44 protein-coding genes and 8 pseudogenes are annotated in these 49,725 nt (G+C 67.5%); 28 read left to right on the top strand and 24 right to left on the bottom strand.

Annotation, left to right across the window (positions count from 1 at the left end; all coding sequences use genetic code 11):
* The first annotated feature begins 207 nt into the window (after nt 1–207).
* The gene (locus tag AC07C1_RS37215) at nt 208–864 is read left to right on the top strand and encodes a class I SAM-dependent methyltransferase (RefSeq protein ID WP_478946483.1); all 657 of its coding nucleotides are present in this window, start codon (nt 208–210) and stop codon (nt 862–864) included.
* Here AC07C1_RS37215 and AC07C1_RS37210 read toward each other — a convergent pair.
* From AC07C1_RS37210 to AC07C1_RS37195, 4 genes and pseudogenes are all read right to left on the bottom strand, one after another.
* Nucleotides 864–1,669: pseudogene (locus tag AC07C1_RS37210) on the bottom strand (IS5 family transposase); the annotation flags it as partial. The gene AC07C1_RS37215 and the pseudogene AC07C1_RS37210 sit on opposite strands and share 1 nt — an antisense overlap.
* Before the next feature lie 32 nt (nt 1,670–1,701).
* Nucleotides 1,702–2,115, bottom strand: coding sequence for a hypothetical protein (locus tag AC07C1_RS37205; protein WP_478946481.1), 414 nt, complete (start codon nt 2,113–2,115; stop codon nt 1,702–1,704).
* 3 nt (nt 2,116–2,118) lie between these two features.
* The gene (locus tag AC07C1_RS37200) at nt 2,119–3,129 is read right to left on the bottom strand and encodes a DUF6192 family protein (RefSeq protein WP_478946480.1); all 1,011 of its coding nucleotides are present in this window, start codon (nt 3,127–3,129) and stop codon (nt 2,119–2,121) included.
* Nucleotides 3,130–3,690: 561 nt separating this feature from the next.
* Nucleotides 3,691–4,152: a hypothetical protein gene (locus tag AC07C1_RS37195; protein ID WP_478946478.1), complete on the bottom strand. Its 462-nt coding sequence runs from the start codon at nt 4,150–4,152 to the stop codon at nt 3,691–3,693.
* Nucleotides 4,153–4,899: 747 nt separating this feature from the next.
* Between AC07C1_RS37195 and AC07C1_RS37190 the strand changes: the two genes are divergently transcribed.
* From AC07C1_RS37190 to AC07C1_RS37170, 5 genes are all read left to right on the top strand, one after another.
* Nucleotides 4,900–5,091: a hypothetical protein gene (locus AC07C1_RS37190; protein WP_478946476.1), complete on the top strand. Its 192-nt coding sequence runs from the start codon at nt 4,900–4,902 to the stop codon at nt 5,089–5,091.
* Nucleotides 5,060–5,587 carry a DUF6879 family protein gene (locus AC07C1_RS37185; RefSeq protein ID WP_478946474.1) on the top strand — a complete coding sequence of 176 codons (528 nt, stop codon included), beginning with the start codon at nt 5,060–5,062 and terminating at the stop codon, nt 5,585–5,587. The genes AC07C1_RS37190 and AC07C1_RS37185 overlap by 32 nt, the downstream gene beginning before the upstream one ends.
* A 28-nt stretch (nt 5,588–5,615) precedes the next feature.
* Nucleotides 5,616–6,467, top strand: a complete 852-nt coding sequence (locus AC07C1_RS37180) for a helix-turn-helix domain-containing protein (RefSeq protein ID WP_478946472.1) — start codon at nt 5,616–5,618, stop codon at nt 6,465–6,467.
* A gap of 96 nt (nt 6,468–6,563) precedes the next feature.
* Nucleotides 6,564–6,746 (top strand): hypothetical protein, encoded by a 183-nt coding sequence (locus AC07C1_RS37175; protein ID WP_478946470.1) that lies wholly within the window; start codon nt 6,564–6,566, stop codon nt 6,744–6,746.
* 44 nt (nt 6,747–6,790) lie between these two features.
* Entirely contained in the window at nt 6,791–7,183 is a 393-nt protein-coding gene (locus tag AC07C1_RS37170) for a DUF6415 family natural product biosynthesis protein (RefSeq protein WP_478946468.1), read from the top strand.
* Between the two features lie 288 nt (nt 7,184–7,471).
* Here the strand turns inward: AC07C1_RS37170 and AC07C1_RS37165 are convergent, their stop codons facing one another.
* The gene (locus AC07C1_RS37165; protein WP_478946466.1) at nt 7,472–8,020 is read right to left on the bottom strand and encodes a hypothetical protein; all 549 of its coding nucleotides are present in this window, start codon (nt 8,018–8,020) and stop codon (nt 7,472–7,474) included.
* 884 nt (nt 8,021–8,904) lie between these two features.
* On the opposite strand from AC07C1_RS37165, the gene AC07C1_RS37160 reads away from it, so the two are divergent.
* Entirely contained in the window at nt 8,905–9,738 is an 834-nt protein-coding gene (locus tag AC07C1_RS37160) for a hypothetical protein (protein WP_478946464.1), read from the top strand.
* On the opposite strand, the gene AC07C1_RS37155 is transcribed toward AC07C1_RS37160, so the two are convergent.
* The 4 genes and pseudogenes from AC07C1_RS37155 to AC07C1_RS37140 form a co-directional block, all read right to left on the bottom strand.
* Complete coding sequence (locus AC07C1_RS37155) at nt 9,735–10,439, bottom strand: TRADD-N-associated membrane domain-containing protein (RefSeq protein ID WP_478946462.1); 705 nt, start codon at nt 10,437–10,439, stop codon at nt 9,735–9,737. The two genes, AC07C1_RS37160 and AC07C1_RS37155, sit on opposite strands and share 4 nt — an antisense overlap.
* Nucleotides 10,440–10,907: 468 nt before the next feature.
* Nucleotides 10,908–11,642: a carbonic anhydrase gene (locus AC07C1_RS37150; RefSeq protein WP_478946460.1), complete on the bottom strand. Its 735-nt coding sequence runs from the start codon at nt 11,640–11,642 to the stop codon at nt 10,908–10,910.
* A gap of 343 nt (nt 11,643–11,985) precedes the next feature.
* Nucleotides 11,986–12,420 carry a hypothetical protein gene (locus AC07C1_RS37145; protein ID WP_478946458.1) on the bottom strand — a complete coding sequence of 145 codons (435 nt, stop codon included), beginning with the start codon at nt 12,418–12,420 and terminating at the stop codon, nt 11,986–11,988.
* A 58-nt stretch (nt 12,421–12,478) separates the two neighbouring features.
* A pseudogene (locus tag AC07C1_RS37140) lies at nt 12,479–14,070 on the bottom strand (ISL3 family transposase).
* 286 nt (nt 14,071–14,356) lie between these two features.
* On the opposite strand from AC07C1_RS37140, the gene AC07C1_RS37135 reads away from it, so the two are divergent.
* Nucleotides 14,357–14,593 carry a hypothetical protein gene (locus AC07C1_RS37135; protein ID WP_478946456.1) on the top strand — a complete coding sequence of 79 codons (237 nt, stop codon included), beginning with the start codon at nt 14,357–14,359 and terminating at the stop codon, nt 14,591–14,593.
* On the opposite strand, the gene AC07C1_RS37130 is transcribed toward AC07C1_RS37135, so the two are convergent.
* Together AC07C1_RS37130 and AC07C1_RS37125 are read right to left on the bottom strand one after the other, a co-directional pair.
* Nucleotides 14,547–15,137: an IS630 family transposase gene (locus tag AC07C1_RS37130; RefSeq protein WP_478946454.1), complete on the bottom strand. Its 591-nt coding sequence runs from the start codon at nt 15,135–15,137 to the stop codon at nt 14,547–14,549. The genes AC07C1_RS37135 and AC07C1_RS37130 overlap by 47 nt on opposite strands.
* Complete coding sequence (locus AC07C1_RS37125) at nt 15,134–15,649, bottom strand: winged helix-turn-helix domain-containing protein (RefSeq protein ID WP_478946452.1); 516 nt, start codon at nt 15,647–15,649, stop codon at nt 15,134–15,136. Before AC07C1_RS37125 ends, AC07C1_RS37130 begins: the two co-directional genes overlap by 4 nt.
* Before the next feature lie 139 nt (nt 15,650–15,788).
* Between AC07C1_RS37125 and AC07C1_RS37120 the strand changes: the two genes are divergently transcribed.
* On the top strand, nt 15,789–16,508 hold the full coding sequence (locus AC07C1_RS37120; RefSeq protein ID WP_478946450.1) for a DUF2625 domain-containing protein: 720 nt from the start codon (nt 15,789–15,791) through the stop codon (nt 16,506–16,508).
* Between the two features lie 6 nt (nt 16,509–16,514).
* On the opposite strand, the pseudogene AC07C1_RS37115 reads toward AC07C1_RS37120, so the two are convergent.
* Nucleotides 16,515–17,316: pseudogene (locus tag AC07C1_RS37115) on the bottom strand (IS5 family transposase).
* 372 nt (nt 17,317–17,688) lie between these two features.
* Here AC07C1_RS37115 and AC07C1_RS37110 point away from each other — a divergent pair.
* The gene (locus tag AC07C1_RS37110; RefSeq protein ID WP_478946448.1) at nt 17,689–17,952 is read left to right on the top strand and encodes a hypothetical protein; all 264 of its coding nucleotides are present in this window, start codon (nt 17,689–17,691) and stop codon (nt 17,950–17,952) included.
* A 23-nt stretch (nt 17,953–17,975) separates the two neighbouring features.
* Here AC07C1_RS37110 and AC07C1_RS37105 read toward each other — a convergent pair whose 3' ends face one another.
* Together AC07C1_RS37105 and AC07C1_RS37100 are read right to left on the bottom strand one after the other, a co-directional pair.
* Entirely contained in the window at nt 17,976–18,131 is a 156-nt protein-coding gene (locus AC07C1_RS37105) for a hypothetical protein (protein ID WP_478946446.1), read from the bottom strand.
* Between the two features lie 132 nt (nt 18,132–18,263).
* The gene (locus AC07C1_RS37100; protein WP_478946444.1) at nt 18,264–19,703 is read right to left on the bottom strand and encodes a hypothetical protein; all 1,440 of its coding nucleotides are present in this window, start codon (nt 19,701–19,703) and stop codon (nt 18,264–18,266) included.
* 329 nt (nt 19,704–20,032) lie between these two features.
* Between AC07C1_RS37100 and AC07C1_RS37095 the strand changes: the two genes are divergently transcribed.
* The gene (locus AC07C1_RS37095; protein WP_478946442.1) at nt 20,033–20,935 is read left to right on the top strand and encodes an RNA polymerase sigma factor; all 903 of its coding nucleotides are present in this window, start codon (nt 20,033–20,035) and stop codon (nt 20,933–20,935) included.
* 342 nt (nt 20,936–21,277) lie between these two features.
* Here AC07C1_RS37095 and AC07C1_RS37090 read toward each other — a convergent pair whose 3' ends face one another.
* The 3 genes and pseudogenes from AC07C1_RS37090 to AC07C1_RS37080 form a co-directional block, all read right to left on the bottom strand.
* Nucleotides 21,278–22,168 carry a ribonuclease FAU-1 family protein gene (locus AC07C1_RS37090; RefSeq protein WP_478946440.1) on the bottom strand — a complete coding sequence of 297 codons (891 nt, stop codon included), beginning with the start codon at nt 22,166–22,168 and terminating at the stop codon, nt 21,278–21,280.
* Between the two features lie 292 nt (nt 22,169–22,460).
* A complete protein-coding gene (locus tag AC07C1_RS37085) occupies nt 22,461–23,456 on the bottom strand; it encodes a hypothetical protein (protein ID WP_478946438.1) in 996 nt (331 codons plus the stop codon).
* A gap of 272 nt (nt 23,457–23,728) precedes the next feature.
* A pseudogene (locus AC07C1_RS37080) lies at nt 23,729–24,526 on the bottom strand (IS5 family transposase).
* A 246-nt stretch (nt 24,527–24,772) separates the two neighbouring features.
* Between AC07C1_RS37080 and AC07C1_RS37075 the strand changes: the two are divergent.
* Nucleotides 24,773–25,971: pseudogene (locus AC07C1_RS37075) on the top strand (IS110 family RNA-guided transposase).
* A 209-nt stretch (nt 25,972–26,180) separates the two neighbouring features.
* Here AC07C1_RS37075 and AC07C1_RS37070 read toward each other — a convergent pair.
* Entirely contained in the window at nt 26,181–26,372 is a 192-nt protein-coding gene (locus AC07C1_RS37070; RefSeq protein WP_478946436.1) for a hypothetical protein, read from the bottom strand.
* A 1,037-nt stretch (nt 26,373–27,409) separates the two neighbouring features.
* Here AC07C1_RS37070 and AC07C1_RS37065 point away from each other — a divergent pair.
* Together AC07C1_RS37065 and AC07C1_RS37060 are read left to right on the top strand one after the other, a co-directional pair.
* Nucleotides 27,410–29,062 carry a trypsin-like serine protease gene (locus tag AC07C1_RS37065; protein WP_478946434.1) on the top strand — a complete coding sequence of 551 codons (1,653 nt, stop codon included), beginning with the start codon at nt 27,410–27,412 and terminating at the stop codon, nt 29,060–29,062.
* A 576-nt stretch (nt 29,063–29,638) separates the two neighbouring features.
* Nucleotides 29,639–30,868 carry a M1 family metallopeptidase gene (locus AC07C1_RS37060; RefSeq protein ID WP_478946432.1) on the top strand — a complete coding sequence of 410 codons (1,230 nt, stop codon included), beginning with the start codon at nt 29,639–29,641 and terminating at the stop codon, nt 30,866–30,868.
* A gap of 633 nt (nt 30,869–31,501) precedes the next feature.
* Here AC07C1_RS37060 and AC07C1_RS37055 read toward each other — a convergent pair.
* Nucleotides 31,502–32,506 (bottom strand): hypothetical protein, encoded by a 1,005-nt coding sequence (locus AC07C1_RS37055; RefSeq protein ID WP_478946430.1) that lies wholly within the window; start codon nt 32,504–32,506, stop codon nt 31,502–31,504.
* Between the two features lie 339 nt (nt 32,507–32,845).
* On the opposite strand from AC07C1_RS37055, the pseudogene AC07C1_RS37050 reads away from it, so the two are divergent.
* The 5 genes and pseudogenes from AC07C1_RS37050 to AC07C1_RS37030 all read left to right on the top strand — a co-directional run.
* Nucleotides 32,846–33,283 (top strand): annotated as a pseudogene (locus AC07C1_RS37050) (RHS repeat-associated core domain-containing protein); the annotation flags it as partial.
* A gap of 261 nt (nt 33,284–33,544) precedes the next feature.
* Complete coding sequence (locus AC07C1_RS37045; RefSeq protein ID WP_478946488.1) at nt 33,545–34,822, top strand: DUF2399 domain-containing protein; 1,278 nt, start codon at nt 33,545–33,547, stop codon at nt 34,820–34,822.
* 90 nt (nt 34,823–34,912) lie between these two features.
* Nucleotides 34,913–35,128: pseudogene (locus AC07C1_RS37040) on the top strand (DEAD/DEAH box helicase family protein); the annotation flags it as partial.
* 174 nt (nt 35,129–35,302) lie between these two features.
* Nucleotides 35,303–35,446: pseudogene (locus AC07C1_RS37035) on the top strand (IS256 family transposase); the annotation flags it as partial.
* Between the two features lie 79 nt (nt 35,447–35,525).
* Nucleotides 35,526–35,915, top strand: coding sequence for a hypothetical protein (locus AC07C1_RS37030; protein ID WP_478946428.1), 390 nt, complete (start codon nt 35,526–35,528; stop codon nt 35,913–35,915).
* Between the two features lie 25 nt (nt 35,916–35,940).
* Here AC07C1_RS37030 and AC07C1_RS37025 read toward each other — a convergent pair whose 3' ends face one another.
* Nucleotides 35,941–36,552: a TetR/AcrR family transcriptional regulator gene (locus AC07C1_RS37025; RefSeq protein ID WP_478946426.1), complete on the bottom strand. Its 612-nt coding sequence runs from the start codon at nt 36,550–36,552 to the stop codon at nt 35,941–35,943.
* A gap of 45 nt (nt 36,553–36,597) precedes the next feature.
* On the opposite strand from AC07C1_RS37025, the gene AC07C1_RS37020 reads away from it, so the two are divergent.
* Nucleotides 36,598–37,908: an MFS transporter gene (locus AC07C1_RS37020; protein WP_478946424.1), complete on the top strand. Its 1,311-nt coding sequence runs from the start codon at nt 36,598–36,600 to the stop codon at nt 37,906–37,908.
* Between the two features lie 302 nt (nt 37,909–38,210).
* Here AC07C1_RS37020 and AC07C1_RS37015 read toward each other — a convergent pair whose 3' ends face one another.
* Nucleotides 38,211–39,410, bottom strand: coding sequence for an outer membrane protein assembly factor BamB family protein (locus AC07C1_RS37015; protein ID WP_478946422.1), 1,200 nt, complete (start codon nt 39,408–39,410; stop codon nt 38,211–38,213).
* Between the two features lie 707 nt (nt 39,411–40,117).
* Between AC07C1_RS37015 and AC07C1_RS37010 the strand changes: the two genes are divergently transcribed.
* Both AC07C1_RS37010 and AC07C1_RS37005 read left to right on the top strand, forming a co-directional pair.
* A complete protein-coding gene (locus AC07C1_RS37010) occupies nt 40,118–40,948 on the top strand; it encodes an NAD(P)/FAD-dependent oxidoreductase (RefSeq protein WP_478946420.1) in 831 nt (276 codons plus the stop codon).
* 235 nt (nt 40,949–41,183) lie between these two features.
* Nucleotides 41,184–41,657 (top strand): N-acetyltransferase family protein, encoded by a 474-nt coding sequence (locus AC07C1_RS37005; RefSeq protein ID WP_478946418.1) that lies wholly within the window; start codon nt 41,184–41,186, stop codon nt 41,655–41,657.
* A 201-nt stretch (nt 41,658–41,858) separates the two neighbouring features.
* Here the strand turns inward: AC07C1_RS37005 and AC07C1_RS37000 are convergent, their stop codons facing one another.
* Entirely contained in the window at nt 41,859–42,401 is a 543-nt protein-coding gene (locus tag AC07C1_RS37000) for a GNAT family N-acetyltransferase (RefSeq protein WP_478946416.1), read from the bottom strand.
* A gap of 378 nt (nt 42,402–42,779) precedes the next feature.
* On the opposite strand from AC07C1_RS37000, the gene AC07C1_RS36995 reads away from it, so the two are divergent.
* The 5 genes from AC07C1_RS36995 (at nt 42,780) to AC07C1_RS36975 (ending at nt 45,803) form a co-directional block, all read left to right on the top strand.
* Complete coding sequence (locus tag AC07C1_RS36995; protein WP_478946414.1) at nt 42,780–42,959, top strand: hypothetical protein; 180 nt, start codon at nt 42,780–42,782, stop codon at nt 42,957–42,959.
* A gap of 249 nt (nt 42,960–43,208) precedes the next feature.
* Nucleotides 43,209–43,760 (top strand): relaxase domain-containing protein, encoded by a 552-nt coding sequence (locus AC07C1_RS36990; protein WP_478946412.1) that lies wholly within the window; start codon nt 43,209–43,211, stop codon nt 43,758–43,760.
* Nucleotides 43,675–44,187: a MobF family relaxase gene (mobF, locus tag AC07C1_RS36985; protein ID WP_478946485.1), complete on the top strand. Its 513-nt coding sequence runs from the start codon at nt 43,675–43,677 to the stop codon at nt 44,185–44,187. Before AC07C1_RS36990 ends, mobF begins: the two co-directional genes overlap by 86 nt.
* A gap of 30 nt (nt 44,188–44,217) precedes the next feature.
* Nucleotides 44,218–45,201, top strand: coding sequence for a hypothetical protein (locus tag AC07C1_RS36980; protein ID WP_478946410.1), 984 nt, complete (start codon nt 44,218–44,220; stop codon nt 45,199–45,201).
* Complete coding sequence (locus tag AC07C1_RS36975) at nt 45,177–45,803, top strand: hypothetical protein (RefSeq protein ID WP_478946408.1); 627 nt, start codon at nt 45,177–45,179, stop codon at nt 45,801–45,803. The genes AC07C1_RS36980 and AC07C1_RS36975 overlap by 25 nt, the downstream gene beginning before the upstream one ends.
* A gap of 65 nt (nt 45,804–45,868) precedes the next feature.
* On the opposite strand, the gene AC07C1_RS36970 is transcribed toward AC07C1_RS36975, so the two are convergent.
* Nucleotides 45,869–47,833: a hypothetical protein gene (locus AC07C1_RS36970; RefSeq protein ID WP_478946406.1), complete on the bottom strand. Its 1,965-nt coding sequence runs from the start codon at nt 47,831–47,833 to the stop codon at nt 45,869–45,871.
* Between the two features lie 162 nt (nt 47,834–47,995).
* Nucleotides 47,996–48,940, bottom strand: a complete 945-nt coding sequence (locus AC07C1_RS36965) for a hypothetical protein (protein ID WP_478946404.1) — start codon at nt 48,938–48,940, stop codon at nt 47,996–47,998.
* Nucleotides 48,941–49,452: 512 nt separating this feature from the next.
* Here AC07C1_RS36965 and AC07C1_RS36960 point away from each other — a divergent pair.
* The gene (locus tag AC07C1_RS36960) at nt 49,453–49,677 is read left to right on the top strand and encodes a hypothetical protein (protein ID WP_478946402.1); all 225 of its coding nucleotides are present in this window, start codon (nt 49,453–49,455) and stop codon (nt 49,675–49,677) included.
* The last annotated feature ends 48 nt before the right edge of the window (nt 49,678–49,725 follow it).

Genomic DNA, 49,725 nt, shown 5'->3' with positions numbered 1-49,725 from the left:
AGAAGCCCCGACCGCATCTGCCGCCTTTTCCGCACCGCCATCCGGCACTACAGAAATCCTCCGATACCAAGGCATTTAAGGTGAAAACGACCTCTAAGTAGGTGTTTTTCTACTCGCTTCCTCGGGCTGCGTCCGGCAGCCCGAGAGCGAGTGATCTTTGTTCCGGAACAGGGTGTGCATGCCGCAGGGACTTGATGGACTGGGGCGATGAAGATCTTGTCGCCTCGTGTCCTGCGGGCTCTTGAACGGTTCAACGCCGCTTATCCCTGGGATCACAACGCCCACTACCACCGCTGGATCCTGCGGCAGTTGCCGAGGCGCTTCGACCGCGCCCTGGACGTCGGTTCCGGCAGCGGTGATCTTGCAAGGCTCTTGGCCGGACGAGCCGATGCTGTGCAGGCCGTCGATTCCGATCCGGTGATCACGGCCCAGGCCCAGAAACTGACTCCTTCCGGGCTCCCCGTCACCTTCACCGTCGCGGATGCAATAGCCGAGCTTCCTGCCGGTCCTTATGACGTCATCACGTGCGTCGCCACGATCCACCACCTGCCGTTCACGCTGGCGCTCACCCGTTTCCGCCGTCATCTGGCTCCGGGAGGGACACTGGTGATCGTCGGCCTGTCTCGCGCCCAGACCCCCGTGGACCACCTGCTCGGTGCTGTCGCCATTCCGGGCAACGCTGCCATGGGCTGGCTGAAGAACAAGGGCCGCCCCTCGCAGCGGCCCGTCTCCATGACGGCCCCTACTCGCTCAGCGGACATGACCTTTGACGACATCGTCCGTGAAGCCAGAGACGTCCTCCCTGGCGCACGGCTGCGACGACGGTTGTTCTGGCGCTATACGCTTGTATGGAATCAGCCCTGAGTGGCCCGTGGCTTCCTCGACCAAGTGTCGGTGCGGGGGCTCTTGCGGGTGAGACGCCGAGTCATCATGGTGATGAGCGCCCAGTTCAGGTGTGCTTCGGAGTGCTGGGGCAAGCGTTCGTAGTCGCGGGCGTTGCGGCGGGCGTTCATGCACCAGCCGATCGTGCGCTCGACTTTCCAACGGCGGGGCAGGACGACGAAGCCCTTGGTGCCCTTGGGCCGGGAGACGATGCGCAGGGTGAGCCAGAGGCGGTCGCGGGCCCAGTTGACGAGGTCGCCGGCGTAGCCGCGGTCGGCCCAGACCTGGGTGATCTGCGGCTGGGTGAGACGCAGCCGCCAGAACACATCGCGGGCGGCGTCGCGGTCCTGGATGTCGGCGGGCGTCACCGTGATCATCACGGGCAGGCCGAGCGTGTCCACGGTGATATGTCGTTTGCGGCCGTTGATTTTCTTGGCGGCGTCGTAGCCCCGGCTGTCCTTGCCGACGGTGGAGGCGCCCTTGACCGACTGGGAGTCCACGATCAGGGTCACCGGGTGCGGGCAGCGGCCTTTGCCGGTACGGATCCTCCGGCGGAGTTGGTCACGGATGTAGGTGACGACTCCGGCCCGGTTCCACCGCCAGAAGATTTCGCGCCGTTGTCGACGATGTAGCGGATGCCGTCGACGATCTCCCGCCGGGGCCACTTCTCCGGATGTCCGCCGGTCTTCGTCTGGCAGGCCGGAATGGGCAGCAGGGGTTCCAGAAGGGCCCATTCGGCGACGGAGGTGTCGGACGGGTAGCGGCGGCGACGCGAAGCAGCGGGCATGGCGGGCTCGGCAGGGTGATCGGCAGCGGGGGCTATTTGGAGAGCTGGGCGAGGGTGGCGCGCACCCCGGTGAGCTGGGCGGTGGCGAGCTGGGCCCATTCGTCGTCGGGGTAGCGGGCCAGGTGCGGATCGAGGGTGCCCGTGATCACCCGGGTGAGCCGGCCGAGGATCTGTCGGAACTGGCGCTTGTCGTACTCGATCCAGTCCGCGGGGTCGTCGGAGAACATGAACCCGTCCTGGCGGGTCCAGGTGATCGGCGTCAGGTTCTCGGCGGCGACGACGTCGCGGACGTGCCGGATGCCGCGCCCGACCTGCGAGCGGGTCAGACGGGTGGCGGCCATGAGCTGGTAGGTGTGCAGGCCGGCGGGGCGTGCTTCCATCAGAGCGACGCGGACCAGGTCGCCGTAGTACTCGGCCAGCGGCCGGGCCTCCCGGCGTCGCGGCATGGCCTACTCGCCCTTGAGCAGCTGGACCAGCTGCTCGTCCAGGGTGAACTCGCCGTTGTCGAGGGCCCCTTCGAGCCAGTCCGCCGCCGCACGGACCCGTCCCATCTGCCGGCGGACGGTCTCGCGCTCGTCCTCGGTGAACTCCTGCCCGCGCAACTGCGGGACCAGGCGGCCGAGCGTGGCCACGAAGCCGTGGCAGGAGCCGACCAGGTCCAGGTACTCGATGGTGTGCTCGATCGCGCGGACGGCCGGGGTGCGTTCCCGGATCCGGTCCCTGGTCTCGTTCGAGTTGTCGAACTGAGCGCGGTTGACGAGCATCCGGGTGGTGTCGTCCCGCATGGCCGTCCGGGCGACGGCCGGACGGCGCAGCAGGTCGGTGGTCACCTGCTGGGCGACGGTGTCGTCCCTGGTCAGCTCCGTGACAACCCGCACTCGCTCGGCTGGGGTGACGTGCTCGGTGACCGCCGGCCGCTTCAGCAGGTCGGTGGCGACCTGGGCTGCGACCTCGTCGTCCCGGGTCAGGTCGGCCACGGCCTGGACCTTCTCATCGACCGTGACCGGCCGGTCGACCCTCTGGCCGACAACCCGCTTCGCGCCGTCCGGCGTCCACTGCCGAGCCCCAGTGCGTGGGTTGAACGGCGCGTCCTCGATCGCCGCCCACCGCTCGTCCGCGTCCGCGACCGACGCCAGGATGCGGTGAACCGTGAACGACACACCCTCCTTGCGGCGCCCCTCGGGCCAGCGGTTGGCGGTGTAACGCCAGTCCTCCACCGTCCGCCGCTCGACACCGATGTCGTCCGCGAACATCTGCAGCGACTCCGTCACCGTGAACAGGTCGTCCGTGCCGTTCGGCATGGACCCGCCCACCGACCTCATCGGCTCGATCTCCAACGCCATGTCACCCAGGGAGAACTGCGCGCGGGCGACCTGCGCGATCAGCTCCTTGGCCTGGCCGACGAGCTGTTCGTAACGCTGCCGGGTGACGTTCCCGATCCGGTCGGCCACGTCGGTCATGATGACCACCGCCCTCGCCCGGGCCCGGCCCGGTCACCACGACGTGACCGGTCAAAGGGGCGCCGGCCCCGGTCACCGTCCACCGTGACGCGAGCGCGACACGCCGGGGCAGAGCGTGAACCGGGGGCGCTCGAAGCGCCAGCCAGACGCCTCAACTCTCCTGCAAAATAAGAGGAGTTCAGGATGCTCGCGAGGCGTTCGGCTACGGCGTTTCCGTAACACCGTTCCGCGACGCCCGCCGCTGACGGCAGGCCCGCACCCGGCAATGGTCCGAGCAGTACACCGCCGCCCTCGACCGCTCCACCCCCACCGTCCACGACCTGCCACAAACCGGGCACTCCGCCTGCTCGCCCTGCTGCATCGCGATGACCCTCCGCCGGGTCTGCTGAAGCCTCCGCCAACGACGTGACCTGCACCGACCCGAGCAGAACACCGCCTCCGCCGCCATCGTCTGCAGCAGCGGATCACCGCACTCTCGGCAGTACCGGCGAGCTGCCCCGTTAGCCCCCACAACCCAGATCATCCAGCCGTACACACCTCACGGCCAGGGATCAAAAACACCTACTCAACCCTGCGCACCCCAAGCCGGTTGGCGGCCTGCTCGGGCCCGAGCGGGGCGTCGGCGGCGACAAGGTCCGCCAGGTCCTCGCGCTGGCAGACCTCCGCGACCTGGCCGGGGTGGTGCAGCGTCCCGTCCGGGTTCGCGCTCAGGTTGACCAGCAGACCGCGGTCGACGAACCGCCGGACCACGAAGGCCGTCACGTTCGCCTTCTCGCCGATCACGTTCGGGGCGCCGAGTGCGTCGGCGATCCGGTCGGCCGCCGCGCCGCCGGAGATGGGCGGGGAGGGCATCGCGGCCCGGATGGCGTCGGCGTCCAGCGCCTCCACAGCGGCCCGGGACCACTGCCACGAGGACGCGTCTGGTTCGGGGACAAGGCCGGTGTGCCGCGCCCACCGGAAGGTGGCTGCGGGCACCTTCAGGCGCTTGGCGGCCTGGCTCGCGTCGTACTCGGTTCGTCGCATGAGATCACCTCTCGCTCGTCGCCGGAAGCGGCGAACAGAACATGACGGAACGCACGAAAAGCTGTCAATACCCCTTGGAAATGGGCAAGTTGGACGCACGCCGCTAGAACTGCGCCCGCGTACGCGAGGGAAAATCACCCGCCCGGGCGCCACTGCGAGCGCCGACCGAGCCGCCATCGCCATCGAGGAGGCGACGGACGCCGGGCCGCCTGTGACCGCCCGCCCGGCGGGACAGCTCTCGGCCCCGCATCCAGGTGCCCGGCGCGGAGACGATGCACCACCTGCACGAGACGATCCGCACGCTGACCCACGGTTTCTCCTGGACACCCGCTACGCCGGCCCTGGCGTCGCGCTGGAAGTCACGCTCGGCAAACGGCAGGAGCTCCCGCTGCACGCGGCCCATGCAGTCGGCCTCACCCGGCTCTTCCATAACGCCGTCGGCACCATCGGCGCCCGCAGCACACCAGGGGGAGGGCGCTGCCTTCACTGTGACGGCATTGGGCTTGCCCGCCCGCTGTGGGAAGCGGCGACGACCAGCAAAGCCTGAGCACCACGCAAGACAACGCGCCGTCACCGCCCTCGGGCGGCAGCGCCGCTGCGGGAACTGCGCTCTTGACCGAGGGGGCTGTGCGCGGGACGGTCAGGTGCGCAACTACACGCAACCAACTCGCTTCGGAGGGGATCATGGCTTTACTTTTCTTCGGCACGGACCCGAACTCGGGTGGAGGGAACTGCCCCGCGGTGTGGGTGGACACCGACACCGCCGTGGGGCCGGAACTGGTTTTGCAGGGCAAGTTCGCCGACGCGGTGACCAAGGCCGCCTGCAGCCAGGACAGTCCGCCCGCCGACGACGAAGGGGTCATCCGGATCCCGGTCCGGATGGTGGCGCAGATCAGGAAGGCGTGTGATGCCGCAGAAGCCGCAGCCCCTCAGCTTTGAGGAGCTACTCGACTCCGCCCGGCAGCACGCCCTGCACCTGGAGCTGCGGGACGTCTACGCCGTGGGGGAGGAGCGGGAGGTCTACGACGCGTTCCTACGCGACGGGAGCGTGCCTGCGGACGACTCGGAGTACTGGAGCGGGTGGCTGCCGCTGGTGGAACGGACCGTCGCCCGCGGCGTGAAGGTCCGCCGGGCCCGGGTCGTATCCGAGCCCGTCACCGACTACATCCGCTTCGAGCACGCCATCACCGACGCCAACCTCCGCGCCGGCGAACAGGTCCGCTGGCTGCCCCGCCGCCGTGCCTCCACCCTGGCGCTGCCCGGCAACGACTTCTGGCTCATCGACGACCAGGTCGTTCGCTGGAACCTGTTCTCCGGTGACGGCCAGGCCCTCGAGCCCGACCACACCGAAGACCCGCAGGCCATCAAGCTGTGTGCCGAGGCGTTCCGCTCGGTGTGGGACCTGGCCACTGACCACGCCGACTACCGCATCTGACCGACGCACAGCCAAGGGCCGCCACCTCATGACGACCGCCTCCCCATCGTCCAGCGCACAGGGGGCCCGCGAGGCGCTCGCCGTGCGCTTGCAGCACCTGCGCAAGGACGCCGGCCTCACCGGAAAGGAACTCTCCGCCCGGTGCGGCTGGCACCCCGCGAAGACCACCCGCATCCAAAAGGGCGCGGCCCTGCCCTCGGACGCGGACGTCCGCGCCTGGTGCGCGGCGTGCGGCGCGGACGACCAGGCCGACGACCTGATCGCCACCGCCCGCGCTGTCGACTCGATGTATCTGGAGTGGCGACGGCTGCACCGCAATGGCATGCGCCAGGTCCAAGAGGACTGGTACGCCCTCCACGAGAAGACCCGCCACTGCCGCGTCTACGTCTCCAACGTGCCGCCCGGCTTCCTTCAGACGCCGGCGTTCGCCACCGCCCTCATGAACCAGATCACCGCCTTCCAGGGCACCCCCGACGACGTCGCCGAAGCCGTCGCCGCCCGCGTCGCCCGCTCCCGGTTCCTCTACGAGGGCGGCCACCGCTACGTCGTCCTCATGGAGGAGTCCGTCCTGCGCTACCGCACTGCCGATCCCGAGGCGATGCGCGGGCAACTGCGCCACCTCCTGGCCGTGATGCCGCTCGCGTCCCTCTCGCTGGGGATCATCCCGTTCACCGCGCAGCGCACCGTGTGGCCACTGGAGGCGTTCTACGTCCACGACGACACCATGGCCGTGGTGGAGACGCTCACGGCGGAGATCAAGGTGACGCAGCCGCGCGAGCTCGCCGACTACGCGAAGGCGTTCGCCGGCCTCGCGTCGATGGCCGTGTACGCCGACGCGGCCCGCGCGCTCATCCGGGCCGCGATCGACGCCCTGGAGTGAACCTCCGCAATTCTCCGCAACTTCGTTGAGAGCGCGGACTGTAGATGCGTAGCGTCGACGGCACCGACGGACCACCAGCCGGAGAGGCGGGGCCTCATGCGCGCATACACCGACAGCACCGCCCCGGCCCCGGAGGGCCGCGGCCTCCAGTCGCCCGCCTACGGCGTTCCCTCCCTGGCCCTGCTGGCCCGCGCCGACCGCGGCTTCGCCCGGTTCCTCGGCCAGCACGGCGAGGACCAGGACGACGGAGCCGACGGCGGCGAGGACACCCAACGGTGACCGCCGGCCACCCGCGCGAAGACGCCCCAGCAGCGAGGCCCGCCATGCACACCAGCACCCACACGGTCCTGCACGACCCCGACGGCCTGATCGAGGCGGAGCTCCCGCTCGACCGCGAGCCGTACGAGAGCCTCGTCAAGGCCGTCCTCGCGTGGACCGGCGAAGACACGCTCACCACCCGCGACTACGAGCAGATCGCTCTCCAGCTCACCGGCCACGCCCGCGCGGTCGCCGCCGACGTCCGCCGCCGCGCCGACCAGCTACCCAAGGACAGCGGGCCCAAGGCGCTCGCCGACGTCGTCCTGCGCGAGGCAGAAGGCCGACTGTCCACGACGATCGAGGGCACCGTGCGCTGCGTCCAGAACCGCGCCCGCCTCGTCCGCGCCCTCTACGAACGCCTGGACCGCCTGGACGCCGCGCTCACGCAGGTCGTGTGAACACCCGCCCCGGCCACGGGCCCGGGGCCGCAACGAATGCGACCCTGACCGTGATGGTCGGGGCGACCACCGGCCCGACCATGAGGCCGACCATGCCGGGCGGGCGGCTCTGGACAGGGCGTGTCCGAAGTGACAGGGAATTCGAACAAGCGATCTAATGCCGGTATGGACGTGACCGACTTCCCCGACGACCTGGTGCAGACTGTCCTGTCTCACTGAACCTTGACCAATCTCAGCGAACCTTGACGGGCACCGCCCAGCCGAAGCTACCGCGATCCGCCTCAGAGATCAGGTGTGCAGGTGCTGCCGCACGATGCGTACGAACTCGCTGATCAGTTCGTACATCTCGCTGGCCTTGCCTTCGGATGCGTCGTACGCCTCCTGTGTGATGCCCTCCACTGGCCAGCTCCCGAGAAACGGGATGGCGGATGAGGCTTGTGTGACTCGCGCGGCGGCTTCGCGGATCTCGGCGTCGGCCTCCAGCTCAACAGCAAGGAATGCCGTCAGCATTGGGAGGGACGACTCGTAGAAGACCCTGGCGATTTCGTCCGTGTCACGGTGGTAGCCACGCTGGTCGTACATGAGCAAGGCGTTATACCTGTGCACAGCATGTACGCGGCGGCGAGCGGCATCAGCGAAAGCGATACAGCAGTCTCGCAGGAGGGTGCGCTTCCACTGTTCGCGCTGTGCTTCACCTTGACGCTCTGCCTGTTGGACCATCGCTTCTGCCTGCTGCTTCATGCCGTTTCGGCCGAGCCAGGCGGCGGCGACTGCCGCACTCCCGCCAGCGAGCGCTCCGACGGCTGCGCCGAGGAGTCCCGCTATGCCCTGGTCCAAAGGCCCTCCGTGTCAGCGTGTCGGTACGGACCCCATCCTGGACTGCCACTAGCGGAACCGGTCAAGGTTCGGTGAGATCGATCAAGGTTCAGTGAGACGGGACACAGACGCAAGCCGCCTGGAACGCCACCTACGAAGCGCTCACCGCACCCCGCCCCCGCGACACCGCCGCCCTGCGCCGCCGCCTGCTGCTCCTGTCCGTACGGCTGTGGTGGCACCCCTACTGGGAGACCGTCCCCTCGGTGCCGGCGGCACGCTCCGAGCTGCGCCACCTCACCCGCGCCCACGGAGCCGTCCGGGCCGCGTGACCGGTCGCCCCGGTCGACCAGGAGCATGAGGTTGCGCCAAGGGTTGCGCCTATCTGTTGCGCTGGATGTTGCGCTAGGCGTTGCGCGGCCCGCCAAACCGTCCCCGTGTCCGCGCAGGTCACCACGCCGTTTTGCCGTGGTCGGCCTGCTGACATCCCCGTTGCGGCTGCTCTGCCCATGTCCCTTGGCTGGAGTGAAGAGGAAGGGACGGGCGGGATGGGCGGCGCGGCCGCGGCCGGGGATCAGGGCGCGCTCAGCCGGTTGCGCGTCGGCCGGGGCCGCCGCGCCGCTGTCATCGTCACATCGGATCTCTTCCACCGTGCAACGACGAACCACTCGCCGTGCCGCTGGAAGACGTGGTGTCGAGTGTCGCCCGGCGCGTCGCGTAGTCTGCCGCGCGCGGTTCGCTACTGTCCCCCTGACAGGCCAGGGACGGCCTGGAGGCGAGCGATCCGCCCGGGCGGCGTCGCAGGAGTCTCAAGGGTGCGATGCCCGGTCCCGCAAGACGCGTTTCTCGATGTCCGTGCAGGCATTCCTCCACGGCTGCCGCCCGGGAGCAGCCGGAGCAGGAACCTCATGCCACACACGACCGACAAGCGGATCAGCAAGGAACTCGCGCGCCTTCTGTATCTGGGACGACTCCAGACAAAGGGCGGCCGCCCCACCCTGGACCCCACCGACCGCGGACAACTGGCCTTCCAGGCCCTCCTCTTCGAGTGCCTGATGAGCAACCATCAGCACCCGCACCCCCTGGAACAGCCGCGAAAGAGCGCGATGGCCAGCATCAGCGGCTATCTGAACGCCATCTGCCACCAGCCTGACCGTCTGGAGATCCACACCAACACGGCCTGCTGTGTCGCTGGCCGCATCCTGCCCTTCCTCCACGAAGACCACGGCGTGTGCGGCATCCCCGGCCTCCGGCTGATCGACCTCACCGGCCGGCGGGTGCGCCTGACCCACCTCCCCACAGGGGCGCGCCTTGACCTTGTGGACGCGCAGCGCTGGCACAACATGGATACCGCCCGCATGGTCTTCCGGCAGGAGACCGGCTGGCATCAAAAGGATGGGCGTTCACCGCTGTGGCGGCACAACGGCCTCACCGACGAAGAAGCCGCGCACCATGCGTGCTGGGCCTACACCGCCAGCACCCCGCTGCGCAGCGCCCTCCTCATGCGCTCCATGCCACTGTGGTACCGCTTTGACCTCAGTCCTGCCTGGGCCACTGGCCACGCCACGCGACCGGACCGGCTCGTCTTGGACGCCCGCTCCGACACTGAACACGATCAGGTCGTCGAGCTGCTGACGCGTTCCGCGGCCCGCATCCCAGGAGCCACCTACCGCGAGAAAACGCCCTGCTCCGGGACACTTCAGCTCGGCGCCGGCAGCGCGCAGCTGATCAGCAGCGACTAGGACGCCGTGGTGCGCTTCTTCTTCGCCTTCGGCTTGGCCGATGGCGGTGGTTCTTCTCCGGTGGCGCCGTTGTTCATCCGGGCACTGGCTTCCAGGACCTGGTCGATGATGCGGCGGCGCATCTCGCTCTCGGGATCCTCGCCCAGGTCTTGGGCCAGGCGCTCCGCGGTCAGGTAGTAGCCGGTCAGGACCGGCTGCTCGAAGTAGCGGTTGAGCTGGCTCAGGGTCTGCCCGTACATCTGCAGGTAGGTGCGGTTGAGGAAGGCGGAGAGCGCCGCAGCGACGCCCGCGATGGCGGCGACGAACACCTTGGTCTGGCCGTTGGCGAAGTACAGGCCGGCGGCGAAGCAGCCCACGATCACCAGCAGACCCAACGCCATGGCCCGTTGCGAGGACCGGAAGGACCGGTCGGCTTGATCGGTTGCGATCCGGTGGTATTCGTCGATCTGGGACTGGTTGAGTTCCAGGAGCGTGGCCAGAGGCGTGACGGTCTTGAGGTCCGCGAGCTTCTGCGCGTCGATCTCCTTCTGCCGTTCGGCTGCCTCTTCAGCCGCCTGCACCTGGAGGTCCTCCCGGCGGATCTGTTTGACCAGCAGGTAGATCGCGGTGCCTGCGACCGCCGTCACTGTGACGCCTATCAGGATCCAAAGCCATAGCGGCACCGCGCCCACGCCACCATTGCCGATGGCCAGGATCGCCACAGCCGCAACGGCCAACAAAGGGAAAAGGGACGGTTGGGAGCCTGATCGGCGATAGTGGCCGCCGCGGGCTGTGGGTGCGCTTGGCAAGGAACCCCCTGGACTTCTGCGTACGGCGCCACGGCCGTGCAGTGATCAGTTCAACCGGCTGAGTGTGGCAGCCAGCCATCTCCCCGCCCAGCAACTGACCAGCCAACAAAGGGCGCACGGGCAGTCAACGGGTACACCGGCATCGACCGCCAGGCGCTCAAAGAACGGCTTGTCCGCTTCACCACGACGCCTGCCTTGCTCGGCTGATCGGGTGATGCCCGCTTGGCTTTGTCCACGAGAACGGACCGCACTTCGACAGCGGTTCGGGAGGCACTCGGCCGCCGCACCAGGACGGAATGTTCACGAGTTTCGACAGCATCGTGCCGTACTCGAAGTCCGCGTTCGTCAGTACCTCGTCGGCCGTTCGACTCGTCCGACCGGTCAGGAGGGCGCGCCGGCCAGGACTTCCACCTTGCCGGTGTCGAGCGAGTAGTAGGCGCCGACCACGGCAAGGTCGCCCTTTCCCACGAGCGGGGCCAGGTCCTGATTGGATCGCAGATCGGCCGCGGTCAACTTGACCTGGGCGCGGGCCATGGTCTCGACGGGATCGGCGCCACCCTCCCGGACGGCCTGCTCGTACGCCGGTTGCAGGGCCTTGACGATCGCCTGCAGGTTGCCGGGCAGCGGTTTGCCATCACGTAGGGACGTGTACGCCGCCTTGACGGCGCCGCAACGCTGATGCCCGAGGACCACGATGAGCGGGGTGCCACTCGTCATAGGCCCGTACTCGACAGAGCCAGTGACCACCGGGCCGACCGCCTCCCCGCCGGTGCGCATCACGTAAAGGTCACCCAGGCCGGTATCGAAGAGGAGCTCAGGTGGCACTCGGGAGTCGATACACGAGAGGATTGCCCCAAAAGGCTCCTGCTCCTGGGCCACGAACTGACGCCGGTTCGGATCCCGGTCGGGGTGTCGGAGATCTCCGCTGACCCAGCGCTTGTTGCCTTCCATCAGCCGCGCGAATGCCGTGGCGGGCGTGGTGGGCCGCGCTGTCGGCGAAACGCTGGTCGCCGACGAGGCGGCCCTCGTCGATGAGCACCCCGCGAGCGCGACCGCGGCGCCCGCAAGTCCGCCGACAAGCAGCGATCTACGATCCGGATGTCCGGCTCTGTCCATCGGTCGGTTCCCCTCGATGCCGCTCAGACACGTCCCTGCGTGTCGACCAGGCCAATGGTCCAGCGCGGTGTGGGTGCCGTCGCAGCAGGCACAAGCGGGCGCGGGCTACATTTGCTCCGGACAGCCCACAGAACCAGCTCGGGCGGCGGCGTGAACCTCTGATGCCGAGATCCGCCCTGCCCGACTCGAATGCCGAGGGCCGGGTGCTGTCCGTTCTCGGGCTCTGGCTCAATTTCCGTGATCGCGTGGCTGTGAGTGACACCGGTTGGGTAGGCAGCGACACTTTTCCGTATGCGCGTGCTGCCCGGATGTCGACCGAGAGCTGCTGACGGACGAACGAGTCTCAGTCAGCAAGGTCTCTCGCTTCGTAGCTGGCCAGCCCCAGGGCAAGCAGGGGCGGCACCAGTGCGTTCAGATACCAGGCCATGTCCGTGAGGGCTGGTTCTCCGGAGAGGCTCCGCCGGTCGATCGTCGGGATGAAGGAACAGTGCGATCGGCCAGCATGAAAAAGTAGTTGGCCACCGGTTTCTGCAGTTGAGTGATAGATGCAGACACCGACGTGGTGGTCGACGTTGGCCGGTGAATCAACCAAGGTCAGGACCTCAGCTGCCTGGTCGGTTGAAGTTGACTGCCAGTCGAACAGACCGTCGTTGTTGACCACGTAGGAGATACCAAGCGGTTCCTGCAGCGACCACCCCTCACCGGCCAGAGCTCGCACCACGGCGTCTACGGTGACGGCGCGTGCGAACACGAGATCGATGTCGGCGGTCCTGGACACTCGCGGCTCCTGCGGTGGGGGTGATCGTTGTCGGAAGCGTTTCACGTGTTGGCATCCGTCAAGGAGCGAGGAGTACTCGTTTCCGCAGGAGTGCGAAGCCGGCTCGGCCGAACATCTGGCGTTTGAGCATCTTGATGCGGTTGACGTGCCCTTCCACGACGCCCGAGTTCCAGGGCAGCGTGAGCCCGGCGGTGACCGCAGCCCGGTCGCGATCGATGCCGGCGGCGAGGGTGTGGAGACCGGGCAGGTCGTCCTGGCGGACTGCGTCGAGCCAATCGGGCAGCCGTTGGCCCTGTCGCTCGGTGAGGATCTGGGCGAAGGAGCGGACATGTCCGGCGAGGGCTTCAAGTTCGGGACAGTGGGCCATGACGGCCTTGAGCCGGAGCTGATCGACCTCGGAGAGGGAGTGGGGGTGGCGCAGGATCCAGCCGGCGACGGTGCGGGGCGAGGGCGGGGGTGCGGTGCCCGGATCGACCGAAAGGCGTTTGGTGCGGAAGTAGGCGCGAACTCGCTGGTAGCTGCCTTTGTAGCCGAGTGGCACGATCTCCTCCCATGCCTTCCATGCGTTGGTGCAGCCCTGGTTCCAGCGGTCGTCCAGGTAGGTCCTGTACTCGTCGAGGACGAGGGGCGGCCCTGCCACTGGCCGTGGAAGAGGTCTTCCGGGGTGATGGCGTCGGCGAGGAGCTTGACCGTGCGGTAGGTCATCCCGAGCTGGCGTTGGATCGCGCGGCGGCTGTGGCCGGCCGCCAGCAGGGCGTGGACGGCGGCATGGTTGGACCGGGTTCTGTCGGCGAACCGGTGGCCGGTGGGCCACGGTGAGCCAGTGGGGTCAGCTGGTTCTTCTGGTTGTTTGACCTGTTGGGATGGCTCGGGTGCCATGCCTCGCAGGCAGCCCCGATGGTCGGCGACGCACCGTTCGGCGGCTTCGCTGAGGTTGTGCCACAGGTGCCAGCGGTCCGCGACCTGCGTTGCCTGCGGTGCCCCGATGGTGGCGCCTTCTGCGAAGAACGGAGCCCGGTCCCGGCAGACGACCTCGATCCCTGGCCTCTTGGCCAGCCAGGCGGCCAGGCTCGATGCCTCCCGGTCTGGCAGCAGGTCCACCGGTCGTCGCGTTTCGACGTCGACCAGCACCGTGCCGTAGTGCCGGCCTTTGCGCGTCGCGTACTCATCGACGCCGACCACTCTCGGGGCTGGCAGATCCGGTTCGGGCAGCGCCTCGACGAGCCGCAACACCGTGCTGCGGCTGACAGACACCCCAAGGACTCCAGCCATCCGAGCTCCCGCCCGGCCGGCCAGGGCGAGGCCGACTGCCGCCAGCGTCGAACGCAGACGCTCGGTCCACCGGCCATATCTCCGGGTCAATCCCGGCACCTGCTCAACGAACGTCCGTCGCCCGCACGAAGCGACGGGGCAGGCGAAGCGACGGACCCGAAGGCAAAGCACCACCCGGCGCCCTGCGCTGGGGACATCCGCAGGAAACCGCAGGTAGGAGCTATGAACCCGGATCGACCAATTCCCGCAGCCCGAACACGCTGAACCGGTCGTTGTGCTGCGGGCCTCGACTCGTAACGTCTCGCTGCTCACGTCCACCGACACCACCGACACGTCCGCGATCGACGGGAACAGCAACTCCTCCAGTGGGACGCCCACTTCTTCCACGGTCCCGAACTGTCAGGTACCCGAGGTCACCACTGATCATTTTCGGGCGACTTTCAGGAGCCCAACACGACCATGAACCGTGACTCAGCGTGCGCAGGTCACGGAAATTGAGCCAGAGCCCGTTCTCGTGAACATCAACCTCGGCCCGATCCGGGTGCCTCCCGAGACGATGAACAACCGCTGTCGAGACTCGCGAACAAAGCCAGCCCGCTACTGGCTTCGATGCGAGGCCCCGGCGCGTGGCGTTGACCGGGTGACAGCGAGAAGGAGAGCGGACATGGCAGCGAGCAGGCGGCGGGAACCGGAGCGGTTCTCCTACGACGACATCCGGGACGCGATGGTGGAGATCCTGGAGAAGGAGCACGGCATCACCACCAGCCGCTACCACGACCGGCCGTTCCGGCCGGCCTGCCACCTGATCCACCAGGACCATCCCCTGGAGCGACGTAAGCCGCGGGGCAAGCTGCCTATTGATCTTTTCGTAAGTTCAGTGGCTGTGGTGGGTGGATGGTGAGTCCGGTGTGGGCGAGGAAGGACCATGGCAGTTGTGGGTTGTGGTTGATGCGGTGGATGCCTTGCTCGGTGGCGTCGGCGACATCGGCGAGGTGGTCGCCGGCGAGGTTGGCGAGTTCACGTTTCTTGAGCGAGGACCACAGCAGTTCCACCGGGTTCAGCTCGGGAGCGTAGGCGGGTAATCGTTCCAGGGTGAGCCAGTCCTGTTCGGCGACCCAAGCCCGCATCGCCCGGCTCCAGTGGGCGGACAGGCCGTCCCAGACCAGGACCACTCGCTCGCCGCGGTAGAACACCTTCATCTGCTCCAGGACCTCGATGAGCCCGGCGGTGTCGTAGCTGCCGGGCTTGAGGTGGAAGCACAGGCGGGCCCCTCGATCGGGGTCGGTGGAGTGGTATCCCAGGGCCCCGGCCATCGACGCCCGCTTCCAGTTCAGCCGGTGCCGCAGGAGCGGAGTCCGTCCTCGGGGCGAGTAGGTGCGGCGGATCTGAGGGAGCAGGGAGACGCCTGATTCGTCGAGGAAGACGATCCAGGCACGTGTGTTCACGGCCCCTTTTTGATGCGCGGCCACTCGTGCGCGATCCAGCGGGCGATCTCCGACTCGTCCCGCTCGACCGCCCGCCGCTCGGGCCGTTGCAGGCTCCATCCGAGCCGGCCGGTCAGCAGCCGCCACACCGACGCCCTCGACAACACCACCCCCGTTGCCCGGGTGACGACCACGCCGACTCGCTCCAAAGTCCACAGGTCGGCCTCGAAACCATGAGCCTGGGCACCTTGCTCCAACGCGGCCCGGACCATCTCGACCTGGGTGTCGTCCAGCTTGGGTGGGCGTCCGGTGGCTGCCCGTCTCCGCAGGCCCGAAGCACCGTCTTGCTCCCACACCCGCCGCCAACGCCGCACACTCTCAGCACACACCCCCACCGCCCTCGCGATCTCCGCATTCGAGACGCCGCCCTCGAACAACTCGACTGCCCGAACACGACGCGCCTCCGCCAACTGAGGCCGCGACAAAGGAGGAAGGGAGGAGCCGGCAACCGAAGGGGAAGGTTGATACGCCACCCCGACAGCCTCCCACCCACACGCCCACCACACCCACTGAACTTACGAAAAGATCGGTAAGAGGTCGTCTCGATTGGTGGATCGAAGTCCAGGTGACCCGGCGGACTGCGCCTCTCGGCGTTGGTGCGACGATGCGGAGATGCGCGACCACAATGAACTGATCAACGTCGACGACCCTGCATGGCCGCTCCTTCTTCAGGAGCTGTCCGGCACCGACGTACCAGTTGAGGTGCTGGTCGGCGATCCGGTGGCAGGCCGAGCCTCCCTGCTGCAATTGCAGGTCTCCGCCCGGTCGAATTTGGGCGGCATCGTACTGAACTGCGGCGGTCTGCTCGTGGACGGTGGATGGCTTCGGATCTTTGGAAGCCCGAGCGACGCCGGACTGCCTGGCCTGGCCGAGGTCAACGCGATGCCCTCGACATTCGATCCCTCATGGCGGCCTGGTGCTGGTCTCGTGGTTGCGCACGACGTGCTGGGCGGGGTCTTCGCCCTCAACGGGGGTAACCCCCGTGAGGCCGGTCGGCCCGGCGAGCCAGGCGAGATCCTCTACTTCGCCCCTGATGCGCTCGGCTGGGAGGCCTTGGGCGCCGGCCATTCAGCGTGGCTGTCCTGGATCTTCTCTGGAGGACTCCAGGAGTTCTATGAAGGCCTGCGGTGGGACGGCTGGCGCAGTGAAGTCTCAGTGCTGGACAGCGGGCAGGGACTGTCGTTCTTCCCGCCGTTGTGGTCGGCCGAGGCCCGCCAGGATCTGTCGGCGACCAGCCGTCGCGCGGTGCCCATGGCGGAACTCCTTGCCATGAGCCGCGACTCGTGCCTTCAGTTCGACGGCGCCGACCCGGGCTTCCTCGGAGTCGCATGAACTGGCTCACCCGTCCAGACGCCGATAGCAGATGAGGGTGGCGGCGATGCCGGCGAACGCGAGGAAGTGTTCGGCCTTGCGCTCGTAGCGGCGGTGCAGACGGCGGCATCCAGCGAGCCAGGCCACCGTTCGCTCCACGGTCCAACGGTGGCGGCCCAGGCGCTGAGAGGATTCGACGCCCTTCCGGGCGATGCGCGGGGTGATGTTGCGGGAGCGCAGCCACCGTCGCAGGTGGTCGTAGTCGTACCCCTTGTCGCCATGGAGTTTGGCGGGCCGTCGTCGACGCGGTCCGCGGCGGGAGCGGATGGGCGGGATGCCCGGACGAGGGGTTCGAGGCCCTGGCTGTCGTGGGTATTCGCGCCGGAGATCCCGATCGAGAGGGGCAGACCGGACCGCTCGGTGATCAAATGAATCTTTGAGCCCTTCTTGCCACGATCTACGGGATTCGGACCTGTCAGGGCCCCCCTTTGAGGGCCCGCATGTTCACCGAGTCGACCGCGCAACGCGACCAGTCCAGTTCCCCGCGGGCACCGAGTTCATCCAAGACCACACGGTGGAGCTTGCCCCAAACCCTGGCTCGGCTCCACTCGGTGAACCGACGGTGCGCGGTCGCTCCAGACGGACCGAAGACCGGTGGTAGCTGCCGCCAGGTACAACCCGTCGTGGCCACGAACATGATCGCCGCCAGCACCTCGCGATCACCGTGCCGCCGTCGGCCACCGCCCTGCGGACGCACCGGAGCAGCCGGGACCACCCGCTGAAACAACTCCCACAACCCGTCCGGAACCAGACGCTCCACCCACGTCATCACAACAGCCAGCCTAGCGATCAAGCCAGTTGAGACGACCTCTTATCGGGGAACCAGACGGCACAAAGTGTGGTACGGAAAAGGCTGCCTGACGGGCATTCAGGGGAGAGGCGTGACAATTGCGGACCTATCGGTCACTACGAGCGACGCACCGCGCCCGCCGACCACCCGGACGCCCGCACCATTCGACCCGGCGACTGAGGCCCGACTGAACCGGCTCGACCACGAGGCCACCGCCCACGTGTCGAAGATCAGCCCCAGTTCGCGGCAGCGGCACACCAGGGAGTGCACGGAAACGCCCCAGGTCCGGCGCAGGCTCGCCAGATGTCCCAGGTCCATCCGACGCGGAAGGCAGAGGGTGGTGCGTTGGGCGTGAGCGTGGACGCTGTGGTGGATGCGGCGGGCGAGGAGGGGTATGAGCCGGTCGGTGACCTCATGGAGGGGGACGAATTCGTTGGCGCGGAGTTCGTCGGGCTGGAGTTGGATGGCGGCGAGTTGCTCGGGGGTGAGGTGTCCGCCGTCGTAGATGAAGACCAGACCGCGCTTCCTTCAGGCCTGCTCGACGCTCTTCCGGTACATCCGGTCACCGCTGCCGTACCGGTGGCAGTAACCCTGACACCGAGCGCAGCACCCTAGTTGCTCCAGCGAGTGCCTTGCTGTCAGTTTCCGTAAGTGACGAGAAGGATGAAGCCGACGGTGAAGAGCGCGAACACCAGCAGGCAGCCGAGTAGCTGCCGGGCCTGTGTGTCCGCCCGCCGGGCCTCGTGCCGGGCCAGGCCTTGCGCGACAGCCCGCGCTATTTCCTCCTCGTTCACGTCTGCCTACCCCTTCGATCTGGCTCCAGTTGGAGCCGTTGCGTTCGAATATTTGCGTGTTGTCTTGCCTGTGCCTGCAGGGCCTCACGGGTGCTTTCTCCGGCGCAGGGCTACCGGTGCCGGGCTGGGGCGTCAGCGCTCGCGGCGCAGTGACACCCGGAGGTTGTCGTTGTCGTCGCGGCTCAGGAAGAGTCCCGTGCCTTTCACGCTGGTCGCGTAGGGCACATTGGTGCCAGTGCCCAGGACCTTCGCAGAGTCCGGGCCGGCGGTGAGGTCGATCTGGGCGACGACCGGATCGTTCTTGGCGGCCGAGTCCTCCTGGACCGCGCCGTATGCTGTTCCGTCGTCGCGGATGGATGTGATCGCGATCGACTTGCGGTCTCCGTCTTGCGCCAGGCAGATGCCCTTCTTCCGTTGCAAGTCGAAGGCAAGGGGGCCGGCGGCGAGGTAATGGCCGTCGGGTGAGGTGACCACCGCGTACTCGCGTTTTGCACCGGCGTTGCTCCCGCCGATGTCGTTCCCGAGACCGTATCCGCAGGTCATGGTCGCTTCAAGGTGTCCCGTGCGGACGTCGTGCACGGACCACACCGGATCGGTGTCGGAGCCGTCCTTGCCAGCGGTGGACCAGCCGGCGAGGAGATGACCGTCGCTGACGCCGTAGACCATGCCGTTCCAGGTCTCAAGGACGCCGGCTCGGGCGGTCACGCCGTTCGGGCGCACGGCGTCGCTGAACCAGCGGCCCGGAATGCCGAAGCCTCCGTTGCCCATACCGACCAGCGGGCCGTCGGGGGTGGCTGCCATTACCCGGCTGCCCGAGCAAACGTCGGCCTGCGCGCACTGGGGCAGGAGGCCGTCAGCATTGTCGTAGGCGACGGTCTTGCCCGTACCAAGGTCCACCGCGAACGACGCATCCGGGTACATGCCCTGTGCGCCCCAGCCCACCAGCACCCGGCCGCCCTCCGCACTCACATGCACCTCCCCAGGGTTCGCCCTCACCGGTACGTCGATCTGCCGCAGCGGCTTCACCGATGCACCTGTGGCGTCGGCGGAATACACCGCGAGGCGTACCACCTCGGTGCCCTTGTGCAGAGCGTCCTTACCGCGCAAACCGTGGGCGTACGCGACGATGTACTCGCGTCCGTCCTGCTCTACGGCCATCACATCGGGGATCTCTGCAGCTTCTCCTTCCGCCGCGTCACCGGCTGCACCTTCCAGCGGCGTCGGCGGATTCCACGGGGCCGACGTCCAGTGAACCCGACCGGTGTCGGCGGTCTGCACCTTGATCGTGTAACCGTTGGAGGCAACGTGCATCAGGGCGACCTCGCCCGCGCGGGGCGCCACCGTCACCGGCAGGGTCCTCACCGACCCGGGCACCCAGTTCAGCGTCTCGTCCCACCCCTTGCCCGCATCGTAGGCGGCTGGCACGCCCAACTTGGCGAGCGGCTTGGCCTGGTGGAAGGAATCCAGAGCGCCGTTCTTGCCGCTCCCGTGGGCGTCACCATTTCCACCGTCGCAGCCCGCCACCGAGACGGCCAGCAGCAGAATTGTTCCCGCGACTGCACCCGCACGCATACCGTGTGCTCCCCCTCTGCCCCCGTGACAGTCTCTCCGACCGCCGGTGATCAATCGATCGCCGACGGTACCAGGGGCCAGGCGCAGATCCACTGCCGCGCAGGGGAGTTGGCTGTTTCTCAGCCCCCGGGGCTCCATGCCCGGGACCCTGGCCGTGCGCCCCCGACAGAACTTCCTCCGGACCTGTCCTGTCCCGGGGCCTTGATCGCCACACTGTCCCCCGTCCTCGGCCTGACAGTGCAGCAGGTCGTCCGTGTGACCCGCTCGCGCAACGCGACGACCTCCGGGAACCGCGTCACAGCGGCGGCTGACAAGGAGGACGGCGCCCCGTGACAACGCCCTTTGGATCACCGGCGCCGGCCTCCGGGCCGACACCGGTACGTCCCGGACGCAAGCTCGGCCCGATCGCGGACAGCGTGGGCAGTTCCCACCGGGCCTGGCTGGAGCCGACGCGATGCCGCTACATCGCCAGCGGCCGCACACTCAGCGACCTGAGCGATCACGTTCTGCTGGCCAAGTCCAAGCTCTCCGAGCTGCTGCGCGGCGTAGGCCACTACCCGCGGTGGGAAGTCATCCACCGCCTGTCCACCGCACTGGACATCCCCAACTGGCCCCTGTACCGCCTGTGGCGGCAGGCGGCCCTTGACATCGGCAAGACCCGGGAATGGATCGAGCGATCCAGCGAGGGCGCTTCGGCTACCACCGACAGCGCACCACCCATCGAACACGGTCCGTTCCGGCTCATGATGGAAGACGACTACCGCTACTACGCCGAGGTTTTCCTCCCCACCGAGGTGTGCGACGCCGCAGTCGAAGACACCTTCGCCATCCTCTGGCTGTCCTGGGACGACGCCCTGGCCAGCCCGGATATTCGCCGCTACGCCTGGAAGATCCTGCTGGCCACCGTCATGGCCAAGGCCACCTACCGCGACAACCTCCCCGAGATGGAAGACGCGGTCTTCGACACCGTCGCCCTGCGCGGCCACCCCTCCGCAGCCGGCCGTACAGCACAGCTGACGGAAAGCCTGGAGCTGTTCAAAGCAATCAGCAGACTGCCCGACGCTCAACTCGACGTCATGGTGCTCCGCTACCTTTGCGGCGCCACCGACGAGCAGGCCTCCCATCTCCTCGGTGTGCCGCTGGCCGCCGTACGGTCCGACGAGCGTCACGCTTACCGCTTCCTGAAGAGCGCCGTCACCCTGCCGCCCGAGACCGAAGGACCCGCCACGTGACACCACCTCAAGAAATCCTGTCCAGGGCACTGCTGGTCCGTGACCGCGCCGTACCACGCGACGTCGTCCCGCCCAGCCGCCCCGACCACTGCCCCCACGCCGCTGTCCGGCCAGCGAAAGCCGACCAGGTGGCGAACACGGCCGCGGCGAAGGACCTGCGCGCACTATGCGAAGTCCTCCGGCGGTCGGCGCGTTCGTCACCGACCAGGTACCCGAGCCTCACAGCGCGATGGTTCTGGCCTGCGTCCTGCAGCTGACCGACACCGACGACGGCGCCCGCTTCTGGTGGCAGTACGCCGCCGGCGCCGGTCAGGCCGCCGCCGCATACTGCCTCTACCTCCATCACCTCTCGCTGGGAGAGGACGACGCTGCCCAGTGGTGGCACCGCCAGACCGGTGCCGTCCAACCCCCGCCCTCCACCGACAGCCCCTCCCCCCGAGGCCGTATCGAAGAAGCCCCCACCAGCACACTCCTGCGCATCCTGCGGCACCTGGCCGCGAAGACCTCCCGCCGGCCACGCTCCGCCGCAGTCACCGAACTCATGAAGTTCCTGCCGACCGCTGTCCCTGTCGGTGCAACTCTCTGCGCGGCCGCCGCGAGCTTCAGAAGGCGCGGGGCGGGCCAGGCCGGGTTCCACCGCCAGGCCGACCACGCGGCGGCGTCCGCGAAGGGTCCGGAGCGTTCGGCGAGCATCGCGAGGGCCTGGTCACGGGCGGCGTCCACGGCCTGGTGCTCGGTGTCGGTGACGATGTCGAGCCGCCGCACGTGCGCGTATTCGTCTTCGTCCTTCCACTGCCAGCTGGTCAGGTCGGGGTCGACGACCAGGTCCACGGTGAGGTCGAAAGTGTCGAACCCGTCGCCGGTGCGGACGGTGGGGCGCTCGGAGTTCACGTACCAGTTCCGCAGGCCGGCGTTCGTGTAGAAGGCGTTGACGCTGAACCAGGCCGCCGGTGGCTTCCACAGCAGCAGCTCGGTCTCCTGCCACACCGCGTCCGGGAGCTTCCACGTCCCGGTGGCCATCGCGTCGAACGCTTCCGCGCGCACTGACCGGTCGCCGTCGGCGCGGGCCTTGACGTACAGGGCGGGCCAGCGAGTCTCGGCTCCCGGCGGGCAGGCGGCCACCAGGGCCTCGCTGGTGTCGGCGACGACGCGCAACGCGTGCTCGCTCCACACGCGCCCCGAGCCGTGTACATCGTGCCTGACGACCGTCTGTCCGGTCTCGAAGCTGCGCACCCGTTCCTCCTTCGCCGTGGCCGGGTCTCGGCGCGTGGTCTCCAGCCCAGCGCCGAGCAGGCGGCCTGGGCAAGCCCCCGTTCGGGGGGAGGCTTGTCGAGGGTCGCCTTCGGCTTGCCCGGGTCAGGTCCGCCGGCGGAACAGCCCCGGCGGGGCTTGCCCGCTTCCTGGCCGTCGTCCCGTTGCCTCCACGGGAAGGGGGAGGCGCCACCGGTCACGCTGTCCTCCCGGCTCGCCCACCGCCACTCCCCAGCGCCGCACAGGCCGGGCAGCCGCTTGCCCCGGCTGGGGATCAAGCGGCCAGGACTTCCCGCAACTCGCGTACAGCGCGCTCGTGGTGGAGGTGCGCGGGGATTGCCTCGTACAGGTCCAGCGCGCGACGCCGGACCAGTCCAGTGCGGTAGTCGCCGGGCAACGCCGTCAGGGTGGCGACCGCACGGCGGCACGCCTGCTCGGTGTCGCCGTCGTGATGGGAGCACGCCGCCGCGTCGATGTTCAGCAGAGTGCGCGTCATCGTGCTGGTCGGCGCGGACAGCTCCAGCGCCCGCTGCTGGCTCTCGTTCGCGCGGCGGGTGTCCCCGAGAGTGGTGAAGGCGTGGCTCAAGTGCACGTGGTGCTTCTGCTCGCCGTACGTCAGCCACGTGTCCGACCGCTCGCCGGCAGGGAGGCGTTCCATGAGCGCGTCGGCGGCCGCGAGCGCGGCGCGGGCCTGCTCGCTCTGGTGGTTGAGGGCGTAGGCGCGGGCGGCGACGGCGGCCGCCAACGTCGCGGCGGCCGTCGGCCGATGCCCAGCAGCGTGGCGAGCCCGTTCGGCAAGGTCGGCCGCAGCTTTGGGTGCGCCGTAGTTGAGCGGGACCATGGCTTCTCGTGCCAGCACCCAGGCGTGCAGCTGGTCGTCGTCGGATTCGGCGGCGGTCCGGGCGGCGGTGGCGAACCAGGCGCGGGACTCCTGGCGGCTGCCCAGGTCGTGTAAGACGATCGCGGTCATCCCGGCCATCTGCCCGGCCGTCCGGCACAGCCTGGCCCGGACGGGTGCGGGCTGCGGGACGGTGAGCAGCGGGCGCAGGGTCGTGAAGTCGGTGACCAGGTCGGCCAGGACGCGGGTGGGCTGCTGTCCGTGGTAGCCGTATCCGTAGCTCTCGGCTGCGGCCTCGAGGTCGGCCAGGTCCTGGGGAGTATCGGGGGAGAGGGTCTGGTCGACGTCGGTCCGGGCGGCGGTGAGCGCGGCGAGGGCCGGAGCGGTGAGGCCGACGGCCAGCGCGCCACGCAGCAGGTTACGGCGCTTCATCGGATCTTCTCCATGGTCGGGCTCCGTGCTGAGAACGGCGGTGTCCTCCCAGGGTTGCGCAGCAAGCCCCAGTAGGGCACCGGGAATGCGCAGTCCGCCGGCGACTCGCTCGACAGTCGTAAAGGCGGTGACAGCTGTGGCGCCCGCGCCAGCACCCAGCCGGGACGGCCGCAGTGGCCCCAGCTCCCAGGGCACGCTGGTGCGGCGGGAGCTTGCATCGGCGGTCACCCTCGCGGGTGACGATGAGCATGGTGACCCCTTAACAAGCCATCTCAATTGGTGAGTCGGCGGTAGCAGATGAGAGTGCATGCGATGCTGGTGAAGGCCAGGAAGTGACTCGCCTTGCGCTCGTAGCGACGGTGCAGACGCCGGCACCCCGCGAGCCAGGCCATGGTGCGTTCGATTGTCCAGCGGTGTCGGCCGAGGCGTTGGCTGGAGTCTGTTCCCTTGCGGGCGATCCGTGGCGTGATGTGGCGGCTTCGTAACCAGCGCCGCAGGTGGTTGTAGTCGTACCCCTTGTCGCCGTGGAGCTTTCCTGGCCGGCGCCGTCGTCGGCCGCGCCGCGAGCGGATCGGTGGTATGCCCTGCACGAGTGGGATCAGGGCCTGGCTGTCGTGGACGTTGGCCGGAGATGCCGATGGACAGGGGCAGACCGGTGCGTTCGGTGATCAAGTGAATCTTCGAGCCGTACTTGCCCCGGTCCACAGGATTCGGGCCTGTCAACTCCCCCTTTTGAGGGCCCGCATGTTCACGGAATCGATCGCGCAGCGGGACCAGTCCTGCTCACCGCGAGCACCCAGCTCGTCGAGGATCAGGCGGTGAAGCTTTGCCCACACCCTGGCCTTCGACCATTCGGCGAAGCGCCGATGAGCCGTGGCTCCCGACGGTCCGAACGAGGCCGACGGCAGCTGCTGCCACGTGCAGCCCGACGTCGCGACGAACACAATCGCGGCCAGCACTTCCCGGTCTCCGTGCCGACGTCGGCCGCCGCCTTGCGGACGAGTCGGCGCCTCCGGCACGACCCGCTGGAACAACTCCCACAGCTCATCCGGCACCAGCCGCTCAACGATCTCCACACCCGCAGGCTATCGAACACGCCAAATGAGATGACCTGTAAGAATGGTGGTGGTCCGGGAGGACTGGGTGTAGCTGATGGTGACCTGCCGTTGATGGCTCCGAGTGAGTGGCTGCCCGGTTCTCCGGGACGCTCCGGCCGCTGATTGAGAACTGCGGTCATCGCTGGTTAAGGGCTTGGCGGCGGAGTGTTCCCGGACCCTGAAGGCGTGCTGCTTCCTGGGAACGGAGCGATGACGGTGATGGAACGTCATGAGCAGGTCTGGGTCGGCGTCGACGCCGGCAAGGCCCATCACTGGGCTGTCGGAGTCAACGCCAACGGAGAGAAGGTGTTTCGAGGAAGGTCGTCAACGGTGAAGACGAGATCCTGGACCTGATCGTCGCAGCGTGCGAGATGGCTAACGATGTGCGATGGGCGGTCGACATCTGCGGCCGGGCCTCAACGTTGCTGCTTGCACTGTTAATCGCCAACGGCCAGAGCGTGGTGTACGTGCCTGGACGCACAGTCAACCGAATGTCCGGCGCCTACCGCGGCGAAGGGAAGACTGACGCCAAGGACGCCCTGGTCATCGCCGACACCGCGCGTATGCGCAGGGACTTCACACCCCTGAGCCTCCCGAACGAGACCGTGGCAAATCTCCAGCTGCTCACCGCGCATCGAGCTGACCTGATCGCCGACCGGGTACGACTGATCAACCGCCTGCGGGATGCCCTGGTAGGCATCTGCCCCGCTCTGGAGCGGGCCTTCGACTACTCAGCGGCCAAGGGGCCGGTCGTCATGCTGACCGAGTACCAGACCCCGGCCGCCCTGCAGCAAGCCGGCGTCAAGCGGCTCGCGGACTGGCTGGCACGACGTGCGGTCCGCAGCGCCGCCGAGGTCGCCGCCCGAGCGGTCGAAGCTGCCCGATCCCAGGTGACCGCTCTTCCGGGCGAAAGGTGGGCCGCCAAACTCGTATGCGACCTCGCCCACCAGCTCCTGATGCTCGACGAATGGATCAAAGACACCGACCGGGAGATCCGCGAAGCCTTCCGCCTCGACGAGCGCGCCGAAGTCATCGAATCTCTCCCTGGCATGGGCCCCATCCTCGGGGCCGAGTTCCTCGCCATCGTCGGAGACCTGTCCAGCTACGCAGACGCCGGCCGCCTTGCCGCCCACGCGGGACTGGCCCCGGTGTCACGCGACTCCGGCCGCCGGACCGGCAACCATCATCGGCCCAAGCGCTACCACCGCCGCCTGCGACACGTCCTCTACATGGCCGCCCAAACCGCCATGATGCGCCCCGGACCCTCCCGAGACTACTACCTCAAAAAACGCGCCGAAGGACTGATCCACACCCAGGCACTGCTCGCCCTCGCACGCCGCCGAGTCGACGTCCTATGGGCCATGCTCCGTGACAAGAGGCACTTCACCCCCACCCCACCAGCCACCCAATCGGCTTGACACCATCATTGAGACTCACTCGACCAGGGCATGGGGCAGATCGAGTGCGGCAGAATACGGACGCAACGGGGCCCCTGTGCCAGTGAGTTGAGACTTCGAACACCTCCCCCAACGGCACGAGAGCCTGGCATCGATCCTGTCACCCGATCAGTGGCCATGCTGAAAGAGCTCAGTAACTGACGTCCACCCCCTGCCACCCCACCGCACAGTCACAGGTGACGGTCCGCCAGCCGGCGTCCACCCGCGTCGGTGACGATGAGGTTCCATGCAACACCGTCGCCGTCATCTCCGTCCCACCATGTCGCGAACGTGTCGGCAAGGTGCCGTACGGCGCTGGTCGCGTCCGTGGGGGAATACGTCGTGGACAGCTCGACGTCGTACTCGGTGGTGCCGAGGTGCACGAGAGTGACTCGCTTAACGTGGCGGGCGGTATCAGCCGCGCCATTGTCCGCGGCCCAGTCGAGGAAGCGGCCGCGCAGGGCGGGGGCGTCCTCGCGACGGGTGACGGGGCCGCCTGGGGGGCGGGACGCGCTGTTGCCGACGCCCTGTTTGCAGCCAAGTACCCATGCCCCGCGGTCCTGAGCCACTACTGCCGACGGCCTTGCGGTTAGCGACCGGCGTACACACCCACCGTTTACCTCGCGGACAGCGCTCCCTTTGCCGCCGTGGTCATAGATGCGCTTGCCTGCTGCGTATCCGGCCTTGAAGGCCGCAGCGTAATCGGGAACGGACGAAGACGCGGACTCGCTCGGGGATGAGGAGGACGCGGACGGACGTGGGGAAGAAGATGCTGAACTGGACGGGCCGGAGCATGCGGCCACGATCAGGCACAGTCCTGCTGCCGAGATCGGTACTACGAGTGCCCGTAAGAGCCAGTCGGTCCGGATGCGCGCGGAGTGCGGTGTCGTCGCCATGTTCAGTCAGATGCTGATCTGTGCAATCTGGTTGCCTGCCACTACACAGCGTGATTTCTCGCACACACGAGCCACGTTCAGGTGTTCGACGCTATACGATGCTGGGCTTGCGCAGATCACGCGCGAACCTGGGCTGCTGACCACAGCCCCAAGCGACCATTCCAGGGGGAAAGTTGAGGCTGAGACATAGCCTGCTCACCGTCACTCTGACGGCCATCGCGTTACTGACGTCCGCACCCATGACGTCCACCCTCGCGTGGGCCGCTCCGACACCCACGCCCACGCGGTCATTATCCGAATCCTCGCCTGCTCCTACTCCGACGATTACGGCGTCGGACTCCGCCCTCTCTCCGGCTCCATCGTCGCCCGCCTCCGACGACGTCGGCACGACCGTCACGCCCACACCGACGGCAAGCAGTAGCACCGACGACGCTGCCACGCCTACACCGGCAGCCAGTCCCTCCGCAAGCAGCGACGCCGACGATGACGCCACTGCCCTGGAGCGGTACTGGACCGCCGAGCGCATGGCCGACGCCATACCTATCGAGGAGGACCAGGCACGCACAACAGGGACGCCCAGCAGCCCGCGCAAGCGGACACAGACCTCGCCGTCGCATCACTTCGGCGGCATCAAGGAAGTCGGCACCTTCTACTGGGACGAGCGCCGCAACGGCGAGCTCTATCACCGCTACTGCGCAGGCACTGTAGTGCCATCCCCGGGCCACGACCTCGTGCTGTCCGCAGCGCACTGCTTTGACGACCAGGACCAGCAGAAGAAACTGGTCTTCGTTCCAAAGCACAGCCACGACCACCCTGCGCCCTTCGGGCTGTTCCCGATCAAGGTGGGGCAGATTTACGCTGACCCCCGCTACCTGCACAAGGGTGGTGACCAGGAATACACCGACCTTGACTTCGCCCTGCTGAAGACCGAACCCCGATCAGACGGCAAGAAGCTCCAGGACGTCGTCGGAGCAATTCCCATCGGCTACGGCACCGGTTTCGATCACCCAAAGACCCGGGTGATTGGTTACCCCTGGTTGGACAACGGTGATCCACACTACAAGCCGAAGCAGGACCCGCTTGACTGCACCTCGCCGATGAAGAAGTTCACCACGGGGGAGGCGGACGGCTGGAAGGGCGGAACTTTCTCGCAAATCGACTGCGACGGCTACGTCTCGGGTACGTCCGGCGGCCCATTCATCATCGGCGGCGACGACCCCCAAGTCGTAGGTGTAACCGGCGGCTGGCAGACCGGGGGGCACAAAGCGGACACGTCCTACTCCTCCTACTTCGACAGCGACCTCAAGCGGATCTACGACGCCGCGGTGGCGGGGAAGAAGCCAGCCCCTGTCGTGCTGCCAGCCGCGTCAACGTGGAAACACGCCAAGGACATCGCTTCCGGCTATTTCGCGCTGAACGGGCCAGTCTCAGAAGACCACATGGACATGTTCGTCCTGTGGTCGGACGGGGAACTGACGATCTACCGCGGCGCGGGCAAGGGTCTGAACTACTTTGACAAGGAGATCAGGGTCCAGAAGCCGAACAAGCTGTGGGCCGATCACGCCAAGCAGGTTGTGGCCGGCGACTTCACTGGTGACAACGGTTCTGACCTGCTCGTGCTCTGGTCGGACGGTGAGGTCACGCTGTACCCATCGGTGGACGAGCACGGCTTCCATGGCGAGAAGCGGATCGTCGCACCCAGCGCGACGTGGAAGCATGCAGAGGAGATGACCGCCGGCCGTTATGGCGGAAACAAGTGGCAGGACGACCTTGTCGTGCGCTGGTCCGACGGCGAATTGACGGTGTACCAGAACACTGGGACCAGCCTTGGCAAGGAAATCAAGGTCGTCAACCCGAACAGGCTGTGGACTCACGCGGTCGAGATCGGTTCCGGTGACTACACGCAGGGCGACACCTGGGATCTCGTGGTGCGCTGGTCGGACGGTGAGCTCACGCTGTACGACGACTTCACCGGCACTGGTGACACCTGGGGCGAGCACAAGTGGAAGGCCCCCAACAACCTGTGGGAGCACGCCATGCTCGTCACGGGCGGGGACTTCAGCGATAACCCGTGGCCGGACGACACGCTCGTCCGCTGGTCGGATGGAGAGCTGAGCCTCTATACCGAGGGCAACAAGTCTGGGATCGGCAAGGAAAACACCCTCGTCAAGCCCTAGAGTCCGACGCTGAGCCGCGTGTCGCGCGGCACGCCCGGAGCGGGTGTGCCGCGGGCTATCAGTCCCCGTATGGATTCCTTTCGGTGAGTGCTCTCGGAGTGCGAGCACATCGTGCTTCAGCCGTGGCCGGTAGGGCTAGTAGACCGAGCCTGGGGTGGGTTCGCTCGGGTGCGGTGTGGGGGCAGCGATCTCCTGTCGACGAAATCTTGTGGTGCTGCGGGCGCGTTCGCGTTGCCAGGCGGATACGTGTCCAACCGTGATGGAGCGAAGAGGACGTTTTGCCTACCTCGGGTCTCAACTGTATGCATCGGCTTTCTGCTGATGGGGCGCACGCTCCCAGAGTTGCTGTGTGTACCACCTGCCGGCGTTGTCATTGCTTCCCTTGCACCAGGAGGTGCCATGCACTCTGCTCGGTTGTCTCGGGCTGCTCTGTTCACCGCACTGCTTCTCACCCTCGGCGCCTCCACGAGTCCCGTTGGCCGCCCTGCCGATGCCGCCCGACCTGGTGCGGCTTCGGCAGGGGACGCTCTGTTTCCTACGTTGGGCAACCGCGGGTATGACGTCGCCCATTATGCGTTGACGCTCGACTACATCCCGGAGACCAACAAGCTGGCTGGCACGGCGGTGATTACAGTCCGAGCCTCACAGCCCCTGAGCCGCTTCTCCCTCGACCTCACAGGTCTGATCGTGCGCGATGCGCGTATCGACGGAGCCGACGCCAAGGTAAGCAGCAAGAAGAACAAGATCACCCTTACACCCGCTCACCCCATTGGGGCCAACGCGATATTCCGGACCACCATCCATTACTCCGGCACCCCAAAGATGATCAGTGATGCGGACGAAAGCGTGGAGGGATGGATCGAAACCGACGACGGCGCGACGGCGCTCGGAGAACCCACTGGCTCGATGGCCTGGTTTCCGGGCAACCATCATCCGTCCGACAAAGCTCTGTATGACATAACCGTCACCGTCCCCAAGGGCTATACAGCAATCAGTAACGGTGAGCTGACCGGGACGCGGGATAAAGGACGGCGTACGACGTCACGTTGGCATATGGGTGAGCCAATGGCCAGCTACGTCGCAACCGTGGTTGTAGGCAGCTTCGACATATCCACAACGACTACTGCGCAAGGATTGCCTGTATATATCGCCATCGACCCCGACGAGGTCGAGGACTCTCGCGACATGACCGAGCAGATTCCAGAGATCATCGACTGGGCAAGCAGCCGATTCGGCCAATACCCCTTTGTTAGCGCCGGAGCGATCGTCGACCACCTACCCGACCTCGAGTATGCGTTAGAGACCCAGACCAAGCCGTACTTCGAGAAGGCCCCCGATGAAACGTTGGTCGTCCACGAACTTGCCCATCAATGGTTCGGGAACTCCGTCACCCCGCGCTCCTGGCAGGACATGTGGCTCAACGAAGGGTTCGCCACCTACGCCGAGTGGCTCTGGCGGGAAGACCAAGGCGATACGACCGCCGCTGAGATATTCGAGGCCTTCTACGACGGCACACATCCCGAAAGCGAGGGGATCTGGGACTTCCCACCAGCGCACCCACCAAGCGCCGAACAGGTGTCCGAATCTCCCGTCTACGGACGTGGAGCCATGGCTCTTCACCGTCTTCGCGAAACTGTCGGTGACAATATCTTCTTCACCATATTGAAGGCGTGGACCACACAACACCGACACGGCAACGCCCAAACCGCCCAGTTCGTCAATCTATGCAATAAAAAATCTGGCATGGATTTGACTGAACTGTTCGATACCTGGCTCTACAGCAAGGGAAAGCCCACCCGCATATAGCTGCTTTCGGTAAATAAAAATTTCACGGACCCCTTGGGTTGCCCTAGATTCCTCGGGTCCGTCAGTTCTCCATGCCTTCCCAGAGCGCTCTCGGAATTTTCGAGAAATCCCCTTGCTTGCGAGATTCAAGAATGATTGGATCAACCTGGTAATCGAGCCACCATGACCTATGGATTGCGGGAGTTCCCTTCCGTGTAATCCGAGGATGAAAGCGAGGAAATATGCGTTCTCCCAAAATGGCCGTTGTTGCCAGTTTCACCGGAGTGGCATTAGCGTCGGGCATGCTCGCAGCAACATCGGCGGAGGCGACGTCCATAACCCCAGCGGCGGCAACCAGCTCGGACTGTACATCGTGGAAGAGTCACTCCGGGCAGACCGGAAACGTCAAATGCTCTAGCCCCTCCGCCACCGCAACGCACCGCGCAGTCGTCACCTGCCTGAGCCGAAACGGCGGCGGCGTCAGGTGGACGATCAAGGGCCCCTGGAAATACCGCGGGCGGACCTCGTCTGCAACTTGCTCCGACAACCAGTCGGCCATGGTGTACTCCATCAGCCATGATCTCTCGCACCACGGCTGAGTAGGGTGGGGGACTGGCGCGGTGGCCTGTGCGGGCTCCATTTCCAGCCCCCGCCCTACTGGCGCCAGTCCGCCTCCAGATCATGGGAGTCGGCCTTGGTGAGCTGGGTCAGTCCGGTGCCATCGGCCCGTACGACGTAGAGGTGTTCGGGGTCCGCGTCGTCGGCACCGCCCCTCGTGAATACGAGGCGACTGCCGTCCGGTGACCACGAGGGGTTTTTGTCGTTGCGGCGAGCGGCGGTGATGCGGTGCAGGGCGGTGCCGTCGGGACGGACGAGGTAGAGGTGGGCGTATCCCGAGGAGTCGACGCGGCTGAAGGCGATCCGGCTGCCGTGTGACCAGTCGGGAGTCCAGTCGTGAGAAGCGGGCCCGGTGACCGCGGCCTGGGCCAGGGTCGACAGCCGGATCCGCATCACCCTGCTGTGGCCGCCTGCGTCCACGCGGTTGAACGCCAGGTACTTGCCGTCCGGGGACCATGTCGGATGGAGGTCGTCCGCCGCGGTGTGGGTGAGGCGGGTGGCGGGGGAGCCGTCGATGTCGGCCACGTAGAGTTCACGTTGCGTGCCGACCGGCTTGGCGTAGGCGATCCGCTTGCCGTCGGGGGACCACGCCGGGTCAGAGGCTCCCTTGGTTCCGGGGACGGCCTTCAAGCCGGCGCCCGAGGTCTTCATCGTCCAGATGCCGTCGATGGCACCACCTGACCCGTATCGGAGGAAGGCGATCCGTATGCCGTCCGGGGACCAGCTGGGCATGACGTCGCTGACGGCGGGGGTGTCGGTGAGTTTGACGGGCGTACCGCCACTGGCATTGATCGCGTAGAGGTCTTCGACGGGCGCTGTCGAGGTGTAGCGGGTGAAGACGATCGGGTGATCCCCCGCGGCTCCTGCCGCCCCCGCGGCTCCTGCGGCGCCGAGGGTCAGTGGTACGGCCACGGCGAGCGTCGTGACGGCCACCGCCGCCCGGCGGCGCCGCGTCGTACCGTTCCCGCGGCTGCTGTCCGTCCGTCCAGCCGTCTCCGCGCTGTGGCGGCAGTTGCCGGTGCAGTCTTGTCGGCGCCTCAAGGTGTCCACCCCGATCCCTCCCGGCGGCCTGTTGGAAGCCGCTCTGCGACAAACTCTCACCCGGTGGACGGGGAGGGAAGCGACGGCATCCGGCGGTACGAGACCCGTGACACGTTCCGTACGCCGTTGTCACATGCGAGGTGCTCTGCGACATCGTGCCCGCGGAGCGACGGGGCGCTGCCCTCGCGCGGCGACCGACAGCAGGAAGCAGGATGACGCTGACCATGCAGACTCCAGTCCGCCTCGCGGCAAGCATCGCGCTCACCACCGCCGCCATGCTGACGGCAGCCGCCCCCGCCTCCGCCGACGCCTCGATCATCCGAGGCCAGGTCCGCGGTCTCAGCACAGGCCCCACATCCCGTCACACTCACCTGGGACCACCACGGACTGCACCCGGTCACCCAAACCGAAAAAATCTTCAGGGAAGACGCCCCTCAAGATGAGATAGACGCTCGATTCTTCGCCATCATCACAGACCTGGTTGGCGCCCCTACCGCACTCGTCGATGAACACGGCGACATCGCATGGCAAATGCGGCGCACCCTATGGGGAACGACCGCATGGGCTACCGACAGTGCTGCTTACACCCCCCTGCGCTTCCCGGGACAGTACTTCGACCCCGAAACAGGCTTCCAGTACAACCATTTCCGACACTACGACCCGGAAACGGCTCGCTATCTCACGCTTGACCCGCTAGGTCTGGCCCCCGCCCCCAACCCGTCCTCCTACGTCCACAACCCGTATATGTGGGCTGACCCTTTGGGCCTTACCCCCTGCAAGTCCGCAGCCGACGAAGTCCCCGCGGAAGTCGACGAGCGCGGCCGCGAAGGACTGGCCCGCTACCTCGCCGAACTCGACCTGGACATCCTGTGCACGTCCTACCTGTGGGACGGCGCACCCGGAGCCTGGGACGGCATCGACGCCCACGACCTCGAAGCAGGCGCCGACGGCACCGTCGTCGCCTTCCCCCGTGCTCATCCGGGCAGGCCAGGCCCTGCCCGGAGACACGGGTTCCGCACCCCAGGCCGGGGGAGTGGCATGAGCTGCGCCCTGTGCGAGGGAGCATGCAACGGTGCGGATCTGGCCCCGCTGCTCAGCCCCGAACTCGCCTGGCTGTGGAAGGCGCTGGCAGCCGTGGCCGACCGGCGCGGAGACGAGTCCCTCACCAGCGGTCCCGCCGTGACAGTGACGGTGCCCGCAGAACCAGTACAGCGGGCCGCCGCGGCCGGTCTCATCGACGGACGGCCCCTGGAACCGGGCCAAAGCCGCCGCGTCAGCCTGGAACGACTGACCGCCGCCCTGGCCACCCGCGGCCCCCGCCTTACCCCCGGGGCCGTCGCAGCCCACGCCTGCAACCGACGGCTGGCGGCAAACGCCCGCCGCCGTACCCAACAGGCCGTCGCGGCCGACCGCATCCGCACCCAACTCGAAAGCGCGGCCGCCGATTTGCCTGCCCATGCCCGCGATCTCGTCGGCCCAGAAACCGTCTTCACCCGCCTGCGCACCCTGGGATGGGTCACCCGCCTGCTCAATGCGCCGGATCCCGCCGAACTGCTAAGCCAGGCGCTGCACGTTGCCGCGCGACTGCCTCCGCCGGGGCGGCGTATCGACCGCCGCCTCCTGATATCCGGCAACCCCCACGCACTTGATACGGGCGCACTGCCCGCACTCGTGCTGGCCCTGACCGGATCCTCCGGTATCTCCGTACGTTCGGGCTGGGCACGTCTGGGGGTGGACTGCGACGATCTGCTCGGTGGGCTCATCATCACCGGCGTCACGCCCCGGGGGTGGCGCATCCCGCCCGGTGCGACATTCACCCTGCCGCCCCGCGAGCTGGCCCATATCGACTGGGAGCCCCCCGAGACCACCGGCACGTGGGTCTTCGTTACCGAGAACCCCTCCGTGCTGGCCGCAGCCAGCACCCAGGCCTTGGCCCGGGACAACCTCGTGAAACCACGGGTGATCTGCACCGCCGGCACACCCTCCCAACGAGAATGCGAAGCGATTGGCGCTCTGGCGGACACCGGATGGAACATCGCCGTCCGCGCTGACTTCGACCAGGCCGGCCTGGCACACATGCGTGCCCTCCTGGCTGCAGCACCTTCCGCGGTTGCGTGGCGGATGGGCGCAGCCGACTACCTCGCGGCCGTCCCCGAGGGCACTGACGTCCTGCACCTGCAGGGCTCGGATGCCCCCTGGGACGACCACCTGGTACCCGTGATGCGCAAACACTCCGTGCCGGTCTACGAGGAGGATCTGCTTCCCGCACTGCTGGCCGACATCACGGCCGGTGCACCGGGCTCTTGTGTTCTGTGACGTCCGGTAGCTCCGAGAACTCGTCTCGGAGCGTGCCGCGCACAGCGCGGTGAACGGGCCGTCGCCCCCGGTGGTCCGCTTGGCGGGGATGTGGTGGCGGAAGAAGGCCTCCATCGTGGCGCGGGCTTTGAGTCGCTGGCCCGTCATCTGCACCGCCCGGGTACCCGCGGGCTGTTCGTGTCGGCGACGGGGACGGGCAAGACGCTGGTGTCGGTCCGGGTGGCGGACGAGCTCGGCGCGCGGCTGGTGCTGTTCGTGGTGCCCACGCTCGATCTGGCGGCGCAGACCGCGCTGGCCTGGCGCGGGGACGGTCACAGTGAGCATATGGTGATCGTGTCCTCGATGGACGCCGCCGGCCGGGCCGATCTGGTGGCGGCCCGTGTCATGTCGACCACCAGCCCGCACGCGCTGGGCGGGCTGATGTCGGTAGTGGGGGAGGGGCAGGACCAGATCCCGGCTTTGACGGTGATCTGCACTTACGCCGCGTTGAAGTGCGTCTACATGGCGATCATGTCGCTCGACCCCACCGGCAAGGGCCAGGCCCGCTGGACCATGCGCTGGAAGACCGCACTGAACGCCTTCGACATCACCTTCGACGGCCGACTCTCAGCAGCCCGTCAGTAACCAACTACCCCAGTTACACCGCTCGTTTGACAGACCCCACGCCGGCGTTCCTGTACGTCCGGGCGTCGATCAGGCAATCGTGCATGCCTTCGAGCGGATCATGTCCGGAAGTCCCGAGCGCACCAACGGCGGTTTCACCGTCACCGCCCTATGCATTGAGGCTGGTATTTCTCGTGCCACCTACTACCGCTCGCCTCTGGCCAAGACCCTCACCGGCCTTCTGCAGGCACCGGACACGCCTCGCTCGCGGGACGACACCCTGACCGCCGAGATCACCCGTCTCAAGCGAGCCGATCGTGCCCTGCGCTCCCAGCATGCGGCCGAGCAGCGGGAGATGCGCGCCACCATTGCCGCCTACGCCAATCGCATCCAGGCTCTCAGCCTGCGTAACGCCGAACTCGAAGCGGAAAGTGCCGCCCTACGCGAGCACCTCGGCCAGGCCGGTGGCTCGCTCACGTCGCTCCGGTGACAAACCGTCGTTGCATTGGCTGGCCTCAATCCGAGCTGGTTGGTGGGGCGAAGAGGTAGCGATCCATCATGAGTGCCGCCTCGGCAAGAATCTCCGTGTCCCCCATGGGATCGTCGCGGAAGGCGAGGTCGAGGAGGGTGCTTGCGACCTCGACAGCGAGCCGACCACGTCGGCGTGATTCGTCAGTGTCCGGCATCGCATAGCCGCGGACGAGGGCCCGGTGAACCCGGTCAGCGATCTCCCGATCGGCCTGCTGGGTGTCGGCTCGCAGTGACGCGATGCGCGGTCCGTGGTACCAGATCCGACGGTAGCCGGGCTCTTTGCGGAAGCGGTCCGCGTATGCGGTGATCAGCTTTTCCAACAGGTCCTGCGAGCGTTCAGGGAGCGGCTCAGCTGTGACGCGTTCGGCGATCTGCACATCCAGCTGAAGCCAACTGCGCACCAGCGAGGCGACGATCGCCTCTTTGTCGGCAAAGTACCGGTACAGCACGCCGACCGACACTCCGGCCTCGGCCGCGATCAGCTTGGTGCCCAGATCGTCGTAGGAGGTCGTCTCCAGCAGAGAAGCTGTCACCTCAAGGATGCGGGCGACCTTCTCTCGACTGCGCTGCTGCTGCGGCTCATGCATCTCGGCCATCGAACTCCTTGACACTCCTCCAAAACCTGAACCAGAGTCTAGTTCATGTTTTTATCAAGAGGCCTCAAGCACACGAAGCTCGGGCCGGATTTCCAGCGCGTCTGGGCCTCGGTGACCATCTCCAGCCTCGGCGACGGGATGCGCTTCGTCGCTTTGCCGCTGCTCGCGGCTCAGCTCACCTCCGATCCTCGCCAGGTCGCCTTCGTCTACGTGGCCGAACAACTGCCTCTGCTGCTGTTCGGCCTCCTCTCGGGCGCCATAGCGGACCGCTTCGACCGTCGCCGCATCCTGTGGGCCGTCGACGCTGTCCGAGCCGTGATCGTCGGAGTGCTCGCCGTCGCGATAGCAGCCGACGCGATGACAGTGCCTCTGCTGGCCGGCATCGGTTTCCTTCTCGGGCTTGGACAGACCCTCTACAACGGAGCCTGGTCAGGCATCGTGCCGACGCTGGTTGCCTCCCCGGAACTGACGCGCGCCAACGCCCGTCTGCAGTCCGGTTCCCTCATCACCGACACCCTCCTCGGCACCCCTCTGGGCGCGTTGCTCTTCGGCGTCTGCGCCACGCTTCCCTTCGCCGTCGATGCAGTGTCGTTCGCAGCTGCTGCCTTACTGGCCCTGACGCTGAGCGGCGACTTCCGTCCACGGCCGCAAACCACACCAAACCCTTGGAGGAGGTTGCTCGACGACACGACTCAGGGGGTGCGCTGGCTCTGGCAGCAGCCGATGCTCCGTCGCCTCTGCCTGACGTCTGGGATCACCAACTTCGTAGGCGGGGGTCTCATCGCAATTCTGGTGCTCTACGCCCGGCAGACCCTGGGCCTGACCAATCTCGGATTCGCCCTGTTAGTCGCCTCCTTCGCTATCGGAGGCGTAGCTGGGGCGATGGCGACCCCTCGCCTGAGCGCCCGCTACGGACCCCCTCGCGTTCTGCGGCTGACTGCTGCGATCACTGCAGGCACCGCAGTGGCTGCCGGCGCGGCCCCCTCGGGCCTCATCGCCGGCGCGTGCATCGCGGCGTACGGAGCGGCGAACCTGACATGGAATGTGACCGCAGTGTCCCTCCGCCAGGCACTCGTCCCTGCTCACTTACTGGGGCGCGTCGGCATGGCCTACCAGATGGTCATCGGCGGCGGAATCACGCTCGGCGCTGTTCTCGCGGGTCTTGAAGCCGACGCCTTCGGGCTTCGCGCCCCCTTCTACATCGGGGGCGCTCTGCTACTCGCCGCCAGCTTGATCAGCATGCGTCCCGCCAGCAACGAGATTCCAACACCACGTGGCTCAACGGGATCAAGGGTTCATACAGTCCGACGACGCACTGGAGATACACAAGCGACTGAGCCGGAGCGTGACCGATGAGCCGTATCGGGAGAGGTGTGCACCCTTGGCGGCCCAGTGCAGCGCAACGGGCCATCCATGCGAATACCACCAGGGGTGAATACGCCACCACGGTCCCCACCACCGCACGGGCCCGCTTCACCTGTTCATCGCGCAGCGCCTGCAGAGCCTGGACGACGTCCTTTGGTGCGTTGGCGAGGACCTGGCTGACGAAGTGCGCGATGGTGCGGGCGATCCCCGGCGCGGCAGCGGTGGGGGCGTGCGTGGCCCACTCCCTGATCGCCATCAGGTAGATGACGCCGAGCCGGGGTGTCCGGTTGTTGTCAGCTGCTGGTGGGGTAAGCGGTGAGGCCGGAGTCGCCGAGCCCGATGCCAGTTGATTCGTTGACGAGGAGGGGTGCGGCGCCGGGGCTTGGCAGGTCCTTGCCGGTGCGGGCGTCGAGGGCGATCGCACCGTTGGTGGTTTCGCCGTAGACGCGTCCGTGCCATGCCGTGGTGACCTTGGGGGCGATGCGGTCGGCTTGCTTGTCCGGCAAGTGCCACAGCACCTTGCCGTCGGTGGCGTCCAGGCCGTAGGCGACTCGCGAGCCCCCCATGCCGTAGGAGCAGACGAGCACGCTGAGGCCGTCATACGTGCAGTCGGTGTCCGAGTCGCCGAGGTCGTCCGGGAGAGTGTGCAGGGTGCGGCCGGTTTGAGCGTCGACGAGCCGATGGTAAGGGTCTGCGTTGTCGGGGTCTTCGCCGCGTACGTGGAGGAGGCGCGGGCCCACTGGTCCGACACCCACCCCGGTGCCGACCGGCCCCTGCCAGAGCCGTTTGCCGGTGGCCAGGTCGAACCCGGCGGGCCGCTGCCCATCGGCGTCCAGTAGCGCTCCCGCCACGGTCTGGCTGGTAACCGCGCTTGCCTCGAACTTGTCGACGCTCCAAAGCTGGCGTGGCCTGTTCAGGTCGATGCCGTAGGCGGCGGAGTAGTCGTCGTCGCTGGTGGAGACACGGATCACGGCCACGCCGTGATCCGCGCCGACCGCAGTGACCTGCCAAGCGCCCGCGCTGTCCCACTCGGGCGGACGGAGCGTGACCCGCCACAGAACCCTGCCGGTGTCCGCGTTGGTGGCGGTGACTTCGACGGCAACGTGGCTCGCCTGCGTCCCCGTACCGGTCAGTTTGACGACGAACGGGGTGATGACGATTCGAGCCCCCGTGGAGGTGGCGAGCAGGGGCGCAGACGCCTGACCGGGACTGGCCCACTCACTGTCTGATTCCGGTGTGCTGTGAGGGCTAATCGTGCCTGTGACCTTGCCGGACACGGTGTCCATGACCCGCATACGGCTGGCTGTCGTGATGAAAGCCGTCGTCTTGTACAGGGCGATGGGAAGCGGCGAGTTCAACGTGCCGCCCACGGTCAGACGGCCCTCGATGGCCTCCCCCGGCAACGGGACGGAGTGGCCGGTCGCAAACGTCGCCGGGGGATCGTGAACCGGACGCGATGCCGCCTTCGACTGAGCCGGCGCATGGGCCGTCACCGGCGTCCCGTGGCCGTCGCCACTGCTGCAACCCGCCAGCGCGCTGACGACAACAACCGCCGCGCCCGCTCGGAGCGCCGACCTCTGGATCGCTCGACTCCTGCCCACTGGTCCCCCGTACCTGACGATTCAGCAGTTTCTCGAGTGATCACCCTAAGGGCCGCTGCCTACAGCCCGAGCAACCGGGTGACCGCTTCAAGACACCCTCAGGCAAGGCTTGTTCGGTGCCCGGCAACCGTCCTCGCACTCATCGGGCGGCGCACCTGCGGTGATCTCCGCCAGTTTTGCGCCCGCCCGTACGCCTTCTACCGGCGCGCCATGATGGGTGGGCGGTCGTGGGCGCTGGCGAAGTTCGTGGGGCGCAGTCCAAGCCGTTGGAGCGGTGTCTTGTCGAGTCGTGGGGTTCGAGGCAAGGGTCCGCCCGCGGAGGGGAGTGTCGGGGCTGTGGCGTCGACCTCAGCTGTGTGCGGCCGTGCTGTTCACCAGGACGGAGCGGCACCTGACGCACAAGCCGGTGCCGTCGAAGCCGACGGCCCAGCGTCCGTCGGGACAGCCACTACCGTCCGGGCCTGGGCACTTGCAGTCGCTCTGTAACGCCTGCGCGGGGGTATGAACCTCGGGGCTATGGTCAGGGGAATCGAGAGGTGCAGTAAGAACCACCTGCTGCTCCTGCACGACGGGCCGTTGCCCGCGAGTCTGCTGTTGCGGTGGGCAGCCGAGCGCGGCTCGACGACGTCCCGGGGGCAGTCGAGCACGCGTACGCCGTCGCCGATTCTGAGCAGGCAACGCGGTTGTGGCGCAGGGTTGCTGAGATAGCGTCGGGCGGCACTGTCGCGGTGGTCGGCGCAGGGCTGACCGGCCTTGAAACCGCCTCGGAACTGGCCGAGAGTCACCCCGAGCTACGCGTCCGGCTGTTCACCGGTGCCGACGACGTGGGGTCCGGACTCGCGCGGCGCGCCCGCACCCACCTGCGGCGCGCTCTCGACCGGCTGGGCGTCTCGGTTCATCCGAAGACCCCTGTCGCGGTGGTGCGCCAGGACGGCCTGGACACCCGCGACGGCGCGTCGTTCGCCGCTGACGCCGTCGTGTGGACCACCGGTTTCCAGGCGCCGGAGCTGGCGCGCGAGGCAGGATTCGCGACGGATGAGGGCGGCCGGATGCTCGTCGACGCCACCCTGCGCTCGATCTCGCACCCTGAGGTGTACGCCATCGGCGACGCGGCTGCCGGGGTGTCGGTGGGCGGAGCGCCGAGCCGAATGTCCTGCCAGGCAGCCCTGCCCATGGGCCGGGGTGTGGCCGACGTCGTCGCAGCTCGGCTGACGGGCCGGGAACCCGGACCCGTTCGGATCGGTTACGCCTTCACCAACATCAGCCTTGGCCGGCGTGACGGTGTCGTCCAGTTCACCCACGCCGACGACCGCCCGCGCGGGCTCGTCCTGACAGGACGCGCCGCGGCGGCCTTCAAGGAGGCCGTCGTGCGCAGCACAGTACGGTCCGGGCCGCGTGGTGAGCCAGGCAGTGACGAGTCGGATGCCTGAGCACTCCGCCTACCGCAGGGACGGTGTTGTGACCTCACGAGGTCCGCTGAGGAACGCGTACCAACACCTGGGGACGTTCACCTGTATGCGACTGGGGAGCCAAGACCGTACGCCGACACCTCAGATCCGAAAACTGACACAGACAGCTCTGGAATTCTTGTCCAGAAGAGCGAGCGGTCGTCACAACTTGCCTAATCCGTGGGGACCTTCGCTTGCAACGGCTAAGGCGCCTGCCATGATCGCCGTCATGGACATACACATCGCACCAGCCGGGGTGGCCGACTTCCACCGGGTCCTGACTGATCACCCCCGTTACTGGGGCGAACGCGATCTCCGGTCGCTGCACCTTCTTGCACTGGTGCAGGAGTTCGGTTCCACCTGCTTGGTTGCCCGTGCCGAGGACGGAATCCGTGGGTACATCTTCGGGTTCGTCACCCCAGACGGCACCGGGTACGTGCATCTGATCGCCACGCGGGACGACGCCCGTGGCACCGGTCTCGGGCGTCGTCTGTATACGGCGTTCGCTGAAGCAGCAGAACTTCATGGTGCACGGCAGTTGAAGGCGATCACGTCAATCGAGAACACCGGCTCAATCGCCTTCCACCGCAGCCTCGGCTTCGATGCGAAGATCGTCGACGACTACAACGGCCCTGGCCTGGCTATGGCCGTCTTCCACCGAGATCTGCCGCTCAACGTCTCGTGGCCCTGACCAACCTTCCGTCGCTGGTAATCGCTCCCCAGTCAGGCCGCGAGTCCAGCGGTGGCCGGCCACCGAAGTTCGACCCAGAGGACTACAAGGCCCGGCACGCGGTCAAGTGCGGCACCAATCACCTCAAAAGATATCGAGCCGTGGCCACCAGGTACTACCAACTCGTGGTCCGCTACGAGGCTGCCGTCCTTGTTGTCGCCATCAATGAGTGGTTGTCGCGTACTGGTCCGACGACAACTCGAACACCCGTACTCGCCGACCGCAGGTGGGATTGACGGTCTCACGGACCGGATGCATCCCCAGTTTGGTCATGATCCGTTCGGAGGCGTCGTTGCCCACTTGAGTGATGCTGACGATCCGCTCCAGCCCTCGCTCTTCGAACCCGAACCGCACAGCGGCCGCAGCGGCCTCGGTGGCCAAGCCCTGCCCCCAGTGGGAACGTCCCAGCCGCCAGCCGACCTCAACCGCCGGCAGTACCTCCGGCAAGAAGTCGGGCACCGAAAGGCCGGTGAACCCGGCCAGCTCGCCAGTGGACCGGATCTCCACGGCGAACAGGCCGAAGCCCTGTGACTCCCACTCGCTCTCCCATGCCCGGACCCCGCAGCGAGTCTGCTGTTCGTCACGGACGCTGCCGTCACGGATCCACCGCATGACCTCGGGGTCGGCATTGACGGCAGCCATGGGCGCAACGTCTTCCTCGCGCCAGCGACGCAGGATCAAACGGGGAGTCTCAAGCGTGACCATCCAATCATTGTGGATCACAAATGAGCTCTCCACCATCCTCACCAGGCACTTTCGATACACCCCTAGCGCCGCAGGTCGGCGCTTCACGAGTAATCGTCAATTTCAAGGATCAGTTGAGGTGGCTCACGCGGCACTGGGCTCGGGTCGTTCGACTGCTGGGCTCCCGCTCCGGCGGCACGCCGGTCAGATGGTGACTCCCGCAGTCACGTCGAAACGACTCCCACGCAAACGTGATAGCCACAGAACCGCTGCTCTGCCGGCCCACGTCCCTCACGTCTCTCATCACCATGCATCCGCCTGACCAGCATGAATGGGCTCGACCTCTAGATAAGCCGCGCGCCGGAGGGGTTCGACGCCGCCACGCTCTACGCCTACACGTTGCTCCAGCCGGACACCGCCGCCCGCGTCCGCACGGCCTTCCCGATCCTGGGCAGCCCGGCCGGCCTCGCCGCCGAAGTGACGGTGTGCGCTCAGCTGCTGCAGACCGTGGCCCGCGGCCACAACCTGGTCCTCGAGGACCGACTCCGGGACTGGTTCGAGGAACTCCGCCGGCGCTGAGGGCAAGAGCCGGTCGAAGCTTCAATGGTGCTTGTTGGTGTCGTCCGGGTCGTGGTGCGAGGGCTGCCGGAGAGCGATGACATTCGCTTCCGGCCCTGGGTCGCTTCCCGCGTGACGGGCACCTGAGAGGAAAGTTCGGCCGCTGCTCCCGCCTGGCGGGACGTACCGCTGATCGGCCTTTTCTTGCAGGTCAAAGCCGTGTGGCCTGGCCTCCATGACAGTGGATACAGGGTCATACGGGCCGGTCAGATGTACCGCTACTACCTGCGCCAGACCGTTGTCGGCGACGGACGCCGCCCGGTCCGCACGCCGCTGCGCGAGGCCCAGGAGCAAGCCGGTGTCCCGGTCGGGCGATGGATCGGCCGCGGCCTGGCCGTGCTCGGACTGACGCCGGGCGAGGAGGTCACCGAGGCGCAGCTGCGGAACCTGTTCGGCGAGGGGGGCCGGCACCCGTACGCGGACCGGATCGAGGCCGACCGGCTCGCCAAGGGTGAGTCCCCGCAGAAGGCGTTCAAGGCCGGCGCTCTCGGTCGCCGGGTGACGGTCACGGGCGTCGACTTCGTCTTCCGTCCGCAGCCGACGATCTACCTGTTGTGGGCGCTGGGGGATGAGGAGATCCGGCGGGTGATCGAGGCGGAGCACGAGCGCGCGATCGAACGGGTGCTGGAGTGGATCGAGGATGAAGTGGCGGTGATTCGGTACGTGGAAGGACGGGATCTACCGGGCGCGGCCACCCGGCGGTCTGGTCGCCGCCCGCTTCCGCCACTACGAGGCGCGCTCCGGGAAGCCCTTGCTCCATGACCATCTGCTTCTGTCCGTGAAGGGGCAGCGTCTCGACGGGAAGTGGGGCTCGATCCACACCACGGCCCTGCACGAGAACACCGTGGCCGCCTCCGCGCTCTACAACGAGCTCGTGGCCGCTGAGGTCTGCGAGGCGCTGGGGCTGGCGACCGAGCCGCGCACCGTCACTTCGGGCCGCCGGCCGGTTATGGATATTGCCGGGGTGCCGCACGAGTTGATCCGCTGGACCGCCCGGCGCAGCGACCAGATCGCCGCCTGCCGGGCAGAGCTGGAGCACGAGTACGTCACCGCCGCCGACGACGACGGCGAGCCGAAGTTCCTGCCCGTGGTCTCCGAACGGGCCCGCGCCAAGCTGAACCAGATCGCCGCCCGCAAGACCCGCCCGCCGAAGCAGTCGGCCCGGCCGCTCGCCCAGCTGCGCGCGTGATGGAAGACCAGCGCGATCCTCACCTCGGGGGTGGCTGTCGACGTCATCAGCTCCCTCCTCGAGTACGCCCGTTCCGCAACTGCCGCGATCCGGAGCCGGGTCGCCGCCGTGGTCGACGTCGCCCTGGCGGCCGTCGACGTCACCGCGACGGTGTTCGTGATGAACGACGGCGGCCGCTTCCACCGTCGGCACCTGCTCGCCGAAGCCCGCCGCCACCTCGCCCTCGTCCTGCGCGGCCGCCGTCGCGAGCCGGGCCTGGACGACCGGATCGTGGCTGCCGCCATCTCCACGTACTGCCTGGACATCACCGAGCCGAAGACCGTGCGCGGCCTGGAGGCCGGCTACCGCCTCTACACAGCCCGGTGGGCACTGTCCGACCTCCCCGCCCGGCGCCGCCCAGCCACCCCCGGGCCCGACTCGGACCGGCAACCCCCGGCCGATCCCGGCGAGCCGGCTGCGCCCCGGCCCCCGGGCCAGGACGCGGGGGAGTGGGAGATACCCCGCATCCCGCTGCAGTACGAGCGCGCTGTCCTCGCCGGCGCGGTGGTGCGGGAGAAGCTGCGCACCACCACCGCCACCGCCGTGCGGGGCCGGGCGTACGACGTCGTCGCGCACCAGCAGGCAGCGATGCCCGAGCAGCTGCTCGCGCTCGCGGCCGTCGACTCCGAGCACGATGACCAGGAGCCGGAGGCCGGACGGCAGGAGGCGATCGACCTGACGGCGCTGCGGGCCTTGAGGGAGTCCCGCACGGATGTGGAAGCCCTCGATCTCGCTGCCGAGCGGCTGCGCCACCTCCGGGACGCGTTCACCAAGGCGGCCGACGACTCCCGGGCCCGCGCGCTCCGCTACGCCGAACGGGACGATGCCGACGGAGCGCACCCGGTGCGCCAGGACGACCAACGGGCGCACCATCCGCAGGAGCCGAACAATCGTTCCCGCTATTCAGGCAATCCTGAGCAGCTCCTCCCACGCTCTGTAGTGTTACGAGCATGTCTGAAGGGATCGCCTGGATAGGCGCACACAGCACCATCGACCGGTCCGCGACGCTGCCAGGGATGCTCGGCGGGATTTCCCTGACCGCTGCGCGGGGTGTGGAGGCGGACGAGTTCCTCATCAATCTGGGCGCGGATCTGGACGAACTCGCGGCACGGACTGCGTACCGGGACCTGACCGCTGCGGTGGGTGGTCCACCGCCTGGCGTCAATCCGGTCATGTACGGAGAGTGCGGTGAGTGGCTGTACGTGCTGGAGGACTGGGGGATGGCGACCTGGTCGACGGGCTTTCGAAAGGTGCCGTCGATGCGTCCCGGACCGGGCGACGAAGTCGTGTGCGTGACGATGAACTGGTGGAGTCCGCCGCAGGCGATCATTCATGCGCCGGGGGATGAGCGCGTGCTGCGTGCCGAGTTCGGCGAAGACACCGGAGAGGGCTCGGCGTTGGATGCTGCGTTGAACGCGGCGGGGGCAGTTCTCCCGGCCCTGCGGGTAGACGGAGGCGCCGGTCCGGGCCTTCCTGAGGCGGTGTTCACCGCCGTGGGCGCCTACTGCGGCATGTCCATCTCCCAGGAACTCGTCCAGGCCGGCGAACTGTGCGGCCTGTTCATCCCAATGGTTTGACGGCTGTATGACGGTGGCCCGCGCCCGTACCCACAGGCGCGGGCCAATCGCATGTGCTGGAGGTGTTACTTGGCGGTCAGCTTGCAGATGACCGGGGTGCCGCTGGCGTTGAGGCAGGTGTTGCCCGGCGTGATGCGGGTGTCGAGCCAGTAGGCGTCCTTGTCCATGAGGCGCATCTCGCTCATGAACTTGGCGAAGTGGGCGCCCATGGACTCCTGGTTGTGCATGCCGGAGATCGCGGACCGGCCGCAGACCTCCTTGAAGGTGGGATCGGTGCCGTTGATGCTGAACAGGTGCACGGCGCTCCCGTACTTCTTGGCGTAGGTGCCGATACAGGCGTCGCCGGTGGGGGTGGTGCTGCCGTCCTTGACGGCGGGGTTGAGGCCCCCCTCGGCCGTGGACATGCCGCCGCTGTTGTAGGTCGAGGCGAAGGCGAACTCGTCGCAGTTGAGTTCGTCGGCGGCGTCGACCAGGGCGCTGGCGTCACCGTTCTCCTTGGCCCAGCCGGTGGGGCACATACGGCCACGGCTGCGCGTGTTCTGCGCCTTGTCGCCCATGTAGTAGATGGGCTTGAGGGCGGAGAGGGAGCCGGGGTGCTTGGGCGTGTACGTCTGGATCAGCCAGGCGTGAGCTGCGGCCTGGGGGAACGCCTTGGCGTTGAAGGCGTAGGTGGGGGCGGAATTGACGAAGACGCATCCGGTGCCCGGTCCAGCGGTGGTGGTGTCACAGCGGATCTGGTCCAGGTCGGCGGTGGCTGCGTCGTAGCCCTTGGACCACTGGTAGCCGGTCATGAATGGGCGGATCTTGCCGTCGGACGGCAGGATGTTCGCGTCGATCTTCACGTCGGGTTTGTAGAGGTACTGCTGGCCGGCAGTGGAGGCGTCCCACGTGAACGGCGTGGACACGGACGTAGAGTGCATATCACCCGGTGTCCACCACGTCTTCTCGGTCCACGCGCCCGGGTCCGGCTCGACGGCCTTGCACGAGCCCTGACACAGGTGCTCGTTGAGCATCAGGTCGATCTCGGCGAAGTCCAGTGGGATTTGCTGAGCGGGTTCGATGGTGAGGTGCTCGGTGAAGCTGTTCTGTCCGTCGAGTTCGATCAGGCGAAGGAACGTGAAGTACGCGGTGGCGTCGGGAACGCCGTCGGTACGGATGATGACCGGCACGGCGCGGACGTCACACTCGGTCTTCCGGGTGGCGAGAATGCTCGGGAAGTCCGTGTTGCACCACGGAACGTTCTCCTGCGCGGCCGTCGCCTTCATGGACTTGGCAATCTTCTTCGGCGCCTCATCCTTGGACAGCGGCTTGCCGAAGCACACCTGACGGCCGTCGTCACGCACGGCGCTGCACTGCTCGCTCGCCTTGGGCGTCCTCGCGGCGAGGCTCGCGGAGGCGCCGAGCGGCTTGGTCTGCACCCCGGTGGGCTGCATGTCCGCCACGTCCGGGTCCGGGGCGGTGTAGTCGGGGGTGGGCAACGTCAGGTCGACAGGCATCTCCACGCGGAACGGTGCCCACGGGGACCAGGTGGTCTCGTACAGGCTGCCGTCGAAGGCGGAGGTGTGGAACACGTAGTTGGTGTTCAGGCTGAGCTTGCCCGCGGGGACATCGACGGTGACCAGGGACCCGGAAGCAACGTACGGGGAGACGATAACGCCGTACTCAGAGTCGTTGAGTTTGACCTTCGTCTTCGGCTTGCCTGCCGCGTCTGCCGTCCACACCTCGAACGTCAGCGTCGACTTATCGCCGTCGGCGTCGGTCACTGTGTTCTTGAGCTGAACCTTCTGCGAGATGACTCGCTGGAAACCGGCTGCGTCCTTGCGCTTGGACGGCGCTGCCGTCGGATTCTTGCCCGAGACTGGCCGCGACCCGGCAGCGGCGACCGACTTCACCTCGGGGCCGCTGGCAGGGCGGGTGGAGGGGGCCGCGTTCGGGTCAGGCTGGGATGAGCGGCCTAAGTCGGCCGCGCTCGCCGCGCCATTGCTGATGAGCATCAGCATCGCCACGCCTGCGGCTATGCGCGAGGCCATGCGTTTCCTTCTTGACTTACCTTGCAAGGCGTGTCCCTTCTGGCCCTGCCTTCGTGCTGCTGGCGGGGCTTGACGATGAATATGTCGCGCCTTGACCGTCCTATGACCTGTCGTGATCTTCCGACAAGACTTCACGATCGGGAGGTTCGTGTTTAACGGGAGCTAACAGACGTGAGCTGGGACACGGTTGAGACCGAGGGGTAACGATCCCATCACGCTCCGCTGGTGTGGCGTCATATAGGTGGCTGTGTGCCGTGGAGTTCTTGACCTCCTCACCACCGAGGCCCTCGACAGCCTGAACCTCATGCCCGTCCACGCAGCCCACGTCCTGCGCACCACCCTCACCGACGGCGACCTCGACCAGCTCCACCCGCACCGGCCCCCTCCAGGGAGCAGCATGGAGCGGCGGACGAACTCCCGTACTGGAAAGGACCGTTGGCCGCGCTGGCAACTCGCCCAGGCGTCACTGATCACCCATGCTGGGGCGGGGGGTCGGGAGGCGCCCGCGCAGGACACCCGCCGATGCCCTCCCGCCGTCAGTGGGTCGGCGCTCGCCTCGGCGACCAGGTCCAACTGCCTGCTCCACAGCCGCAGCGCCGCCTGCACCGTGCGGGACGCCTTCGCCAGGCGCGGCCGGGCGGCCAGCAAGTCCCGGTCGGTTGCCCGCTTCGCCACGCTGATCAGCTTCACCTGCATCAGCAGCGCGAACACGTCCAGCGCGTCGTCGATCGCGGCAGCTTCCAAGTGCCGCACCACCGAGGTCAGCAGCGCGGTGCGGCGCAGTTCCGGGGTGCGCTCCAGGATCGGCGCCTTCGACCCCAGCCCGACCCAGGCCAGCGTGGCCAGCCGGTTCGGCGGCAACAGGTCCACCTTCACCCGGCCCAGCCGCAGCGCGGAGATCTCCTCCACCCGCTCCATGGCCTTGGCCGTGCCGGTGCCGGTCGTCCTGGTCGGCGGCCGGGGCCGGGGGGGCTCCAACTCCGAGATCCGCTGCCCTTCGGGCACCTGCAGCAGCGCCACCAGATCCGCCGACAGCGAGCCGTCCGCCCGCCGGGTGGGCCGGGCCACCGTGGTGTACAGCCGCTTCTCCGCGACGGAGCGCACCATGGCGCCGTGCTTCGCGGGGTGGGTTCACCAGCAAACTCCACCTGACCGTGCGCTCCCTTCCCGCACCGCGCCACGTCGGACACCACGACTGCGTCGCACCGGGCTGCGCTGGTCCCTCCTCCTGCAGCCCGTGCCCAGGCCGCTCACCCCGGGTCGTGTTCCCCAGCCTGCCGAGAAGGCACCGGGGACAAGTCCTCCCGTCTAGTACAGGTCCGGCCCGGTCCTCCCCGGTCTCCGGCATGGGTTCAGCGGGCCAGGTGCAGTCGGGTGTGGAAGTAGCCCGCCGACTCCTTCCCCGCCGGGTCCTCGCCGAGGGTGGTCACGGTGGCCACCGCGCGCTGCTGAGAGCGTCAGCAACCTGCCTGCGGTCCCGCACACACTGATCCTCCATACCCGAGGGAGGGGCCAGTGGGCGTTAGGAAGATCCTCACGATCAAGCTGGAGATCGAGGTCGACGAGAAAGTGACCCGTTCCAGCGGCTCACGGACTGCGAAGGGCTCGGCCCGCGGCTCATGCCGTACTACAGCCCGATCCTGTACGTTTCCGGTGCCGCGGCCGTGGGCGCCCTCCTCCTGGAGAACAGGAACGCCCTGCGCAGTCTGCCGCTGCTCACCGTTCCGCTCGTTCCCCTCCTTGTCGCCGCTCAACGCGCCGAACACCGTCGGCTGAAGGCGCTCGCGGCAGTACGCTCCGGCTGGTGGAACCGCCGCCTGGCGGACACCGCAGGGCTCACGTGACACTGTCGACGATGACCACGGCGGCCCGGTCCGAGGGAGGATCTCCAT

The sequence above is a fragment of the Streptomyces sp. NPDC045022 genome, from assembly GCF_056432605.1.
Note: the sequence above shows the minus strand (reverse complement) of the source record. Positions and strands in the feature narration are given on the sequence as shown.

Coding starts and splice junctions, on each gene's coding strand:
- AC07C1_RS37150 (WP_478946460.1), bottom strand. CDS start 11,642: ATGGACAGAGCCGGACATCCGGATCGTAGATCGCTGCTTGTCGGCGGA.
- AC07C1_RS37175 (WP_478946470.1), top strand. CDS start 6,564: ATGCGCGCATACACCGACAGCACCGCCCCGGCCCCGGAGGGCCGCGGC.
- AC07C1_RS37020 (WP_478946424.1), top strand. CDS start 36,598: ATGTTTTTATCAAGAGGCCTCAAGCACACGAAGCTCGGGCCGGATTTC.
- AC07C1_RS37180 (WP_478946472.1), top strand. CDS start 5,616: ATGACGACCGCCTCCCCATCGTCCAGCGCACAGGGGGCCCGCGAGGCG.
- AC07C1_RS36975 (WP_478946408.1), top strand. CDS start 45,177: ATGTCTGAAGGGATCGCCTGGATAGGCGCACACAGCACCATCGACCGG.
- AC07C1_RS37065 (WP_478946434.1), top strand. CDS start 27,410: ATGGCCGACGCCATACCTATCGAGGAGGACCAGGCACGCACAACAGGG.
- AC07C1_RS37135 (WP_478946456.1), top strand. CDS start 14,357: ATGGCAGCGAGCAGGCGGCGGGAACCGGAGCGGTTCTCCTACGACGAC.
- AC07C1_RS37215 (WP_478946483.1), top strand. CDS start 208: ATGAAGATCTTGTCGCCTCGTGTCCTGCGGGCTCTTGAACGGTTCAAC.
- AC07C1_RS37045 (WP_478946488.1), top strand. CDS start 33,545: ATGAGCTGCGCCCTGTGCGAGGGAGCATGCAACGGTGCGGATCTGGCC.
- AC07C1_RS36960 (WP_478946402.1), top strand. CDS start 49,453: ATGCCGTACTACAGCCCGATCCTGTACGTTTCCGGTGCCGCGGCCGTG.
- AC07C1_RS37100 (WP_478946444.1), bottom strand. CDS start 19,703: ATGCGTGCGGGTGCAGTCGCGGGAACAATTCTGCTGCTGGCCGTCTCG.
- AC07C1_RS36965 (WP_478946404.1), bottom strand. CDS start 48,940: ATGGTGCGCTCCGTCGCGGAGAAGCGGCTGTACACCACGGTGGCCCGG.
- AC07C1_RS37200 (WP_478946480.1), bottom strand. CDS start 3,129: ATGACCGACGTGGCCGACCGGATCGGGAACGTCACCCGGCAGCGTTAC.
- AC07C1_RS37205 (WP_478946481.1), bottom strand. CDS start 2,115: ATGCCGCGACGCCGGGAGGCCCGGCCGCTGGCCGAGTACTACGGCGAC.
- AC07C1_RS37005 (WP_478946418.1), top strand. CDS start 41,184: ATGATCGCCGTCATGGACATACACATCGCACCAGCCGGGGTGGCCGAC.
- AC07C1_RS37120 (WP_478946450.1), top strand. CDS start 15,789: ATGCGCGACCACAATGAACTGATCAACGTCGACGACCCTGCATGGCCG.
- AC07C1_RS36990 (WP_478946412.1), top strand. CDS start 43,209: ATGTACCGCTACTACCTGCGCCAGACCGTTGTCGGCGACGGACGCCGC.
- AC07C1_RS36970 (WP_478946406.1), bottom strand. CDS start 47,833: ATGGCCTCGCGCATAGCCGCAGGCGTGGCGATGCTGATGCTCATCAGC.
- AC07C1_RS37025 (WP_478946426.1), bottom strand. CDS start 36,552: ATGGCCGAGATGCATGAGCCGCAGCAGCAGCGCAGTCGAGAGAAGGTC.
- AC07C1_RS37160 (WP_478946464.1), top strand. CDS start 8,905: ATGCCACACACGACCGACAAGCGGATCAGCAAGGAACTCGCGCGCCTT.
- AC07C1_RS37170 (WP_478946468.1), top strand. CDS start 6,791: ATGCACACCAGCACCCACACGGTCCTGCACGACCCCGACGGCCTGATC.
- AC07C1_RS37000 (WP_478946416.1), bottom strand. CDS start 42,401: ATGGTCACGCTTGAGACTCCCCGTTTGATCCTGCGTCGCTGGCGCGAG.
- AC07C1_RS37185 (WP_478946474.1), top strand. CDS start 5,060: ATGCCGCAGAAGCCGCAGCCCCTCAGCTTTGAGGAGCTACTCGACTCC.
- AC07C1_RS37085 (WP_478946438.1), bottom strand. CDS start 23,456: ATGAAGCGCCGTAACCTGCTGCGTGGCGCGCTGGCCGTCGGCCTCACC.
- AC07C1_RS37195 (WP_478946478.1), bottom strand. CDS start 4,152: ATGCGACGAACCGAGTACGACGCGAGCCAGGCCGCCAAGCGCCTGAAG.